The organism is Ruegeria sp. YKSF131, from assembly GCF_059612645.1.
Genome location: NZ_JBXWQZ010000040.1, coordinates 1 through 43,197, shown reverse-complemented (window position 1 = coordinate 43,197; position 43,197 = coordinate 1). Strand labels below are relative to the sequence as shown.

At 56.1% G+C, this 43,197-nt stretch carries 37 protein-coding genes; 17 read left to right on the top strand and 20 right to left on the bottom strand.

Going from position 1 to position 43,197, the window contains the following annotated elements; translation table 11 throughout:
• The 4 genes from AC2FLZ_RS14400 to AC2FLZ_RS14385 all read right to left on the bottom strand — a co-directional run.
• Positions 1-162 (bottom strand): FAD-dependent oxidoreductase (locus AC2FLZ_RS14400; protein WP_496882323.1); only part of this gene is annotated, 162 nt, incomplete at its 3' end.
• A gap of 151 nt (positions 163-313) precedes the next feature.
• Positions 314-553: a hypothetical protein gene (locus AC2FLZ_RS14395; protein WP_496882322.1), complete on the bottom strand. Its 240-nt coding sequence runs from the start codon at positions 551-553 to the stop codon at positions 314-316.
• Between the two features lie 134 nt (positions 554-687).
• Positions 688-1,845 carry an aromatic ring-hydroxylating oxygenase subunit alpha gene (locus AC2FLZ_RS14390; RefSeq protein WP_480477339.1) on the bottom strand — a complete coding sequence of 386 codons (1,158 nt, stop codon included), beginning with the start codon at positions 1,843-1,845 and terminating at the stop codon, positions 688-690.
• 103 nt (positions 1,846-1,948) lie between these two features.
• The gene (locus AC2FLZ_RS14385; RefSeq protein ID WP_496715853.1) at positions 1,949-2,854 is read right to left on the bottom strand and encodes a LysR substrate-binding domain-containing protein; all 906 of its coding nucleotides are present in this window, start codon (positions 2,852-2,854) and stop codon (positions 1,949-1,951) included.
• 140 nt (positions 2,855-2,994) lie between these two features.
• On the opposite strand from AC2FLZ_RS14385, the gene AC2FLZ_RS14380 reads away from it, so the two are divergent.
• Positions 2,995-3,939: a PDR/VanB family oxidoreductase gene (locus AC2FLZ_RS14380; RefSeq protein ID WP_496822209.1), complete on the top strand. Its 945-nt coding sequence runs from the start codon at positions 2,995-2,997 to the stop codon at positions 3,937-3,939.
• Between the two features lie 416 nt (positions 3,940-4,355).
• Entirely contained in the window at positions 4,356-6,182 is a 1,827-nt protein-coding gene (locus AC2FLZ_RS14375) for a BCCT family transporter (RefSeq protein ID WP_480477333.1), read from the top strand.
• Positions 6,183-6,379: 197 nt separating this feature from the next.
• Here AC2FLZ_RS14375 and AC2FLZ_RS14370 read toward each other — a convergent pair whose 3' ends face one another.
• The 4 genes from AC2FLZ_RS14370 to AC2FLZ_RS14355 form a co-directional block, all read right to left on the bottom strand.
• On the bottom strand, positions 6,380-7,171 hold the full coding sequence (locus AC2FLZ_RS14370; RefSeq protein ID WP_496882321.1) for an FAD binding domain-containing protein: 792 nt from the start codon (positions 7,169-7,171) through the stop codon (positions 6,380-6,382).
• A 95-nt stretch (positions 7,172-7,266) separates the two neighbouring features.
• On the bottom strand, positions 7,267-9,627 hold the full coding sequence (locus AC2FLZ_RS14365; RefSeq protein WP_496882320.1) for a xanthine dehydrogenase family protein molybdopterin-binding subunit: 2,361 nt from the start codon (positions 9,625-9,627) through the stop codon (positions 7,267-7,269).
• Between the two features lie 80 nt (positions 9,628-9,707).
• Complete coding sequence (locus tag AC2FLZ_RS14360; protein WP_209507073.1) at positions 9,708-10,190, bottom strand: (2Fe-2S)-binding protein; 483 nt, start codon at positions 10,188-10,190, stop codon at positions 9,708-9,710.
• 28 nt (positions 10,191-10,218) lie between these two features.
• Positions 10,219-10,767, bottom strand: coding sequence for an SRPBCC family protein (locus AC2FLZ_RS14355; RefSeq protein ID WP_480520524.1), 549 nt, complete (start codon positions 10,765-10,767; stop codon positions 10,219-10,221).
• 181 nt (positions 10,768-10,948) lie between these two features.
• Here AC2FLZ_RS14355 and AC2FLZ_RS14350 point away from each other — a divergent pair, with 181 nt between their 5' ends.
• From AC2FLZ_RS14350 to AC2FLZ_RS14330, 5 genes are all read left to right on the top strand, one after another.
• Positions 10,949-11,629, top strand: coding sequence for a response regulator (locus AC2FLZ_RS14350; RefSeq protein WP_480484332.1), 681 nt, complete (start codon positions 10,949-10,951; stop codon positions 11,627-11,629).
• Between the two features lie 45 nt (positions 11,630-11,674).
• Positions 11,675-12,844, top strand: a complete 1,170-nt coding sequence (locus AC2FLZ_RS14345) for an FIST N-terminal domain-containing protein (protein ID WP_480477321.1) — start codon at positions 11,675-11,677, stop codon at positions 12,842-12,844.
• A gap of 3 nt (positions 12,845-12,847) precedes the next feature.
• Positions 12,848-15,061, top strand: coding sequence for a hybrid sensor histidine kinase/response regulator (locus AC2FLZ_RS14340; RefSeq protein WP_496882319.1), 2,214 nt, complete (start codon positions 12,848-12,850; stop codon positions 15,059-15,061).
• A gap of 100 nt (positions 15,062-15,161) precedes the next feature.
• On the top strand, positions 15,162-17,339 hold the full coding sequence (locus AC2FLZ_RS14335; protein ID WP_496882318.1) for a Tex family protein: 2,178 nt from the start codon (positions 15,162-15,164) through the stop codon (positions 17,337-17,339).
• 304 nt (positions 17,340-17,643) lie between these two features.
• A complete protein-coding gene (locus AC2FLZ_RS14330) occupies positions 17,644-18,840 on the top strand; it encodes an acetate/propionate family kinase (protein ID WP_480520532.1) in 1,197 nt (398 codons plus the stop codon).
• Here the strand turns inward: AC2FLZ_RS14330 and AC2FLZ_RS14325 are convergent.
• The 5 genes from AC2FLZ_RS14325 to AC2FLZ_RS14305 form a co-directional block, all read right to left on the bottom strand.
• Positions 18,837-19,604: a citryl-CoA lyase gene (locus AC2FLZ_RS14325; RefSeq protein ID WP_480555355.1), complete on the bottom strand. Its 768-nt coding sequence runs from the start codon at positions 19,602-19,604 to the stop codon at positions 18,837-18,839. The genes AC2FLZ_RS14330 and AC2FLZ_RS14325 overlap by 4 nt on opposite strands.
• Complete coding sequence (locus AC2FLZ_RS14320) at positions 19,601-20,785, bottom strand: CaiB/BaiF CoA transferase family protein (protein ID WP_496882317.1); 1,185 nt, start codon at positions 20,783-20,785, stop codon at positions 19,601-19,603. Before AC2FLZ_RS14320 ends, AC2FLZ_RS14325 begins: the two co-directional genes overlap by 4 nt.
• On the bottom strand, positions 20,778-22,289 hold the full coding sequence (locus AC2FLZ_RS14315; protein WP_480477308.1) for a tripartite tricarboxylate transporter permease: 1,512 nt from the start codon (positions 22,287-22,289) through the stop codon (positions 20,778-20,780). The genes AC2FLZ_RS14320 and AC2FLZ_RS14315 overlap by 8 nt, the downstream gene beginning before the upstream one ends.
• A 1-nt stretch (position 22,290) precedes the next feature.
• Positions 22,291-22,773, bottom strand: a complete 483-nt coding sequence (locus AC2FLZ_RS14310) for a tripartite tricarboxylate transporter TctB family protein (protein ID WP_480520538.1) — start codon at positions 22,771-22,773, stop codon at positions 22,291-22,293.
• A 65-nt stretch (positions 22,774-22,838) separates the two neighbouring features.
• The gene (locus AC2FLZ_RS14305) at positions 22,839-23,819 is read right to left on the bottom strand and encodes a tripartite tricarboxylate transporter substrate binding protein (protein ID WP_480625505.1); all 981 of its coding nucleotides are present in this window, start codon (positions 23,817-23,819) and stop codon (positions 22,839-22,841) included.
• Between the two features lie 108 nt (positions 23,820-23,927).
• On the opposite strand from AC2FLZ_RS14305, the gene AC2FLZ_RS14300 reads away from it, so the two are divergent.
• The 3 genes from AC2FLZ_RS14300 to AC2FLZ_RS14290 are packed head-to-tail and all read left to right on the top strand — an operon-like array spanning position 23,928 to position 26,939.
• On the top strand, positions 23,928-24,596 hold the full coding sequence (locus AC2FLZ_RS14300; RefSeq protein WP_496882316.1) for a response regulator transcription factor: 669 nt from the start codon (positions 23,928-23,930) through the stop codon (positions 24,594-24,596).
• Positions 24,586-25,953 (top strand): sensor histidine kinase, encoded by a 1,368-nt coding sequence (locus AC2FLZ_RS14295; protein ID WP_496882315.1) that lies wholly within the window; start codon positions 24,586-24,588, stop codon positions 25,951-25,953. The genes AC2FLZ_RS14300 and AC2FLZ_RS14295 overlap by 11 nt, the downstream gene beginning before the upstream one ends.
• On the top strand, positions 25,932-26,939 hold the full coding sequence (locus AC2FLZ_RS14290) for an ABC transporter substrate-binding protein (RefSeq protein ID WP_480606797.1): 1,008 nt from the start codon (positions 25,932-25,934) through the stop codon (positions 26,937-26,939). Before AC2FLZ_RS14295 ends, AC2FLZ_RS14290 begins: the two co-directional genes overlap by 22 nt.
• An 8-nt stretch (positions 26,940-26,947) precedes the next feature.
• On the opposite strand, the gene AC2FLZ_RS14285 is transcribed toward AC2FLZ_RS14290, so the two are convergent.
• Positions 26,948-28,264 (bottom strand): HlyD family type I secretion periplasmic adaptor subunit, encoded by a 1,317-nt coding sequence (locus tag AC2FLZ_RS14285; RefSeq protein WP_480555352.1) that lies wholly within the window; start codon positions 28,262-28,264, stop codon positions 26,948-26,950.
• Positions 28,264-30,003, bottom strand: a complete 1,740-nt coding sequence (locus tag AC2FLZ_RS14280; RefSeq protein ID WP_496882314.1) for a type I secretion system permease/ATPase — start codon at positions 30,001-30,003, stop codon at positions 28,264-28,266. Before AC2FLZ_RS14280 ends, AC2FLZ_RS14285 begins: the two co-directional genes overlap by 1 nt.
• A gap of 394 nt (positions 30,004-30,397) precedes the next feature.
• On the opposite strand from AC2FLZ_RS14280, the gene AC2FLZ_RS14275 reads away from it, so the two are divergent.
• The 7 genes from AC2FLZ_RS14275 to AC2FLZ_RS14245 all read left to right on the top strand — a co-directional run bounded on the left by AC2FLZ_RS14275 (position 30,398) and on the right by AC2FLZ_RS14245 (position 37,774).
• Positions 30,398-31,174, top strand: coding sequence for a FadR/GntR family transcriptional regulator (locus AC2FLZ_RS14275; protein ID WP_480477294.1), 777 nt, complete (start codon positions 30,398-30,400; stop codon positions 31,172-31,174).
• Positions 31,167-32,318, top strand: a complete 1,152-nt coding sequence (locus AC2FLZ_RS14270; protein ID WP_496716011.1) for an aminotransferase class I/II-fold pyridoxal phosphate-dependent enzyme — start codon at positions 31,167-31,169, stop codon at positions 32,316-32,318. Before AC2FLZ_RS14275 ends, AC2FLZ_RS14270 begins: the two co-directional genes overlap by 8 nt.
• Positions 32,319-32,353: 35 nt before the next feature.
• Complete coding sequence (locus tag AC2FLZ_RS14265; protein ID WP_496882313.1) at positions 32,354-33,613, top strand: ABC transporter substrate-binding protein; 1,260 nt, start codon at positions 32,354-32,356, stop codon at positions 33,611-33,613.
• Positions 33,595-34,545, top strand: a complete 951-nt coding sequence (locus tag AC2FLZ_RS14260; RefSeq protein ID WP_480520556.1) for a carbohydrate ABC transporter permease — start codon at positions 33,595-33,597, stop codon at positions 34,543-34,545. Before AC2FLZ_RS14265 ends, AC2FLZ_RS14260 begins: the two co-directional genes overlap by 19 nt.
• 10 nt (positions 34,546-34,555) lie before the next feature.
• Positions 34,556-35,398: a carbohydrate ABC transporter permease gene (locus AC2FLZ_RS14255; protein ID WP_480477286.1), complete on the top strand. Its 843-nt coding sequence runs from the start codon at positions 34,556-34,558 to the stop codon at positions 35,396-35,398.
• An 11-nt stretch (positions 35,399-35,409) separates the two neighbouring features.
• Complete coding sequence (locus AC2FLZ_RS14250) at positions 35,410-36,477, top strand: ABC transporter ATP-binding protein (RefSeq protein ID WP_480625500.1); 1,068 nt, start codon at positions 35,410-35,412, stop codon at positions 36,475-36,477.
• A 67-nt stretch (positions 36,478-36,544) separates the two neighbouring features.
• Positions 36,545-37,774, top strand: coding sequence for an AGE family epimerase/isomerase (locus AC2FLZ_RS14245; RefSeq protein ID WP_480477282.1), 1,230 nt, complete (start codon positions 36,545-36,547; stop codon positions 37,772-37,774).
• A 144-nt stretch (positions 37,775-37,918) separates the two neighbouring features.
• Here the strand turns inward: AC2FLZ_RS14245 and AC2FLZ_RS14240 are convergent, their stop codons facing one another.
• From AC2FLZ_RS14240 to hpaD, 5 genes are all read right to left on the bottom strand, one after another.
• A complete protein-coding gene (locus AC2FLZ_RS14240; RefSeq protein WP_480520562.1) occupies positions 37,919-38,974 on the bottom strand; it encodes an aldolase/citrate lyase family protein in 1,056 nt (351 codons plus the stop codon).
• A 12-nt stretch (positions 38,975-38,986) separates the two neighbouring features.
• The gene (gene hpaH / locus AC2FLZ_RS14235; protein ID WP_480555342.1) at positions 38,987-39,787 is read right to left on the bottom strand and encodes a 2-oxo-hept-4-ene-1,7-dioate hydratase; all 801 of its coding nucleotides are present in this window, start codon (positions 39,785-39,787) and stop codon (positions 38,987-38,989) included.
• Positions 39,784-40,638 carry a fumarylacetoacetate hydrolase family protein gene (locus tag AC2FLZ_RS14230; protein ID WP_496882312.1) on the bottom strand — a complete coding sequence of 285 codons (855 nt, stop codon included), beginning with the start codon at positions 40,636-40,638 and terminating at the stop codon, positions 39,784-39,786. The genes hpaH and AC2FLZ_RS14230 overlap by 4 nt, the downstream gene beginning before the upstream one ends.
• Entirely contained in the window at positions 40,638-42,083 is a 1,446-nt protein-coding gene (locus AC2FLZ_RS14225; protein ID WP_496882311.1) for an NAD-dependent succinate-semialdehyde dehydrogenase, read from the bottom strand. Before AC2FLZ_RS14225 ends, AC2FLZ_RS14230 begins: the two co-directional genes overlap by 1 nt.
• A 93-nt stretch (positions 42,084-42,176) precedes the next feature.
• Positions 42,177-43,028, bottom strand: coding sequence for a 3,4-dihydroxyphenylacetate 2,3-dioxygenase (hpaD, locus tag AC2FLZ_RS14220; RefSeq protein ID WP_480488665.1), 852 nt, complete (start codon positions 43,026-43,028; stop codon positions 42,177-42,179).
• Positions 43,029-43,197 lie beyond the last annotated feature (169 nt).

The window sequence follows — 43,197 nt, the reverse complement described above, 5'->3', positions numbered from 1 at the left end:
CAATCCATGAATGTTGGCGGCTGCGTGCCAGGTTGACCCCGAGGTCAGCTCGTCCCGCTCCAACAGAACTACATCGGACCATCCCAGTTTGGTCAAATGATACAGGATCGAGCACCCGATCACTCCTCCGCCGATGACCACGGCCTGAGCTTCGTTTCGCATTTTGGCTATCTCGCGCGTTTTCGTTCGCGCTTGTTCTTTCATGAAGACTGACCCATCGACAATGTCGACAAAATTCGAGATCGAATGAAGTCAGCTAAACTCAAATTTGGAGAATGCCTGACGGCGCAATACGCTTAAGCAAACGAATTCGTCAGAACGTCAATCGGTGTGCGCGGCCACGTTCAAACAGCTTTAGGTTCAACTCATCTGCTTCCGGCGCGCCATATTCCAACGCAAACACAAATGCGTGGGTCAGGTAGAAACACGAGGCTTCATGATCCTGACGTTGTTCGGCCAGAATCGCTGCTTCGTGATACAGCCGGATCAATGCGGGTACATCTTTTTCCTCATGGGCTCGCAAGAGTTGTTTATCGAGTTTGTTCAGATCCACTGTGATCCTTTCAGCGAATTCACACCAGCTGTCCTCTAGGAGACAAAAGACGCAACGCGGTCCCGTCTGCTGTTGTTACAACCGATCCGCAATCTGGTCAGTCAGGCCTAACCAGATCGACTTTTCAGGATTGCTTACGCTTCAGCGCGGGCTTTTTCGATCTGCGTGGCCACCCAATGGTGAAAACAATGGGTCGGGCCGTCCATCGCGGGCGAGAAACGACCGCCATCGAATTTCACGCCGTGACGGCCTTTCTGCATGCCTTCAACCACAAAGACGTCTTCCTCGAACACCGTCTTCCACAGTTGCGCGTTCTTGGCACGCAGTGCTTCGTGTTCGGGCGCGTCTTCGGGTTTTTTGGCGTAGTAGAGCTCAATCCGTTCGTTCGAACGCTCATGCGTGATCGGATCGATGAGGAAAGCAAAGCCGTGGTCACGCTGAACACCCAGCAGGGTATTCGGGTAAACGACGATATATTCCGCGCCGTCAGTCCACTGCTCACTCAGGTTCTCGAAATCATCCAGCTTTTCGCCATCGTGACCCTCGAACTGGCGGTAGACATAGGTGCCCTGACCCGAATACTTGCCCAGTTCGTTGATGTTGTAGTGATCTTCCAGACGCGAATAGCTGTTCAGGCCGGGGTGAACCCAAGGCAGGTGATAGCTTTCGCAGTAGTTCTCAACAGCCAGTTTCCAGTTCGAGTTCAACTCAAGATAAACCGATGCGCCAGCGCCACCGTGATACATTGGTTGATCGAATTCTTTCCAGCGTTCCATCAACTCGCCATGGACATTTTCGAATTCCGGAGCATCGCCGCTGACATTGACAAAGACAACATCCCGCCAGACATACGAGCGGATGCGGATAAGGCCCAACTCGGCGAAATCTAGATCCTCATGGGTGTTCTGCCCGGGGCCACCGACATGAGGGGCAGTCCGCAGTTCACCATTCAAGCCATAGCACCAGCTGTGATAGGGGCAGCGGATCGCGCCGCGGATTTTTTGCGGCTTGTCGACCAAAATCATGCCGCGATGGCGACAGGTGTTCTGGAACACGCCGATCTGACCGTCGCGATCGCGTACCATCAACAGCGGCACACCCAGGAAATCGATCGGATACGCATCTCCCGCCTCTGGAATGTCTTTGCCAAAGCCGATGCCGGACCAGTTCGCAAACAAGACCGCATCCCGTTCTTCGGCAAAAACTGCGGGATCAATATAATGCTCGTTCGGCAGACCCTTTGCGGTGTTTACCGGTGTCAGAACAGACGAAAGCGGTGCGTGCTTGTTCATCGGCCACTCCTGAGTGATTTTGAATGAGTTTATCGCTGCATCCATTGGCGGCCGAGGCCGCCCACGTTCAATACTAAAAAACCTAATGGCAAATTGAGGCAGGCTAAACCGAACCTTCAGACAGTTCGTTAAGCAACCAATTCTTGAGAGCCAGCGCCCCTTCCGAAAGCTGATCGTCCGGACGACCGACAAGATAGAAATTATCCGGGGCGGGCAGGCTGAATTCCTCTAATGCGACGAGTTTCCCTGATGCGAGCATGGGCTGGACCAGACGTTTCCACCCCAGCGCAAGACCCGCCCCTTTACGCGCCACCTGAAGGGCAAGCGCATAGCTGTTCACCCGCGATTCCACGGGAACAACCCCAGAAAACCCGAGGTCGTGGAACCAGGATGACCAGGTCGTCCAGGTACTGTCCTGCGTTTCAAGATGGATCAGCCGCCGCTGCACGAGGTCTTCAAGGCTGGCCCCTTTAAGGTCCGCGGCCATCTGGGGGCTGCAAACGGGTGTCAGGATATCGCGATACAGTTTCGTGTGCGTGAGTTGCGCGTTCGCGTCCCGGCCATAGCGGATGAACAAGTCGATATCCGGCCGGTCCGTGAACGCCTTGTCCTGCGCCATCTGGTTCACTTTCACGTGCGGATAATCTTGCCAGAACCGGATGACAGACGGCGACAGCCAAAGTGCGGCGACGGCAGTGGTTGACCCAACGGTTACGTGGTTCTCGACATCGTTGCTGCGAATCTTTTCAAGTACCTTTGAAATCTGCCTGAACGAAGCGCCGAGTGCCTCAAACAGGTCTTGCCCATCCTCGGTCAGTTCCACACCGCGGTGCTTTCGGACAAAAAGTGCCGCGCCCAGCTCACCTTCCAGCGCCTTAATCTGATGACTGACGGCACCCGGCGTCACGGAAAGCTCACTCGCGGCTTCCTTGAAGCTGAGATGCCGAGCGGCGGCTTCAAAGGCCGATAAAGTCGTAAGAGGGGGAAGGTTGTAGTGGCGTCGAGACATGGAGGTTTGTCGGCTTTTGAACTCTGGGTGAGCTCAATTCACCCGAATGTTAGAAATTTTGCAATTGAAATCTATCTTTTTTCCTGTTGTTTGCTGAACGACGCAGAATGTACGCCACGTGAGACCGAACAGGACAAGTGATGGATACTCAAGTCGCCCGCCTTGTGCGAAAAACGCCGCTCAGCCCCGACACCTCTGACTTCTGTTTCGAGATCGAAAGCGGGCGCTTCACCAGCCTCGAGCCCGGAGCGCATGTGGACATCCATCTTGAAGACGGTCTGATACGGCAATACTCGCTGTGGAGCTGGAGCCAGGATGGACGCCTGATCAACGTGGCCGTCAAACGCGAAGACAAGGGGCGAGGCGGGTCACTGGCGATGCATGACCTGCAAGAGGGCGCGACCGTGGAAATCGGCGGCCCCCGCAACCACTTCAAACTTGAAAGCCATGATCGGCACGTCACTTTGATCGCTGGCGGCATCGGGGCCACTCCACTGGTTGCAATGGCACGTGAGCTGCTGAACCGAGGGCAGGATTTTCGTGTCTATTATCTTGTTCGATCAAAAGAATACGCGGCGATGGATGCACAATTCCGGGCGCTTGGACTTGATGAATGGTATCATTTGCATTGTGATAACACAGACGGGGTGTTCGATCTGAGATCTGTCATGCAATCGATGCCGATGGGCGCAGACGTATATACCTGCGGCCCTGAACCGATGCTGAATGCGGTACTGGAGGCTGGTGCCTTGCTGCGCGGCGGCGCGATACACTTTGAACGGTTCGCCGCCGCGTCGGACATTGAACATGCCCCGAACGCCGATTTCCAGATCGAGATCCAGTCGACTGGTGCGATCTATCCCGTTGGCAAGGACCAATCCATTCTGGAGGTTTTGCAGGCCAATGGTGTGCAGGTTGATTTCGGCTGCTCCGAAGGGCTTTGCGGAACCTGTATCATTGATGTCGTTTCCGGCGAAGTCGATCATCGCGACGGTATACTTACCCCGCAAGAGCAGGAAACGCATGAGTTCCTGTGCACATGCGTTTCGCGGGCCAAGTCGGGTAAACTGGTATTGAAACTGTAGAAGGAGCCACATTCATGCCCTTTACTTGTTCTCGCTAACACCTGTTTCGAGTACCTGTGAGCGTCGTTTCAAGTTGCATATGTGTCGGAATCTTGGGTGAGCTGCCCTAACCTCTGTCATAGGTTTCCCCGAATTGAAGGGCGCAACCACTTCTTGCGAAGCTGCAACCAGGTTCAACGGCAGACAGACTTGCCACTTCGAGCCAACAGCTTTTGCAAGCGAGAACAATCCGGGAGGAAAAGAGCGGTGGGCGATCCCACATGGTGTGTGGTCTTCCCCGTAAGTCTCAGCTGAGTTGCAGTCAACTCGCTGATCGTTTGGTGCATTGGGCATGTTATTTTCGCCGTCCCGCGCGGTGCACCCCAAGCCAAAATCAGAAGAACAAGAAATGGCGAACACACGGAGGAAAACGCAATATGTCGATACCCGATCCATTCACGGACGTTGAGATAAAGACGGCGGATGCCGGTTTTTACGAAAACTACAGCGTCCCAATTGCCCTGATCAGCAAGGCCATCATGGTCGCGCTGGTTTTGTGGGCACTGGTATTTCCTGCAAATGCAAACGGCACGCTTGGCAGCCTGAACGGGCGGCTGCTTGAGCTTTTCAACAGCTTCTACATTGTCATTGTCGGGTTGTTCCTCGTTTTTCTGGCCGTTGTCGCCGCTATTCCGTCCACGGGTCGCCGTGTGATGGGAACACCCGGTGAAAAGCCCGAGTTTTCGAACTTCTCATGGTTCTCCATGATGTTCGGCGCCGGCCTGGGTGTTGGTCTGATGGTTTTTGCAACCGCAGAACCGTTGGGGCTGTGGGGTTCGAACCCCGAAGTCGTATCCGAGGCGGTCGTTGGAAATACACCCGAAGCACTGCAGTCGGCTTACCGCTATACCTTCTTGCACTACGGGTTTCACGCTTGGGCCATCTATGTGGTGACCGGTTTGTCGCTGGCATATTACGCTTATACCCGCGACATGCCTCTCACCATCCGCTCGGCACTGACGCCCCTGTTCGGCCGCTTCGTCAATGGTTTCTTCGGCCATGTGGTTGACGTTCTGGGTGTTGTTGCAACGATCCTCGGTGTTTCCGTCACCATCGGCTATGGTGTCAGCCAGTTCATCGACGGGCTTTATGCCATCACCGGTATGGAGTGGGTCATGGATCTGGGTGGCGAAGTTCCAACCCCAAGCAAAGTAGGTTTGATCGCCGGCCTGGTCATCATCATGAGTCTGTCGATTATTTCGGCCGTATCAGGCGTTGGTCGTGGTGTTAAATACCTGTCGAACCTGAACCTCGTATTGTCGATCATCCTGTTGGGCACATTTATCGTCTTCGGCTCGTTCGTCTTTGCCATGACCACTTATGGAACGGCAATGGTCGACTATATCCTGCATATCCTGTCGCTCAGCTTTAACGCCTATGGCCCGCTGTCAGTTGAAGCCTTCGCTGCGGCTTTGCCTGCCGAAGCACAAGCCCATGCCAATGATCTGATGGGCGGAGCTACCAATGCGTGGGGCAGCTTTGACGGTTTCAAGAGTGGCCTGGAAGGGGCAGCAGCAGAGTTGGATGAAGCAACCCTGGCAGCCGTTTATGCGGCGGGTGAGCAGGGGCGTCAGTTCGGCTGGCAATCGGGTTGGACCACGTTCTACTGGGCTTGGTGGATTGCGTTCTCGCCCTTCGTGGGCCTGTTCCTCGCGCGCATTTCGAAAGGACGCTCTGTCCGCGAGTTCATCGTAGGCTGTGTGTTCGCCCCGGCTTTGGTGTGCTTTGCATGGATGACTGTTCTGGGAGGAACTGCGATTGATCTGGAACTGGCAGGCGCTGCAGAAGGTGCAATCATCGGCGCATCGAACACCAACAAGCTGTTCGTGACACTATCTTACATGATTGACGGTGGTCTGCTGTCAATGCTGAACGTGATGTGCGTGATCCTGATCATGACATTCCTCGTCACGTCGGCAGACTCGGGCATTCTCGTGATGAACACCATCATGTCGGGTGGCAGCCAGGAGACGGGCATCAAGCACCGCATCATCTGGGGTGTCATCCTGACGGCTGTGATCGGCGCGCTGATCCTCGCAGCCGGTGAAAACAACCCGATGGATGCGCTGCGAAACGCAATGATCATCGGAGCATTGCCCTTTACTGCTGTGATGGGTCTGATGTGTATTGCTCTGGCCAAAGCTTTGTTCCGCGACAGCCAGCGTGACAAACACGCCGCTACAGGTGCACAAGCCGCCGAATAAAGCGAAAGCTTAGTTTATGACTTGATCAGGCCGCCCGGAAATGGGCGGCCTGATTTCATTTTGCGCAGACACTGGCCACGACCCTCAAACAACGGAAAAGTGCTGGCCAGCCCGACCTTGGTGAGACACCAAAACCATATCTCAACGAAAAAGCCCCGGTAAAAACCGGGACTTTTGAGCATCTTGTCGTGAAATGCCTACATGCAGGCTTCAACGGCGCGTTTGGTCATGATCGACACAAGATGCGCCCGGTATTCCTTGCTGCCATGTAAATCAGCGATCATGTTGGCGGGGTTAATCCGAAGGTCCATCAAAGCGTCCGGGCGAAACTCCTTGTTCAGCGCCTGCTCGGCTTCGCTCCAACGGAAGACGCCATCCTCACTTGCCCCGGTCACCGCCACGCGCACGCCGTCCGTGAAACGGGCCAAATATACCCCAACAAGTGCAAACCGCGATGCTGGTTGCAGGAATTTTTGATAGCTTGCCGCCTGCGGAACCGGAAAGCGGATCGAGGTGATGATCTCTCCTTCATCCAGGGCTGTGGTGAACATGCCCTGAAAAAAGTCATCTGCCGCAATTTGACGCGCGTTGGTCACCACGGTTGCGCCCGATCCCAGCACACCCGCCGGATAACAGGCAGCCGGGTCATTGTTCGCAACCGAACCACCGATGGTTCCACGATTGCGCACTGCCGGGTCGCCAATTTGTCCAGCCAATGCCGCCAGCGCGGGATAAGACCCCGCAACGTCGCGAGCAACGACAGCGTGGGGTGTTGCACCCCCAACTGAGACCGAGCCGTCATCATCAACGCAGACGCCTTGCATCTCTGCTATGCCGCCCATCGACACCAGTTTGGACGGTGCCGCCAATCGCTGTTTCAATGTCGGGATCAGGGTTTGCCCACCTCCCAACGCTTGCGCATCCTCTGCTGCCAATGCTGCAACCGCGTCAGCAATGGTCGAGGGCTTCTCAAACTCGAAATTGTACATTTCGTTCTTCCTTTCCGAAAGGCGCTGATCCGCCCTTCATCTGGCTATAAATATCCCGGGGAGCGCGAGGGGCTGGCCCCTCGCTCCCCAACCTCTCAACCATGCATCGCCGTCCAAACGCGTGACGGGCTCATCGGCATGTCGATATGATCAACAGCCTTTCCGCCCGAGTTCAGTGCGTCCAGAACCGCGTTGACCACCGCCGGCGGCGAACCGATCGCTCCGGCCTCGCCGCAACCCTTCACACCAAGCGGATTGTGTGTACAGGGCGTCTGGCTTGAATGATCGACGCTGTAGAACGGGACGTCATCAGCGCGTGGCATCGCGTAGTCCATGAAGGACGCGCTCAGCAGTTGGCCATTCTCGTCATAGGCACAGTTTTCAAGCAAGGCCTGACCGATGCCCTGACCAATACCGCCATGCACTTGTCCATCAACGATCATCGGATTGACGATATTGCCGAAGTCATCCGCAGCCGTGAACTTCTCAATCGTGACCTGACCTGTGTCCGGATCAACCTCGGCCTCACATGCATAAGCCCCTGCCGGGAAAGTAAAGTTGGCCGGGTCATAAAACGCGGTTTCTTCCAGTCCCGGTTCAACTTCCAGCGGATAGTTGTGCGGGACATAAGCCGTGAGGGTCACATCCCCCCATGCCACCGACTTGTCGGTCCCCGCAACACTGAACTGACCGTCCTTCAGCTCGATATCCGCCTCGGACGCTTCCAACAGGTGGGCGGCGATCTTCTTGGCCTTGTCGATCACTTTTTCGGTCGCCTTGACCATCGCCGATCCACAAACCGCCAGCGAGCGTGAGCCATAGGTGCCCATGCCAAACGGGATCTTCGAGGTGTCACCATGCACGATCTCGACCATCGACTCGTCGATGCCGATCATGTCGGCCACAACCTGCGGGAAGGCCGTCTCATGCCCCTGACCATGGCTGTGCGCGCCGACCATGACGCTGATCGAACCGGTGGCATTAACCCGAACGGTCGCGGCATCATAAAGACCCGCCCGGGCCCCCAGCATGCCAACGATGTTCGACGGCGCGATACCGCAGGCCTCGATATAGCAGTTGACACCCAGGCCCCGCAGCTTGCCGTTGGCCTCGCTTTTTGCACGGCGGGCGGCAAAGCCTGCCAGATCGGCAGCAGCCTCAAGCTTGTCCATTGTCCCGTTGTAGTCCCCGGTGTCGTAAGTCAGCGCCACTGGCGTGTCATAGGGGAACTGCGTGACAAAGTTCTGGCGACGCAGGGCGATCGGATCCACACCCAACTCGCGGGCGGCCTTGTCGATGACACGCTCCAGCTGGAAGGTTGCTTCGGGGCGGCCAGCGCCGCGATAGGCGTCCACCGGCACCGTGTTTGTAAACATCGCCTTCACATTTACCTGAATGACCGGGGTCTTATAGTTGCCTGCCATCAGCGTCCCGTGCAGCCATGTCGGCACCGAGCTGGAGAAGGTCGAAAGATAAGCGCCCAGATTGGCATAGGTGTTGGTCCGCAGCCCGATAAAGTTGTTATCCGCATCCAGAGCCAGTTCAATCGTGCTGACATGGTCACGACCCTGCGCATCCGACATGAACGCCTCGGACCGGCTGGCGGTCCACTTGACTGGGCGGTTGCAGGCTTTGGCGGCAAAGGTGCAGAACGCTTCTTCCGCATAGTGGAATATCTTGGTGCCAAATCCACCACCCACATCCGGGGCCACGACGCGGACTTTATGTTCCGGCAAACCCAGAACGAAGGCGCACATCAACAAGCGGATGACATGCGGGTTCTGCGAAGTGGTATAGAGCGTATATTCATCCGTGCCCCGGCTGTATTCCGCCACGGCCACGCGCGGTTCCATCGGGTTGGCGACCAGCCGGTTGTTCACCAGATCCAGCTTGGTAACGTGCGCCGCGTTGGTAAAGACGTCGTTCACCTTTGCGTCGTCGGCCTCACCCAGCTGCCAGTCGTAGCAGATGTTGTTTTTCAGATCGTCATGAACCAGCGTCGCGCCTTCCTGCGCGGCGGATTTCATGTCGATCACGGCGGGCAGTTCCTCGATATCCAGATCAATAGCCTCAACCGCGTCACGGGCCTGTTCCAGACTGTCAGCCACCACGGCGGCAATGGGATCGCCCACGTGGCGCACCTTGCCCTGTGCTAGAATGGGATGTGGCGGTTCCTGCATCGGTGCGCCGTGCTTGTCGGTCACTTCCCAGCCACAGGGCATTCCGCCCACGCCTTCAAAGTCTTTGCCGGTGAATATCCTGACCACGCCGGGCATACCCTCGGCCGTTGATGTATCCACAGAATTGATCCGCCCATGCGCGATGTCGGACCGCAGGAAATATACGTAAGCCTGGCCACGTACATTGATGTCGTCGGTGTAGTTGCCTGCTCCGGTCAGAAAGCGGACGTCCTCGCGCCGCTTGGAGCTGGCTCCGATGCCACTGTCTTTGGGCATTGCTTGTTCTCCTCCCATAAACGGATGCTGTTGCACCCTTCACTTGTCCCACGGGCGCAACATTTACGCCCGCAGCGGCATCATTCCGCGGCGATACTGCCGACGTCCTGGCCAGAGGCGGCCATGATCGCCTTGACGATATTGTGGTACCCTGTGCAGCGGCACAGGTTGCCTTCCAGGTATTTCCGGATTTCGGCCTCAGATGGGCGCGGGTTGTCTTTCAGCAGCGCTGCGGCGCTCATCACCATACCCGGAGTACAGAACCCGCATTGAAGGCCGTGATGATCCTGAAAGGCTTGCTGGATCACGTTCAGCGAACCGTCCGCATTTGCCTGACCTTCGATGGTGCCAACATCAGCGCCGTCGGCTTCGACCGCCAGCATATTGCACGACTTCACGGCCTGACCATTCACATGTACAACGCAAGCGCCGCACTGGGCCGTATCACAGCCGACATGCGTGCCCGTCAATGACAGTTGCTCGCGCAGAAAGCCGGACAGTAATGTCCGGCCCTCGACCTCGCCGCTTACGGCCTTGCCGTTCACGGTCATGGAAATTTTCATGACTTTCTCCTCCCTGAATTCCAACGGTTCAACCGCCCAATACGCGCTTGAACCAACCTTTTTTTGCTTCGCCTTCTTCATCTTCGGCCGAAGGTTCGGCTTGAACCTGATCCGAGGTTTCCGGATCGGGCGTTTTTTCCGGTTCGACCGCGTTCTGAAAGTTTTCAAAGAACCGGTCGGCCATTTTTCTGGCGACTCCATCAATGACCCGGCTGCCAAGCTGGGCCAGCTTGCCACCGACACGTGCGTCGACGGTATAGGTCAGCAGAGTACCTTCGGGCACATCAGACAAACTGACATCGGCCGCACCCTTGGCAAAACCCGCAGCCCCACCCTTACCTTCACCCGAGAGCTTCACGCTTTCAAGCGTTACGATATCAGAAAGGGTAACGGCCCCTTTGAAGGTCGCTTTGACGGGGCCAACTTTCTGCACCACCGTCGCTTCGAACCCGTCATCGACCGAGCCCGTCATTTCCTGACATCCCGGAACGCATTCTTTCAGAACCTCAACCGACAAAAGCGCATCCCAGACCTTGGATCGCGGCGCGGCGATGACGCGGCTGTCGCTAAGCTCCATTTCTCTTCTCCAGGTGTTTTTTCTTACGCTACGTGGTGTTTTTCGCCCTGCCTATTAGACCTTGGGTGTAGGTGACGCCGAGCCGGTCTTATGTACGACTTTGGGCCAGTAGGCGCAGATTACTTTCGTTGTTAGGATTGGGTAAGCTGGGGACAATCTGATTGAAAAAAGGCAATACCAAATGCTTGCTGACTCCGTTGTAAGGTCTGGCTTCGAGAAAGTGCTGATCGTCGATGACCACCCCCTGTTTTGCGACGCGCTGTCGATGACCTTGCAAAGCGTGGCGCAGATCGGCGAAATCCATACCGCAGACCGACTGGAAGGCGCGATGGAACTTCTATCAGGGGGGCTGAAACCGGACGCGGTCATGCTGGACCTCAACCTGCCGGATGTGGAAGGGCTGGACGGCCTTGTCCGTCTGAAGGCTGCTGCGAATGCCCCGGTTATTGTGGTGTCCTCGATGACGGATAATCGCGTTGTCAGTCAGGTGATTCAGGCGGGTGCATCGGGTTATGTACCCAAGCATAGCCAACGCGATGTGTTTCGCCTGGCATTCGAGACAGTGCATTCCGGCAAAGTTTTTGTGCCCGAAGGATGCGTTCTGATCAATGTTGAAGAGGATGAACACGCCGACGCGGTCAATCGGCTTGCGACACTGACAAATCAGCAAGCCCGCATCCTGCAACTGATCTGCGAAGGTAAACTGAACAAGCAGATTGCCTATGACCTGTCCATTGCGGAACCCACGGTCAAAGCGCATGTCACGGCAATCATGCGGAAACTGGGTGTGCAAAGCCGGACGCAAGCCGTTCTGATTGCAAAGAAAGCTTCGTTTGCCAGCGTCTTGCAAGACCAAGGCTAAGCGTCATACTCTCACCACATCGTCGCGCTTTAGGGAGGAGGCTCGATGGACCAAGCAGTCGGGTGGGCGACAGCCCGGACCGGTGCAACAGGCATCGTCAAAACGGCTTTCGTGCGTTACGACACCGGGCAGGCGCTTGGGGTGCTCGAACGTCAAATCGGGGCTGAGCCACTTGCACTGGTGATATTGTTCGTCAGTCCGAACGCGGACGCCGCTGCGGTCATTGCCAAAGCCGAGCAGGTGTTTGCGCCTACGCCGGTGGTTGGCTGCACCACCGCCGGAGAACTTGCGGATAGCGGTTATTGCGAAGACCAGATCGTCGCAATCGGCCTCCCGCAATCCCATTTCGACACGCGTACGGTCCTAGTTTCCGATCTGAACGATTTTGAGGCGGAAAGCATCATCAACGAGATGATCCACAACCGAAATGCCATGATGGTCACGGCGCCCGACTGGAGCCATGAGTTTACGTTCCTGATGATCGACGGATTGTCGACCAAAGAGGATGCGTTGACCTCCGAGTTGGCCGTCGGCTTGGGGCCGGTGCCATTGTTTGGCGGATCGGCCGGTGATGGAACCCGGTTCGGGCGTACCTATGTGCTGCATCAGGGCAAAGCACTGAGCAATGCTGCCATACTGACTCAGGTTCGTACGCGGTGCCCGATCAAGGTGTTCAAAACTGATCATCTGGTTCCAACGACCCGGCGTATGGTCGTAACCAAGGCGGATCCGGCAAAACGCATCGTTGAGGAGATCAATGCCGAGCCCGCCGCCCGCGAGTACGCCCGTATCCTTGGCAAGGATCCGGAACAACTGACGACATTCACCTTTGCGGCGCACCCCGTTGTTGTGCAGATTGGTGGGCAGCATCACGTCCGCGCCATTCAGCAGGTGGCGGGCAACGGGGACCTTGTCTTTTTCTCGGCCATTGATGAAGGGCTTGTGCTGACGCTGGCCGAACCAAGGGACATGGTCGAGCACCTTGAGGAAGAAATCGGCCTTCTGACCGAGAAACGGCAACCCGACACAATTCTGGGTTGCGACTGCATTCTCCGCCGACTGGAAGCGCAGGAAAAGCAAAAGACTCGCGAAATCTCGGACATTCTGGCCCGCAACCACGTTGTCGGATTTTCAACCTACGGAGAGCAGTACAACTCAATCCATGTGAACCAAACTCTGACGGGTGTTGCGATTTATCCACCGGAGAAAGAGTAACGTATGATCGAGCATCTTACAGATCCCACGGACTCGGTTGACCGCCAGAACGAAAAACTTCGCAAGATCGCCGAAGCGTTGATGCGCCGGGTTGAAGAATCCACCGATGCGTCAGGTGCAGCTTATGCGCAGTTTCAGCGCGCGGCCGTGCTTGAACAAGAGGTCCGCGCCCGGACGAATGATCTGGAGCGTGCCCTTGAATTGCTGAACGATTCCAATGCCAGGCTGGCACAGGCGAACAAGGACACAGAAGCCGCACGCGCTGACCTGGCCAATGCAATCGAAACGGTGCAAGAGGGGTTCGCCCTTTTCAATCGCGACGAAAAACTGGTGCTGTGCAACAGCCGCTTTGGTCTGCATATGCCTGACATTCAGGAGCGGCTGAGCCCGGGGCTGAGCTTTGCCGAATATGTCGAACTGGTCAGCCGATCCGGGTTTCTATCCCTGCCTGAAACGATGACGCCGACAGACTGGGCCAAAAGCCGTCTGGATCGGCACACAGACGATCATGTGGTGTTCAATGTCCGGCTTGTTGGCAATCGATGGTCGCAAGTGTCTGAGCACCGCACGCCGGATGGCGGCACCGTTATCCTGCAAACCGATGTGACCGATATCATGCGGATCGAACGGCAGGAGCGTGACCGGATACTGGATGACAAGGCCAGGCTGATCCGCGCGACGCTGGAACATATTGAACAGGGCGTTTGTATTTTTGACAACAAACACCGTCTGATCGGTTGGAACAACCGCGCCAGTGAGTTGCTGGCCATTCCGATCGCACAGTTTCAGATGGGGACCCGGTTTGAATCGCTGTCCAATCGCCTTGGCACGAACATCAAGTTCCAGAAGGGGGTAACGGAAGCCGATCTTCTGAACTGGGTGACGCGGCAAACCTATCGCCGTCCTCTGCAATTTCAGATGCACCGTGGAAGGTCGAAGATACTTTCTGTTTTTGCGCAGGAAATGCCCGACCGCGGTTTTGTGATATCCTTCACCGATGTAACCGCAGAACGAAAATCCGCCCAGGCCTTATATGAGGCCAAAGAATTGCTGGAACAGCGCGTAACATCGCGCACGATGGAACTGGCTGACGCTTTGAACGAGGCCGAGCGTGCAAACGCATCCAAGTCGCGATTTGTGGCAGCGGCCAGTCACGACCTGTTGCAACCTCTGTCAGCGGCAAAGCTTTATGTTGCATCGCTGGGCAGCGGTCTGGACAAAGACGACGCAAGAACCGTTGCAGGAAAGGCTGAAAGTGCGCTGAACAGTGTTGAACACATTCTGGAAGCGCTGCTGGATATCTCGAAACTTGATTCAGGGCGGGCCACCGCGCATTTGTCGACCATAACAGTGAGTACGCTGTTTTCGCAGATGGAAGATGCGTTTCGCCCGGTGGCGCAGGCAAAAGGGCTTGAGCTGTCTTTTGTTGACACGAACGCGCGCGTGACCAGCGACGCCAGCTATTTGCGTCGGATTTTGCAGAACCTGCTTTCGAACGCGATCAGGTATACCGAGGTCGGAAAGGTTCTGGTCGGTGTGCGGCGTCGCAAAGGCGCAATTGCCTTGCAGGTCTGGGATACAGGTATCGGTATCGCGTCAGACCAAAGAGACCTCGTCTTTCAGGAATTTCAGCGCCTGCATTCTGATGCCAGCGCCGCAGAGGGTATGGGATTGGGCCTTGCAATCGTGGAGCGCGCCTGTGGGCTGTTGCAACATCCAATCCAGCTGTATTCCGAAGTAGGCAAAGGAACTGGATTCTCGGTCGAAGTGCCGTTGGCGCAGGAAGAGCAGACCATTTGCAGCAGCGCCCCTGCGGCCCGCGATCCGGGCTCCAAGGTCCTTGGTAACACGGTCGTATTGTTGATTGAGAATGATGAAAACCTCCGTAGTGCACTGACCATGACCATCGAATCCTGGGGGGTTGAGGTTCTGGAGAGCGAAAGCGAAGACGAAGCAATCAATCTACTTCGTGAAATTGACATTCTGCCTGACGCAATAGTTGCCGATTTTCAGTTAAATCACGATAGAACCGGTGTTGACGCGATACATGCCCTGACGCACGAGTTTGGCCCTCTGCCCGGCTGCATTATCTCGGCCAACCGATCACCTGAACTGGCCGAGCGTTGCAAGCGCGCCAATCTGCCTTTGCTCTACAAACCGCTAGATGCGCAACTACTGCGCTCAACGCTGGAATCGTCGATTGCACGCCGCAACTGAGCGGCGTCAATCTGTGACCGGTTCAGATTGAACCAAGGGTCTTCCCCTTGCCGAAACAGCTGGTTAAGAAGTTCTTCCAGCGTCGTTTCAGGAGGCCCCATTGGACCGTATCGCCCGCACCATCGCCACCGAGATTAATGCACGATCCGAGCAGGTCGGTGCCGCGATCAAGCTACTGGACGACGGAGCAACCGTGCCTTTTGTCGCCCGGTATCGAAAAGAAGCAACCGGAGGATTGGACGACACCCAGTTGCGTCTGCTGTCCGAGCGGCTGACCTATCTGCGCGAGCTTGAAGCGCGGCGTGAGACCGTCCTGAACTCGATCAAGGATCAGGGCAAACTGACAGAAGATCTGAGCCAATCCATAGCACGTGCCGAAACCAAAGCGCAGTTGGAAGACATTTATCTGCCATACAAGCCAAAACGGCGCACCAAGGCGATGATTGCGCGCGAAAATGGGCTTGAACCTTTGGTTGACGCTATTCTGGCGGACCGCAACTGCGACCCTGAAACATTGGCCGCGGCGTACCTCACCGAGGCGGTAACGACGACCCGGGATGCATTGAACGGCGCGCGGGACATTTTGACCGAGCGGCTGACGGAAAACGCCGCACTGCTGGGCGAATTGCGCAGCTTCATGCAGCGCGAGGCTCTGCTCAGCGCAAAGGTCATCGAAGGCAAGGAAAAGGACGGCGCAAAGTTCAGCGACTACTTTGACCATGCCGAATTGTGGGCAGACGTGCCGTCGCATCGGGCATTGGCGATGCTGCGGGCATCCAAAGAGGGCATCGTCACGCTGGATATCGCGCCTGAACCGGAATTTGGTGCCGCGCGGGCCGAGGCGATTGTTGCCGCTCATCTACAGACACGTGGCACGGGGCCGGCAGACGCATGGTTGCGCAAAGTCGCGGGCTGGACATGGCGGGTAAAGCTTTCGCTGTCCATGATGGTCGAACTGATGGCTGATCTGCGCAGCCGGGCGCAGGACGAAGCCATTCAGGTCTTCTCGCGAAACCTCAAAGACCTGCTGTTTGCCGCGCCGGCAGGTGCCAAGGCGACATTGGGTCTGGATCCGGGCATTCGTACGGGCGTAAAGGCTGCTGTCGTTGATGCGACCGGCAAGGTCGTTGCCACTGACACCTTGTACCCATTTCAGCCGAAAAATGATTTGCGTGGCGCACAGGCCAGTATCCTCAATCTGATATCTGCTCATCAGATCGAACTGATCGCAATCGGGAACGGGACTGCCAGCCGTGAAACCGAAAAATTGGTTGCAGACACTCTTGCGCTACTACCCAAGAAGGTGAAAGCACCAACAAAAGTGGTGGTGTCAGAAGCTGGGGCTTCGGTCTATTCCGCCTCTGAACTGGCTGCGCGCGAGTTTCCGGATCTGGATGTCTCGCTACGTGGTGCGGTCTCGATTGCGCGCCGATTGCAGGACCCTTTGGCCGAGCTTGTAAAAATCGAACCGAAATCCATTGGTGTCGGCCAGTATCAGCATGATGTGGATCAGCATCGCCTGTCACAGTCGCTGGATTCCGCGATCGAGGATGTGGTGAATGCTGTCGGGGTCGATCTGAACACAGCGTCCGCCCCTTTGCTGTCACGCGTATCAGGTCTGGGGCCAGCGCAAGCCGAAGCGATTGTCACCCACCGCGATCTGAATGGGCCCTTCCTATCGCGGAAGGATTTGCTGTCCGTCGCCCGCCTTGGACCGCGCGCGTTCGAACAATGCGCCGGCTTCCTGCGCATCAGGGACGGTTCCGAGCCGCTGGATGCGTCTTCGGTACACCCCGAAGCCTATGACGTTGCGCGCCGGGTTGTTGCCGCCTGCGGCCGTGATATCCGAAACATCATGGGCCATAATGGCGCTTTAAAGGGGTTGCGGGCGGAACAATTTGTAACTCAGGATTTCGGCCTGCCGACGGTTCGGGACATCTTTGCCGAACTTGAAAAGCCCGGACGCGACCCCAGACCCAGTTTCGTCACCGCATCATTCACCGATGGTATCGAAGAAATCACCGATCTGAAACCCGGAATGGTTTTGGAAGGCACAGTCACCAACGTCGCGGCTTTTGGCGCTTTTGTGGATATCGGTGTGCATCAGGATGGGCTTGTTCATGTCAGCCAGCTGGCGGACCGGTTTGTCAAAGATCCGCATGACGTGGTTAAGACCGGGCAGGTGGTTAAAGTACGTGTTGTCGATGTTGATGTCCCGAGAAAGCGCATTGGGTTGACCATGCGAAAACAAAGTGGCGGCGGACATCGTCGCGCGTGATCGCAAAACGACGCGTGATGAAGTGCGCTGCCTTCTTGAAACCGCGTTTTGAGGGGCGTCAGCTTAGTATCTTGCACGTGGTTCAATCCATGATTACGACTGGGACGACCGGAATGAAGGTGATGTTGGCGCTACAGAAACGGCTGTGCTAATTGATCTTTTCTTTCTTGAAAGTTCGAAAAGACCGGGGTTGTCGCGGTGGGCTGGTTCGTAGTCTCTTGTATAACGTCTGAAGCACAACCTTGGCCCAATGCGGATCTGTAAACTTCCTGAGCTTCACCTTTTCGTAAACCAGAGGGTATGCATGACACATGTCGTGACACTGAATGCCGGATCGTCTTCGATGAAGTTCGGCCTGTTCGAACTGACAGAAGACGATCCAATCATGGTGTGCACCGGTGTGGTCGAACGGATCGGCGAGCCTGAGCCAACCGTCAAGGCGCGGTCATCTGGCGGCGGAGTTCTGGCGAATGGCACGGCAGGAGATATTCACGATCATGCCGCCGCCCTGGACTGGGTACTGAACCTGTTGTCACGTGCCTTCCCCAGTTGCGAGGTCACCGCGGTTGGGCATCGTATTGTTCACGGCGGACCTGAGATCGATACGCCATTGCCGTTGACCGCCGCTGCTTTGGAGGAGTTGGACAAGCTCTCTCCGTATGCACCTCTGCACCAGCCGCACAACCTGGCTGGCGTCAAGGCAGCTATGGAACGCTTTCCAAATGCCGCCCAGATTGCCTGTTTTGACACGGCCTTTCATCGCAATCACCCCTGGGAGAACGACGTATTCGCCCTGCCGCGCGAGTATTACGACAAAGGCGTCCGCCGCTATGGTTTTCACGGGCTTAGTTATGAGTACATCTCGGACCATTTGGCCAAAACCGCGCCACTTTTGCACGCGGGGCGGGTTGTGGTCGCGCATTTGGGTAACGGTGCGTCGATGTGTGCCATGATCGGGGGGCGATCCGTCGGTTCGACCATGGGGTTTTCGTCGTTGGACGGGCTGCCGATGGGATCACGTTGCGGTCAGCTCGATCCAGGTGTTTTGTTGTATCTGATGGATCAGGAAGGGTTGAGCGCCTCAGAGATTTCCGACCTTCTGTTTCGCAAATCAGGTTTGCTGGGTCTGTCCGGACTTTCAAGCGACATGCGCACTCTTGAAAAAGCAGATACCCGTGAAAGCCGACAGGCCATCAGCTATTTCACTTTCCGCATCCGCCGCGAACTTGGGGCAATGGCCGCAATATTGGGCGGTATTGATGCCCTGATCTTCACTGGTGGTATCGGAGAAAACTCGCGTCTTGTACGCGACAGGGTATGTTCCGGAATGGGGTGGCTGGGGATTGAACTGGATCCCGATGCCAACGCGGACAATGATCGGATAATCTCGACAAATCTGTCCCGTGTGGTGGCCATGGTTATTCCGACAAACGAAGAGCTGGTTATTGCCCGTGCTGCCGCAGATCTGTTGACAAATCGATCCCATCGGAAAAGTGCTTAGCCCGGCTGGTACGTCCAGCGATACGAGGGTGGGGTCGGCCCTTTGTTGCGACCACCTTGCTGCATCTGCTCCCAGGCATGTGCCAGAATACCCACTGATCGGGACAGGCAGAAAAGGCCGCGCGCCAATGGTGGCGCAAACCCAAGCTCGGCATAAATAACTGCGGTTGCGCCATCGATGTTCATCGGGACGGGTTTACCCTTACGCCGCGCAAGCTCTGCCTCGATCTGCTGCGCAATGCGCATGACCTGCCCATCGCAAGCACCGGTTTTCACCGCTTCGGCGACCAGTTCCATCAGGCGCGGCGCACGAGGGTCTGTGGGTGTGTGAAACCTGTGACCAAAACCCGGAAGTATCTTTCCGTGGCTTTCGATCCTCGCATTGATTGCCTGCTCCAAAGTGCCAGGGTAAAGGCCCACAAAGTGGTAGAGTTCCACGGTTTGCTCGCCAGCCCCTCCATGAATGTCGCCCAACATGTTCACGGCGCTCGCCATCGCGTTGTTGAGAGGCAGGCCACAGGTCACCGCCATGCGCGCGGTCGCAATCGATGGGGCCTGCGGACCGTGGTCGACTGCCGCGACCAGCGCGGCTTCGAACAATTGGGCCTGCGCTTTTGATGGGTGGTCGCCGCGTACCATGAACCAGATCATCTCCGCGAAACCCAGGCGTCCGATCAGGTTTTGAATCGGCTCTCCGCGCAGGTCGATCCGGCCAGGTTCCATATCGATGATGGATGTTGCCCACCAATCTGACACATCGTTCATATGATCCCCTCTCTGCGCAGCGCGTCGATTTCCGCGTCGGTCAATCCGTTTTCAGACCACACTGCCTTGTTGTCGGCCCCAAGTTTTGGTGGCGCGATTTGCGGCATTCGCCGGGTGCCATCCATTACGACGGGACTACCTGCAAGCTGCATCTGTTCGCCGTGAACCTGTAAAGAGCCAATCAGACCGCGATCGTAAAGTTGCGGGTCTGCAAGGGCCTCTGGTACGGTCAGAACTTGCCCAGCTGGAACACCCAAAGCGTTTAATTCACTCACCCATTCGGCCGCAGCCTTCGTTTTCAGGGTTCGTTCCAGTTTTGTACGTAAGGCGTGGCGGTTTCTTTTGCGGTCTTCGCGCGTTGCGTAATCAGCGTTGTCCAGAAGATCATCCCGCCCCAGACAGCGGGCAAGTGCCTGCCATTGCTCGTCCCGATTGGCCGCGATGTTGATCGGGCTGTCCAGCGTGGCAAATGTCCCTGAGGGGGCCGAGGTTGTGTTCTCATTCCCGTGTGCTCCGGGTGTTACGCCGCCCACCAGATAATTTGAAACAACCCAGCCCATCGTCGAAATTACGGCTTCGGACATCGCAACATCCAGATACGCGCCGCGCGGGTTGGCGTTCAATGCCGCCGCGACTGCAAAGGCAGCCGTCATCCCCCCGACCGTGTCTGCCAACGGATAGCCGACGCGATAAGGTGCCGTGTCGGGGGCGCCGGTGATTGACATCACGCCGCTGATACCCTGCACAATCTGGTCATAAGCCGGATCGCCGCGCCGGGGGCCATCCTGCCCGAACCCGCTGATGGCGCAATAGATCAGGTTGGAATTGACGTTGCGCAGAACTTCGTAACCAAGACCAAGACGATCCATTACTCCGGGCCGGAAGTTTTCCACCAGAACATCGGCTGACTGGACAAGGCGTTTCAGCAGCGCCTTGCCCTTTTCCGATTTCATGTCCAGCGTGACAGATTTTTTCCCGGCATTCTGCGCCAGAAAACTGATCCCCATCCCCGCCTTGTTTCTGGCAGGATCGGCTCCCAGAACGCGAGCAAGGTCGCCACCATCGGGGCGTTCGACCTTGATCACGTCGGCACCCATCAATGCCAGTTGGTAGCAGCAATACGGACCCGCGAGGACATTGGTCAGATCGAGAACCCGTATTCCCGCCAGCGGGTCAGTCACCTTCGGCAACCCCTTCCGCCCGGGCCTGTGCACGGCGCGCGCGGTAGCTGGGCAGGAGCACCAGAAGCGCCGCGATAACCAGCAGACCCAGCGTCATCGGGCGTTCCCAGATAAAGGCGATGCCATCGTACAACTGCATGGACCGTGAGAAGTTGTCTTCCATCATGCCGCCGAGGATGAAACCAATCAGCAGTGGTGCCAATGGGTAATCAGCGAATTTCAACGCCGTTGCGCATACCCCAAAACCTACCAGTATCAGCAGTTCGGTTGCATTGTTCTGCCCGATATAGGCCCCCATCAGAGTAAAGAACAAAATAAAGGGGATCAGATAGTTGCGCGGCACCGAGAGAACTTTGGCAATGTAGGGGATCAGCGGCAGATTCAGGATCAGAAGCACCAGATTGCCAATGAACATGGACATGATGACCGCCCAAAAGATCTGCGGCTCGTCCAGCATAAGGCGTGGGCCCGGCGTCACGTTCAGCGCAATCAATGCGCCAAGCAGGATCGCCGTCGTACCCGATCCGGGAATGCCCAGGGTCAGCAGCGGTACGAACGAGCCGGTACAGGCGGCGTTGTTTGCTGTTTCAGGCGCGGCCAGCCCTTTGATTGACCCTTTGCCGAATTCGTCCTGCTCGGCTTTTGGGGCGATGTTACGCTCGACCGCATAGCCCAGAAAACTGGCAATCGTTGCACCGGCACCCGGCAGAACGCCGATGAAAAACCCTTGGATAGACTGGCGGCCAATCACCGGAGCAATGGCTTTGGCTTCCTCCCTGCTTATGCGCAGGTCCTTGATTTCGCCTTCTTCGCCCTTAAGGTCCTTGGGTTTGAGAACAAGAAACAGAGCTTCGGGTAAGGCGAACATGGCCATTGCAAGTGTGATAAAGCCAAAACCCGACTGCAAATCCATGATGCCCATTGTGAAGCGGGGCATGTTGAACAGCGCGCCTTCGCCGACGGTTGCCATAATCAATCCAAGGATTGTCATTATGATAGCCTTGGCAACCTGACCTGTTCCCGCGAAAGCGGCAATGGCGGACAAGCCGACAACCATCAGCGCGAAATACTCGGCCGAGTGGAAAAGCAACGCAACAGAGGACAGGGCAGGAGCGAAGACCATCAACAGCAACGCACCGAACGTGCCACCTGCAAAGCTCGCAATTGCGGCAATGGTCAAGGCTTTGCCCGCTTTGCCCTGACGGGCCATCGGGTAGCCGTCAAAGCTGGACGCGACGGTACCCGCGACCCCCGGGGCATTCAGCAGAATAGAAGAGGTCGAGCCACCAAAAATGGCGCCATAATACACGCCGGCCAGCAGGATCAGCGCGGCCGACGGGTCACCCATGGAAATTGCCACCGGGATCATGATGGCGATGATCGACATCGGGCCCAGACCCGGAAGCATTCCGATGAATGTGCCGATCAGACAGCCTGCGACGACCATCAGCAGGTTTTGCAGTGAGAATGCCGTTTGCAGGCCAATCAGAAGTCCTTCAAGCATGTCAGCCTCCGAAAATGCCGGGCAAGGGGCGCATGTAAATGCCAAGGACTTCCTGAACCAGATACCAGACTGTACCGGTGGCAATCAGGGCGACGAGAAACATGAGATGCCATTTGCGTTCGCCCAATATAAATGATCCTAAGATTAGGAAGGCCGAGGTTGAGATCAGAAACCCAACAGGGCGCAGGCACAATGCGTAGACGACCATCAGAACCAGCAGCATGATCGCCTGACCAAGATGGTAATCGCCCAACCGCCGATAATCGATTTCAGGTTCGCTGGGTTCAGCCTTTTCAAAGCCCAGCAGAATGATCGTGGCCGTGATGATGCCCAAAATCGACAGCACTTTGGGAAAAGTGCTTGGCCAGATGGGATTTCTTTGCATGAAAGGAGGCAGACTACTGTCCATCGTGAACCAAGCGGCGTAGCCATATGTTAAACAAACACCCAGAAGAATGAGCGCGATCCAGCGATCCAGCGCCATGGGACCCCCTCCTTTTTTCGTCGTCAGGGATGGCAGAGCGGGTTACCGCTCTGCCCAAGTTGGATTCAGAGGAAGCCCAGCTTCTTCATCAGATCACCAATCTGTTGTTCTTGCTGCTCAAGAAATGACCGGAAATCATCGCCCGAGTTGTGGATGTTCACCCAACCGTTGCGTGCACGAACCTCTTCCCATTCCGGGGTGTCGTACATCTTTGCAATCGCGGCCTGATAGGCTGCAAGCTTGTCCTCGGGCAGGCCCGGGGCCGCGAAGAAGCCACGCCAGTTCACAAAGGTGGTGTCGATGCCCTGTTCTTTCATGGTCATCGCGTCTGGGGCGGCGTCAACACGATCTGCCGATGTAACGCCAATGATCTTGACTTCACCTGCGTTGGCCAAATCGACGGCCTCCGAAAAACCCGTAGACAGGGCTGCGATCTCACCGGACAGAAGGGCAGCCATGGCTTTGCCACCTGCATCATATGGGATGTATTTCACGCCAAGAGCATCCTTCCCAGCGGCTTCCATCACCATTGCTGCGACCAGGTGGTCCATGCCACCAGGAACTGAGCCACCGCCAATGGCCGTGTTGCCCGGGTCGGCGTCGAATGCAGCAAGTAGATCACTCATAGAGTTGATAGGGCTGTCTTTGCCGACAACAATTGCTGCGTAATCTCCAATCGTGCCCGACACCAACGTCAGGTCGCGGAAGTTGTGAGGGAACACGCCAGTCAACGAACGGATCACGATTGGCGTGGAGTTTACCATCAACGTCCCGTGGTTGCTGTCGGCGTTTTCAATCAGATAGCCGATGGCTTTGCCGCCACCACCGCCTGACATGTTTTCATAAGACGCGGTGCCCACAAGACCGGCGTTGGTAAGCGCTTCGCCGGTGCCGCGAGCGGTACCGTCCCAACCACCACCGGCGCCGCCGGGGATCAGAAAGTGGATGCTGTCCACCAGCTGGTCTTCAGCCAGAACGGGTCCTGCAAGACCTACAGCAGCAACAGCTGCGATCAGGGCGCGACGGCCCAGTTCGAAAGTTGTCATGATGTCCTCCCATTTGACAACGGGCCGCATGGCGGCTCAGATTGGGAAGAACAAAAACACACCAACCTGACATCAACCTGTCACGCGCGAGAATAGTATTAAAGCCCGATGAAATTTCTGCTTGTCGAAGACAATCTAGACCTCGCAAACGCGATCAGTTCCCGCATGAGGTTGGACGGGCATGTGGTTGATAACGCGTCCACATTAGGCGATGCAACTGCCTTTGTTGAAACTCAGGAATACGATCTGATCCTGCTGGATATCATGCTGCCGGATGGGGACGGTCGCGATTTCCTCAAGCGGCATCGCGCGAGCCATTTGGACACGCCAGTAATCGTTTTGACGGCCCGCAGTCAGGTTTCTGATCGAATCGGCTCGCTTGATCTGGGCGCTGACGACTATGTCACCAAACCGTTTGATCATGCCGAACTTGAAGCGCGCTGCCGCGCTGTTTTGCGCCGCAAGTCTGGGAATACGAAGACAACGATAGAAGTCGGCGGCATCGTATTCGACCCTCTTGCAGGCCATCTGACGGTGGGTGACGAGACCGTGTCGCTGCGTAACCGTGAACTGCGCCTGCTGGAATTGTTCATTAGCGCACCTGGTCAGGTTTTTTCGAAACAAAAACTAACCGACCGGCTGTTTTCTTATGAAGATGATGTCTCTGATAACGCGATCGAAGTTTATGTGGGCCGCTTGCGCAAGCATCTGGAACCCTCGGACCTGAAGATCACTACGTTGCGTGGGCTGGGATACAGGTTGGATCATGCCTCCTGATCCCAATGTGTCAGGATCACTGCGGAACAGGCTGGTTCTGACACTGATCGGTGGCGCGGCCATACTTGCGTTCCTGCTGTTTGTCGCAGTACGAAACTATGCTGCGCAGGTCGCGCTACAGGGGCAAGACAACATACTTGGCGCATCAGTGGCCTCTATCCTCGATGCGGCCGCTTTGCGGGAAGGCGTGTTGGAGGTCGATATCCCGTATGCGGCCTTCGCGATGCTAAGCACCCCTGCGGACGACAGAATCTTCTATTCTATCTTTCAGGACGGGTCGTTTCTGTCCGGATACGAGGATTTTCCACCGACCATAGGACCGCATGACGGCAAGTCGATTTTCAGGTTCAGCCAGATTCGCGGTGAAACCATTCGTCAGGTCAGCGCCAGCCGGACTTTGGTGGGATTGGATAAGCAAACCGAGCTCGTGGTCGCGCTGGGGCAAACGCAAGATGCGTTGGCGGAGACTCTGGACCAGATTTCGCGCAATGCGGCGATTCTGGGCGTAGGGTTCTTTGCCCTTGCCGCCGCTCTTTCCTTTTGGGCGACGTCCTCGACCATCGGGCAGTTGAACAGGTTGACAACCTCTGTCACCCGCCGTGGCCCACAGGACTTGAGCCCGTTCAAAAAGCCGGTACCCCGCGAAATGGCCCCATTGGTTGCTTCACTGAACTCATTGATGGGTCGGCTTGATCAGTCACTGAGCCAGTCAGAAGATTTTATCGCCGAAGCGGCTCACCGCGTTCGCACCCCGCTTGCCACTGTCAGGTCATATGCTGATGCCACTTTGCAAAGGGTTGAAAAAGAAGAAAACCGCGAGGCGCTGCGTTCGATGGTGCGCGCCATTGACGAAAGCTCACGTGCAGCTGGTCAGCTGTTGGATCACGCAATGATCACGTTCCGGGCTGATCATCTTGAGCGGGAAGACATAGACCTGAACGCCTTGGTCCGTGACCTTGTGCAGCGCCTAACACCAATTGCCGAGATGAAGGACCTGTCACTGTCGCTTTGTGGCGACCCACAGGTCATGTATTCAGGTGACCCCATCCTCATTCAAAACGCCGTACGCAACATGATTGACAATGCACTGAAATATGCTCCGGCCGACAGTTCTGTTCGCATCGAAGTCACTTCGGAACCACGGGTTCAAATCCGGGTAAAAGATCGTGGCACGGGGTTCCCCATAAACGAAATTGACACTCTCACGCGCCGTTTCGAACGGGGTAAGAACGCAAGTGGCACCATCGGGTCCGGTCTGGGCCTGACCATCGCGCGGGACGTTGCAACAGCGCATGGTGGAACGCTTGACTTGTCCAACAGGCAGGGAGGCGGCGCTTGCGTTACATTATCGCTTTAGTCTTCCTTTGGTTTCCTGCTGTCACACTGGCGCAAATCTGGGAGGATAGGCAAGTATTCAACGCCGAAGCAGACGAGGCGCATATTCGGGTCATCTCGAGCACGGATACGTTTTTGTTTGAGCCTATGATTTCCGGTTTTATCAAGGAGAACCCTGACATTTCTGTCGAGTATATGGTGACGGGTACTGCCGACATCGATCGAATCGTGCGTGCCGCACCGGAAGATTTCGATATTGTCATTTCCAGCGCTATGGACCTGCAACTGAAACTGGCCAATGACGGATATGGACGCGTGATCGATGACATATCTCTGCCGTCCTGGGCGCAGTGGCATCGCAGTCTTTTCGCCTTCACGTTTGAGCCCGCGACCATCGTGATCAACCGTGCCGCCTTTTCCGGCACGCCTATCCCGGAGACCCGACAGCAACTGATCGAAGCACTTCGAATGCGACCGGACAGTTTTCGGGGCCGGGTGGGAACTTATGACATCCGCCAGTCCGGTCTAGGGTATCTGTTTGCGACGCAGGATGCCCGTGCGTCAGAAACGTTCTGGCGTCTGATGGAAGTCATGGGCGGTTTGGATGTGCGTCTGTACTGCTGTTCGGGTGACATGATTGACGACCTTGTTAAAGGCGAGATCGCCGTCGCCTACAATGTACTTGGCAGCTACGCGGATGCGCGCGCCGGGCACAAGGATACGCTTGAGGTTATTCTGCCGTCGGATTTTCAGACGACCATGATGCGCACGGCAATGGTGCTTGAAGGTACACCCGTACCTGAATTTGCCGCGTCTTTTGTCCGTCACCTTGTATCCAGTCAATCCAGCCGGGCAGGTGGCAGCCATACCCTCCCGCCTTTGGCGCCTTATGACACGGACGAAGAACGTGAAACGATCGGGCTGGATCCAGCGTTGATGACGTTTTTGGACAGATTAAAACGCCGCCGGTTTCTGGCCGAATGGGAAAGCGCGGTAATCCAAAGATAGCCCTGCCGTTATTCCCTAAATGCACGATTGAAGTAATCGGCCATCGGCTTGACAAGATAGGACAACGGAGTGCGCTCATCGGTTTTGATCAGTGTCTCAACAGGCATACCCGGCAAAAGTTCCTGACCGTTGAGACGGTCCATTTCACCATCATTCATAATCACCTCGGCGCGGTAGAAAGTGAAGCCGGACTGTTCATCCGTGAAAGTGTCGGCAGACACGTTTTTGACCTGCCCGTCCAATTCAGGTGTTTCGCGCTGATTGAAGGCCGGAAATCGCAGGGCGACAGGTTGACCCACGTGCAGCTGATCCACATGGATTGCGTCCACACGCGCGGCGACCAGCAATGGCGTATCCTGTGGGACCACATACATCATGGGTTCGCCCGGCTGAATCACCGACTGCAGGGCAAAGACCTGACTGCCGTAAACGGTTCCGTTGACAGGTGCGCGGATGTCCAAACGTGCCATCCGCTCGGACAGGGATAGTCGGCGTTCCGATAGTTCAGCAATTTGGGCCTGTACGTCTCGCAAAGTGGTAATCGCCTCCTCCCGGCGGGTTGCAGTCAGTTCAACGATCTGGATCTCGGTTGATGCGATCTGCCCTTTGAGGCGGGCGACAGCGGCTTCCAGTCGACCTATTTCACCTGTCAGGCTGGCTTCTTCCCGTTGCAGGGCCAGCACGCGACTGGTTTGGGTCAATCCACGTTTCAACAGGCTTTGCTGGTCTTCCAGCTCATCCTCGATCAACTCAACCTGACGGCGCAGGGAAACGAGTTGGGCTTGTGTGCCTTCGATCTCACTTTCGATCTGAACCAACTGCTTTTTCAGTTGTTCGTGCTGCTTGGACATTGTTTCCACCCGCGCGTCGAACAAGTTTTGTTGCCCTACAATCAGGTCGGGATCAATGCTGTATTCCTCCTGTACCTCGTGCAACTGCGCCGACAGCTCTTGCGACGAAAGCCCGTCGCGTTCGGCCTGAAGCCGGGCACGCCGGACCAGAAGTTCGAAAAGCTGCGCTTCCACAATCGTCTGTTCGGACAATAGGAAAGTATCATCCAGTCTCAGCAACATCTCGCCCGAGGCGACCACATCACCATCGCGTACAAAGATTTCGCCAACAACGCCGCCATCAGGGTGTTCGACCACCTGACGGTTGCTTTGTACCTCGATCACGCCTGAGGATACGATCGCACCAGCTAGGCGTGTCTTCACTGCCCAAAGGCCCAGTCCGCCGACCAAAATGGCAAGCGCGGCGAATCCTACCAGGGCGGGGATTCTCATACTCCAGGCCTGCGCCTGCTTCTTGGTCGTGTTTTTTGCCATTATTCACCTACGGGGCTAAGCTTGCGCTTAATCGCGCCCGCATTCTGCACCATTGCGCTGAGAACCTCGTCACGACTACCGAACTTGACCACTTGTCCTTTTTCGACAACGGCCAGATCGTCACATTCCGAAATGGCCTGCGGGCGGTGTGTCATGATGATCGCGGCTTTGCCGGCCGCCTTGAGCCCCCTCACGGCCGCGTTCAAGGCTTCGGTGCCATCCGCGTCCAGTGCCGAGTTTGGTTCGTCCAGAATAAGCAGAACAGGGTCGCCATAGAGGGCGCGGGCCAGAGCGATGCGCTGTTTCTGTCCACCTGACAACTGACTGTCATTGCCTTCAAGGAAGGTGCCATAACCTTTCTCCAAAGACAGGATCAGGTCGTGTGCATTGGCTTTTTTGGCCGCGGCCACCACCGCTTCGGAATCCGGGTTCTCCGACATCCGGGCGATGTTCTCGGCCACCGTTCCGTTAAATAGGGTAACCTGCTGCGGCAAATATCCGATATGGCTGCCCAAATCGTTGGAGTCATATTGATCCAGAGTGGCACCACCCAGCCGAATTTCCCCGGCTGCCGGATTCCAAAGCCCCAGCAACGCCTTGGCCAGTGTCGTCTTTCCCGACCCGCTTTTGCCGATGACACCCAGCGCCTTGCCCGGTTGCAGTTTCAGATTGACGTTCCGCAACGTTGGCGTTGTTGCCCCAGGGGGAATGACAGTCAGCGATTTTGCTTCCAGCTGCGCCTTCGGGATGGGCAAGCGGATCCGCTGCTCTTCGGGTGGGGTCTGATCCAAAAACCGGCTGAGGGAAGTCCAGGCTGTTCGCGCACGTTCGATCATGCCCCATTGGCCAACCGCTTGTTCGACCGGGGCGAGGGCCCGACCCAAAAGGATTGAGCCCGCAATCATCGCGCCCGGTGTCATTTCATTTTGCAGAACCAGCCACGCGCCCAAGGCAAGCATTGCAGATTGAAGAAACAGTCGTAGCGACTTGGTCAGAGATATAAAACTGCCTGTCCAATCGCTGGCAGAAATGGTTTGGCGTAAGGCATTCGAACGCTGGTCCAACCACCGCTTTGTCACGTCCGCCTGCATACCTTGAGAGCGCACAACCTCTGCCGCTTGTCTCGCATGTTCCGCAAAGGCGTTTGCCCGCGCCGCTGCAGATTGTGCCTCGGCGACTTTCCTGCTGGTCAGCGCCTGATTGAGCAGTGCAATCACGACAAGTAGAACACCGCTTGTCACGGCCAGCCAACCCAGCAGGGGATGAAACAGGAAAATCGCGCCCAGAAAAACAGGCGTCCATGGTATATCCATCACCGCCAGCAGAACGGGGGACGAACACAGGTTTCGAATGGATTCCAGATCACGCAAGGCCGTCGCCGGGGCAGATCGTATTTGCGGCATAAGTGAACGCCGCAGCGTTGCTTCGAAGACGCGCTCATCCAACTGTGACTGGAACCGTGCGCCGAACCGGGCAACGATGCGTCCGCGGGCAAAATCCAGCATCGCCATCAGCGCATAAAGCAACGCCACCAACAAAAACAACGCTGTCAGTGTTTCCACCGCACGCGAGCCCAATACCCGGTCATACACCTGCAACATAAACAATGGGCCTGTCAGCATAAGCAGGTTCACAAAAATGCTGAACAAGAACGCCAAAGCAAGGAACGCGATCCCCTGATTGCGCACATTGCGCAGTTCATGTCGGGGGGCCGCGGATACGCGGTGTTCAGGTTTCAATGTTTTAAATCCATATTATTCGGAGATGCGACCCCGCACTTAAAAAGTTAGATCAGCCTTGCCAAGTTTGCACATCTTTTTTTGGGCAAGAAACCGCGGGTCCTTGGCGTAAAGAAGCACTATTCAGCCGTAGCTGACAAAAAAACCTAACGGCGATTATGGGCACCGTTAGGCGGGCGCTTCAGGATAACGGCAATTCGGGCGGAATACAGCAAGAAAGACGGTCACGCAAAGACCACAACCCGCCAACAAGCCGCAGGCGAGGAAGGCTGTATCGATCCGGCCGCGAAATGACCGAGACCAAATTTTTTCGACTTTATCTGTAGGGATGGCAAGTGTTGTTATATTGTCGGACATTATTGTTTATTTTGTCCTACATTAAATGTAGAAGTGAATGAAACACGAATCGGAGAAGTCGCACGTGGTCAAAAGAACGCCCCTAAAGGAAAAAGCTGAGAGTGTCGGCAACACCTTGAAGGTGCTACCGGCTGGCAGCAGTGGCCGGGACGTTCTGGAAGCTCTCTCTGGAATGATCGAAGCGGAAGGTTTGAAAGTAGGCGATCGCCTGCCGCCAGAGATCGAAATTGCAAATCAGCTTGGAATCGGACGGGCGAAGGTTCGCGAGGCCCTGACAAGTTGGCAGAACATGGGCATCGTTGTGCGGAACAAGAAAGCAGGGACGCGTTTGGCAGCCGAGGTATCTGCCAACACGATCCATCTCCCACTCACGCTGAAGCTCGAAGCCGAAAGCCTTTTGCGGACACACGCCGTGCGCCGGCCACTGGAAATCGAGGCTGCAAGGTTGGCTGCATTGAATTGCTCAGACGCGCAGCGGCTTTTGATTTCGGCCCGCGTTGCCGAGCTCATAGCTGTTCATTCTGCGGGTGAGGATTGGCGACCGGCCGACTACCGGTTTCACGCGGCACTGCATGAAGCGTGCGGAAACCCACTTTTCGGGCAGTTGATACGGCAAATTCAGAAAGCATTTCACGAAGTATATGACACCCCATTCGGCCAACCACACTTGGGTCAAGCCTCAATTCCAATACATGCGCAGCTGGCTGAAGCAGTTGTCGCAGGCCGTGCAGATGAAGCCGCGCGTATTATCGGCGAGATCATGGACATGGTCGAAGCAGAAGTCCTAGAAATCATGGAAAGTCAGAATGTCTGATTACAGAGACCTTGCAACGCGTCTTGCAACTATCTTCCCGGAAGAGGCAGGTTCGGTCACGCCTCCTATTGTTCAAACCTCACTATTCACCTTTGACAATTATCAGAGTTTTGAAGACCGGATGGCCGGAAGATCAGAAACAGCCATCTACACGCGCGTGGAAAACCCGACCGTCGCCGCGTTTGAAACGCTCATGGCTGAAGCCGAACAAGGTCAGGCTGCCGTTGCATTTGCTTCCGGGATGGCGGCCATTTCCTCAACGCTGCTGGCATTTGTCAAACCCGGTGACCGGATTGCCTGCGTCGAACACGTCTATCCGGATTCATTCCGGTTTATGGAGCGCATCCTGCGCCCGTTCGGGGTGCATATCGACTACCATGCGCCGGAGCGTTTCGAGAACGACCCCGATCTGCTTGCCGATGTAACGGTGGCCTATCTGGAGAGCCCCGGATCGATTGTTTTTGAGGCGATGGATCTACGTCGTGTCGCAGAGCATGCCAGACGCCACAATGTGTTGACGATAATCGATAATTCATGGGCAAGCCCGGTGTTCCAACGCCCCCTCGCACTGGGCATCGACATCGTCATCCACTCGGCCTCGAAGTACATTTCGGGGCACTCGGACACGGTTGCGGGCGTGGTGGTTGCCTCCCGGGACCATATCGCCCGCATCCGTGATCTGACACTTCCTTTGCTTGGGGCCAAACTGGCACCTTTTGAGGCCTTCCTGCTGACGCGCGGCCTGCGCACGCTGAACGCACGCATGATGCAGCATCAAGCGACGGCCAACATGTTTGTTGATCGCCTGGCCACTGTTCCGCAGGTCAGGCGGGTCAACTCACCAGGCGCCAACGACGTGCCCGGGCTGACGGGGCGGTCCGGACTTATGTCGGTTGAGTTTGATGACAGTGTCGACATCGCCAAACTTTCTGATGCCTTGAACCTTTTCCGCCTCGGTGTGAGCTGGGGTGGCTTCGAAAGTCTGATCCTGCCTGCGCGCGTCGGACTTGCTCAGGCTGGTGAACAAAACTCAATGCAGAAATTTGGGGTCTCACCCAATCTGGTGCGCCTGAGTTTGGGGCTCGAGTCGGCAGAAGATCTATGGGCCGATTTTTCTTCGGCGCTCGCCGAAAGCACGGCTTAGAACCGTTCGCTCAATAAAATCAACAGGAGGAAAACATGAAGAAACTACTAACTGGAATGACGGCTGCGGCCGTGCTCATGGGTTCGGCATCTTACGCCGAGACCACATTGAAACTGGTCGAGGTTATTACAAGCCCCGAGCGTACAGAGGTGCTTCAGGGACTGGTTGATGAGTTTGAAGCCAATAATCCCGACGTCACTGTCGAGATTGTATCGCTACCTTGGGGTAACGCGTTCGAAAAGCTGGCAACAATGGTGGCAGGTGGCGACATCCCTGATGTGGTTGAAATGCCCGATACCTGGCAGGCTCTTTATGCTGGGTCCGATCAGCTGGTCAGTCTCAAGGATCATGTCGCCGGATGGGAACACGGGGCTTCGCTGACTGACAAGACAGTCGCTATGGGCAGCCAGGCGGGTGATCTCTATATGATCCCGTACGGATTCTATCTGCGGGCGATGTTCTACAACAAGAAACTGCTGGCCGAAGCGGGTATCGACACTCCCCCGACAACGATGGAGGAGTTCAAGGCAGCCTCGGCCGCAGTGTCCGAGCTTGAGGGCAAGTATGGGTACTGTTTGCGCGGTGGTCCCGGTGGAACAAATGGCTGGATCATGTTCGCCGCAGCCATGAACGGCACCAACGAGTTCTTCACAGAAGACGGTGTCAGCCGCATCAACGAGCCCGGCTCGGTCGAAGGTATCCAGTTCATGATCGACATGTATCAGAACGGATATGCGCCCAAGGACGCCGTCAGTTGGGGCTTTAACGAGATCGTGGCCGGTTTCTATTCCGGTACATGTGCATTCCTCGATCAGGACCCGGACGCACTGATCGCTATTGCCGAGCGGATGCCTGCCGAAGATTTTGCGGTCATTCCGATGCCTGTCGGACCTTCGGGCAAAGCTTTCCCAACAATTGGGTTCGCAGGCTGGTCGATCTTCAATGCGACTGAACATGAAGACGAAGCCTTTGATCTGGTTGCGGCCTTGTCGACGCCCGAAGCCAACGCCACGTGGGCAAAACGCGTTGGCGTCATTCCGATCCACAAAGGCGCCGATCAGGATCCTCATTTCCAGACCGAGCAATTCAAAGGCTGGTTTGAGGAACTGAACGGCGAGCAATATGTGCCGACAACAATGCCAACCAACCTGGAACAGTGGGGCTATTTTGGCAGCACGCTTCTGCTGGAAACCAGTCAGGAAGCCCTGTTGGGGCAGCGCAGCGCGCAGGACGTCGCGGATGAGTGGGCTGATTTCCTCACTGACGAACACGCCAAGTGGAAGGCAAGACAGTGATTTCGCGCACTCAGAAAACTGTCAGGCCCGGGGAAACCCGGGCACGACGCTCGCTCTACCTACAATACATGGTCGAGCCGTTTTTCTATTTGTCACCCGCTATTCTTCTGATCGGTGCGGTGATCATGGTTCCGCTAATCATCGGAATCTCATATTCGTTCCAATCCATTGAGCTGTTGAAGCCTTTTGCTTCTGGCTGGATCGGGTTTGAAAACTACGTTGATCTGTGGGGAGACCGCAAGTTCTGGATCGCGATGGAGAACACGCTGTTTTGGACCTTTTGGTCGATAACATTCCAGTTTCTGCTTGGCCTTGGTCTTGCCATGCTTTTGAATACGCAGTTCTATGGAAAGAAACTTTTTCAGGCGCTTGTTTTCCTACCCTGGGCTGTCCCGACCTTCCTTTCTGCGCTGACATGGGCGTGGCTTTTTAACCCTGTCATCGGCCCGCTACCGCATTGGCTGGCCGCCCTTGGCATTCTGTCAGAGCCCTACAATATCCTTGGCGATCCCGAGCTTGCCATATGGGGCCCGATCACTGCAAATATCTGGTTCGGCGTTCCTTTCTTTGCGATCACGCTGTTGGCGGCTTTGCAATCGATACCCGGTGAGCTTTATGAGGCTGCAGAAGTCGATGGCGCGACCCCATGGCAGACCTTCACCAAGATCACCTTGCCGTTCCTTGCTCCGATGATCGCGATCACCGTGATGCTGCGGACGATCTGGATCGCCAATTTCGCCGACCTGATTTACGTGATGACCGGCGGCGGGCCTGCCAATTCGACCCAAATCCTGTCGACTTACATCTTCACCACAGCTTTTCGAAAATTGGACTTCGGCTACGCGTCAACCATTGCTGTGGCGCTGCTGGTGATCCTTCTGATTTACGCCGTTATCCTGCTCTGGCTTCGCAAGAAGCTGGTCAAGATTTGAGGAGTAGGCCATGTCAGCTGTCAGGAAACCCAACCCCCTGCTGGTTGTGGGCAAATACGCGGCACTTGCGTTCTATCTGATCTTTGCGTTGTTCCCGCTTTACTGGTTGCTCAAGATCGGGTTGACCCCGGACGCACTGATCTTTTCAGAGGGCACCCGGCTGTTTCCAAGCGAAGTGACCTTTTCAAACTTCAAAACAGTCATTTTTCAGACCGATTTTGTGGCCTATTTCCGGAACTCTCTTGTGGTGTCGCTGGGGGCGGCGTTCTTTACGACATTGTTCGCGGCTGGGGCGGGTTATGCCTTTTCCCGCTTTGTTTTCGCGGGCAAACGGATCATCATTGCCTTGATGCTGGTCACCCAGATGTTCCCGCTGCTGATGATCATCGCACCCATCTACAAGATCATCGCGGACCTGGGGCTGCTGAATTCGCTGACAAGCCTGATCGTTGTCTACACCGCGTTCAACATCCCCTTTGCAACATTCCTGATGCAGTCATTTTTTGATGGCATACCCAAAGATCTGGAAGATGCGGCGATGATGGATGGCTGTACACGATTTCAGGCGCTGCGCAAAGTGGTGTTCCCGCTGACATTGCCCGGGTTAGGGGCGACGCTTGGGTTTGTCTTTACTGCCGCGTGGTCCGAGCTGTTGTTTGCGTTGATGCTGATCTCGAAGAACGACGCGATGACATTCCCGGTTGGTTTGTTGACATTTGTTTCCAAATTCTCGGTCGATTGGGGGCAAATGATGGCGGCCGGCGTGCTGGCACTGATCCCAAGTTGCCTCTTCTTCATCTTCATTCAACGCTATCTCGTGCAGGGCCTCACGTCCGGCGCGGTCAAAGGATAGGAGGCCAGATCATGGCACGTATCGAACTTCGTGACGTTGCAAAACGCTATGGATCCGTCGAGGTTCTGCGCAACATCAACCTTGAGATTCAGGATGGTGAGTTCATCGTTCTGGTCGGCCCGTCAGGCTGCGGCAAGTCCACTTTGCTGCGCATGGTTGCTGGTCTTGAACCGATATCAAGCGGCGACTTTCTGATCGATGGCGAGCGCATGAATGATGAGAGGCCAAGGGATCGGGACATCGCGATGGTGTTCCAGTCCTACGCTCTCTATCCGCATATGGATGTCGCTCGGAACATGGGATTCTCAATGGAAATCCGCAAAGCTCCGGCTGCTGAACGCATATCAAAGGTCGCCCAGGCGGCAGAGACGCTGGGGTTGACCAAATTGACGGATCGCTTGCCCAAGGCCCTTTCAGGAGGTCAACGTCAGCGGGTTGCCATGGGGCGGGCCATCATCCGAGACCCACGCGCATTTCTGTTTGACGAGCCATTGTCAAACCTTGATGCGGCTCTGCGTGTCGAGATGCGGCTGGAGATCGCGCGGCTTCATCAAAAACTAGGTGCGACCATGATCTATGTGACCCATGATCAGGTCGAAGCGTTGACGCTGGCAGACCGGATCGTTGTTCTCAACGCAGGGGATATCCAGCAAGTCGGCAGTCCGCTCGAGCTTTATGAAAGGCCGGCCAACAAATTTGTTGCCCAGTTTATCGGCTCACCCACCATGAATGTTGTGCCTGTATTGGGAACCAAAACAGGTGTGAATGTCGGGAATGGGGTTGAAATCAGGATACTCGATCAACCCCTTACCGCTCAGGCGAAAGAACTGGGTGTAAGGCCGGAACATATCGATGTTGTGGACAACGGCACCGGTGACCTGTCGGCCGTGGCGGATGTTGTGGAACATCTGGGGTCGGACACGAACATCTACGTCAATGCCGAGGGGATCGGCCCCATGATGGTGCGCAAGCATGGCAATATCCCGGTGAAATCCGGGGATCGCCTTGGTTTGCGCATTCAAGCGCAGAATGCACATCTGTTTGCTTCGGATGGTACAGCGTTGAGACGGGCTTGCTGAGATGGTGGATAATTTGGAAGATCGGGCTTCGCCGCATGCGATAAAACTCCATCCGCGGGATCTTTAGATGAACGATAACCAGTTATTGCTGCCGGGGTCGCAGTCCGAAGCCGGGTTTTGGGTTGAAACGTCAAGACATCGCGATTGGTTGATGAATCAGGCCATGCGGCAACTTACGTTCTTCAGCGCGAGCTGCCGGGATGAGCCCGGGTTCTATACACTTGGTCACGATGGCCGCCCGTTGCCCGGCAAGCCGCAGGAGCTGCACACGACGACCCGGTTGGTTCATTCTTATGCATTAGGACTTCTGTCCGGTTTCCAAGGTGCTGAACGGATCATTGATCACGGCATGACATATCTCGATAGCCATCACCGAGATCGCGACCACGGCGGATATCTCTGGGCGTTGGATGGGGATCAGATCAAGGATGACCGCAAGCTTGCCTATGGGCACGTCTTTGTCCTTCTTGCCTCGGCAAGTGCGAAACTGGCGGGTCACCCGGATGCAGACAAGCTAATGACAGATGTCCAAAGTGTTCTGGAAAAACACTTCTGGGACGAAGAAGCAGGCCTGTTTCGCGATGAATGGAACAGGGATTGGACGCCGTTTTCCACATATCGCGGAATGAATGCGAATATGCACGGCGTTGAGGCAATGCTGGCCGCCTTTGAAGCCACAGGAGACGAAATCTTCCTGTCCCGCGCCGGTCGCATTCTGGACTTCTTCATTGGCAAAATTGCACCCGGTGAAAACTGGCGGCTTCCCGAACACTATTCGTCTGATTGGCAGATCAACCGGGATTATGCGGGTGACCCGATGTTCAGACCTTACGGAACAACGCCGGGGCATTCGTTCGAATTGGGTCGGCTTCAGCTTCAGCATTGGGATTTGTCAGGCCGAACGAACCCCAATGCTCCGTACAGGGCGCGCCGCTTGATTGCGCAGGCTTTGAATGATGCGTGGCTGCCTGGCGGCGGGTTGGCCTATACTCTTGATTTTGATGGTCGCGTTGCCAATGCTTCGCGGTTCTGGTGGCCCATCACCGAAGCCATAGGGGCGGTTGCCGCTCTGATCGCGCTAGACAGAAGGCCAGAAGACGAGGAGTGGTACAGAAAGCTCTGGACCTATGCGAGTGAAACACTTGTGGATCATCGACATGGCGGCTGGTTTCCAGCAGTGGATGGGGCAGGGGCTGTAGTGACATCTATTTTTGACGGCAAGCCGGACATCTACCACTCGTTGCAAGCCTGTCTGTTTCCGCTGTCAGGACGTTTGTCGAGGATGATGCCGCTTTAGGTTTGGAAAATCCTCAGTTGCGGCTTGTCTTACCCGAGTAAGAATCCGGTGCAGGGTCTTGTCGAATACCCGCAGACTACAAATCGTAGCCTGCGGCGGTGTCCGAATGTCAGGAGGTCGCTCGGTTGCCCCTGCATTCCAGTGTTATGCACTCCAATCAACCTTGAACTCTTCGCGAAATGCAAAGCGTTTCAAGTGGTCTTCTATGACTACTTTCCAGGAGTTCAAATCGCCACGTGGGCCGACTGAAGCAACTATGTCCAGCCCCTCGTCCGTCGCTTTCATCGCGACCGCACACCCGTTTTCAAATGAAACTTTCCCTTCAGTTACATCAAATTCTACTTGCCCCTTGTAGGACCAGTGCTTGCATAACTGCTGAAGATACTTGCTGGCCACATCTGTTGGCGCATTTCCTGACGCGCTCTGGTCCGGCAACATTTCCAACGCAGTTTCAGCCGCCCCGCGCATAGCCTTCGCAAAAAGTGTTACGTCGATATTCGTGGCCAGGAACGTAACCCCAAGATCCACGCACTTGCGCTGCATCACAGGGTCCAACGTCAGGATGCCCGCTGCCTTGCCCGCGGCCACGATCCGTTTCAACGCGTCCAAAACCGCTTCGACCACGTCGGTGTGGCCAGCATTGCCGATGTGGCCCATATCCGCGGCCAAATCTGACGGACCGATAAATACGCCGTCGACATCTGTGGTCAGAATGTCATCCAGTGCATCCAGGCCAAGGCGGTTTTCCACCTGAACCAACAGGCAAATCTGGTCACCTGCCGTTGTGAGGTAATCCGGAATCGCCGCAAAACGCGAAGCTCGCGCCAGAGCAGACCCAACGCCTCGAACTCCATGTGGGGGATATTGCACCGCGCGCACCAACTCCCGCGCTTGATCGCCGCTTTCAACCATTGGCACCAATATGCTTTGGATGCCAGCATCGAGATATTGCTTGATCATCCAGGTCTCGCCAATTGGCAGGCGCGCTACTGGCTGGCTACCTGTTCCTTCAATGACCCTCGCTTGCTCCAGAATGGACAGTAGATCGTTTGGGGCGTGTTCCCCATCCACAAGAAGCCAGTCAAATCTGGATGTGGCGGCGATTTCGGCGGCATATGCGTTGGCCATCCCAATCCAGCATCCGATCTGGGGTTTTCCGGCTTTCAGTGCGGCCTTGAAGGGGTTTGTTGGCGCGGGCAATGAAGTTCTCCTTCAGTCGAATTTGATATTGACCGAACCGAAGGGTCCGAACTCGGCGTTGATTTCTGATCCTGGCGGGCATTCGACAGGGCGGATGAAGCTGCCTGACAGGATCACTTGTCCGGGTTCAATACTTTGACCGTATTGCGCCATGCGCCGGGCCAGCCAGACAACACTTTCGACTGGATCATTCAATACGCCGGCACCAAGGCCGGTTTCCTCAATCTCACCGTTGCGGAAGGTCAAGGCACCAACCCAGCGCAGGTCGAAGTCGTCTATCGCGTGACGTTCCGAGCCCAGCACAATGCCCGCATTGGCGGCATTGTCGCTGATCGTGTCAAAGACGGTTCGGATCTTGCCGGTCTCGGGGTCCTGACGCTGAATACGTGTGTCCAGAATTTCAATCACCGGCGCGACGTAATCGGTGGCGGATATGATATCGTCGCGGCTCACATTCTCGCCGCCGACGGCGGATTTCATGACAAAGGCGATTTCAGTCTCGATCCGGGGCTGGATGAAACGGCCTGCAGGGACCGTACCACCGTGTTCAAACGCCATGTCATCAAACAGGATGCCGCTGTCGGGAATATCGATGTTTAGCGCATATTGCATCGCTTTCGACGTCAGACCGATCTTCCACCCGATGACCCTGCGCCCCTCGGCCAGTTTCTGGCGATAGATGGCATTCTGCACCTCGTAGGCGTCGCCCATATTCATTTCGGGGTGACGCAGGCTCAGCAGACCGATCTGGTCGCCGGTGCGTTCGGCCTGAAGCAGGTCGGCTGCCGCGCGGGCGTGCTCTTCGGGTGTCATACCTTCTCATCCTCGACCGTGTTGCGCAGGGTGCCGATACCTTCGACGAAGACCTCGACCACGTCACCCGGTACAAGATACTTTGGCGGGTCAAAGCGCGCGCCCGCTCCGGTGGGGGTACCTGTTACGATAATGTCACCCGGTTTCAGGGTCATGAAGGTCGAGATATACTCGATTTCGCGCCGGATCGGGAACATCATGCGGTCGAGGGTATCGTCCTGACGCAACTCACCATTGACGCGGGTCTGAATGCGGGCGTCATCCAATTGCGCCGGGTCGGTGAAAGGCACCAGCCATGGGCCGATCGACCCTGAATTGTCCCAGTTCTTGCCCTGAGTTACGTTGAACTTGGCATGGCGCACCCAATCGCGGATCGTGCCTTCGTTGCACAGCGTCAACGCGGCGATGTGATCATAGGCTTCGTCCTGCGAAATCCGACGGCCCGCCTTGCCGATCACAATGGCCACTTCGCCCTCGTAATCCAGCGTGCGGTTTTCAGGCGGGCGGATCAGCGGGCGGTTGTGGCCGGTAAAGCCGCTGGCAAAGCGCGGGAACAGCGACATGTATTCCGGCTGCGCGCTGCCATCCTTGTATTCCGCATTCCTGTCCGGGAAGTTCACGCCGACGCACAGAATGCGAAGGGCATCCGGCATCACCATTTCATAGGTGAAATCGGAATGGGTCACCGGCTTGCCCTCGGCCGCCGCAGCCAACCGGCTAAACTCACCCGTAGCGATGACCTCATACAGGCTGGAAAACTCAGGAAAATCACCGTTCAGGGTGATCGCACCATCATCGGTAATCGCGCCAAAGAAGGTATCCCCTTCGGCGGTAAAAGTAGCAAAGCGCATTAAGCCTCCTCGGCGGTGTCGATGCCGCCCATGCACAGGTATTTGAGTTCCATGAAGTCATTCAGCCCATGGCGCGAGCCTTCACGGCCCAGACCAGACATCTTAACCCCGCCAAAGGGAGCTTCCGCGGTCGAGATCAGGCCGGTGTTGATACCGACCATGCCATATTCCAGCTTCTCGGAAACTCGCCAAACGCGAGCCAGGTCGCGGGAATAGAAATATGAGGCAAGGCCGAACTCGGTGTTATTTGCCGCAGCGACGACTTCGCTTTCGGTGTTGAACCTAAAAAGGGGCGCGACCGGGCCAAACGTCTCTTCGGTCGCGACCGCCATCTCCGAAGTGACTCCGGTCAAAATGGTTGGCTCAAAGAATGTGCCGCCCATGTCGTGTGACTTGCCACCCAGAATGACATCGGCTCCTTTCGAGGTCGCATCAGCGATGTGTTCAGCAACCTTGTCGACTGCCGCCTGATCGATCAGCGGGCCGAATATGATACCTTCGTCAAAGCCATTACCAATGGGCAGAGTAGCTACTTTGTCGCGCAGCTTGGCGGCAAAGGAATCGTAGACACCGGCCTGCACGTAAATGCGGTTGGCACAAACACAGGTCTGACCATTATTTCGAAACTTGGCGATCACCGCCCCTTCAACAGCGGCGTCCAGATCAGTATCATCGAAAACAATGAAGGGCGCATTGCCACCCAGCTCCAACCCCAGTTTTTTGATCGTTGGCGCACATTGCACATATAGAAGCGTGCCGAACTCGGTCGAACCGGTAAAGGTCAGCTTCTGCACTGTCGGGTTCCCGGTCATCTCGCCGCCAATGCCACGGGCTGAGCCGGTGACGACCGAGAACAGTCCCGCAGGCAGGCCCGCTCTCTCGGCCAGAACTGCCAACGCGATAGCTGAGAACGGAGTCTGGCCGGCCGGTTTCAGAACCATAGAGCAGCCCGCCGCCAGTGCAGGGCCAGCCTTGCGCGTGATCATTGCGTTTGGGAAATTCCACGGCGTGATCGCGGCGACAACCCCAATGGGTTGTTTGATCGTCAGGATGCGTTTGTCTGGAGCGTGGCCAGGTGTGACATCACCATAGGCGCGGCGGGCCTCTTCTGCGAACCACTCTATGAAGCTGGCACCATAGGCGATCTCACCTTTGGCTTCGGCCAGTGGCTTGCCCTGCTCGGCTGTCAGGATGGCACCCAGATCGTCCTGGTTCTCCATCATCAGTTCGTACCAGCGGCGCAGAATTTGACTGCGCGTCTTGGCGGTGCGTTTAGCCCACCCGTGGCGCGCGGTCTCGGCGGCACCCAGATTGGGAACATGACCAATAACTTCGCCGGTGGCGGGGTTGGTGACGGCCAGGCCGGTGGCCGGGTCAGCTTCAATCCAGCGTGTACCTATAAGGGCAGCCTCACGCAGCAAACCGGGGTCATTCAAAGGAAACATATCGGGACCTGCATCAGTTCGAATTGGATAGATCAACGGCTTGCCCGGCCAAAAGGCATCATGAGCAAGCAATCGGAGTGGACATCGCGATCCTTAAACCGGGAATATGACGTTAGTCTGACCGGTGCCCGAGGACGGGAAATACTCGGTCACAACCTCGCATTTTTTGTCGTAAGCGTCCCAGCCGAGTGCGCCATACAGCATCGCGGTATCATGCATCGAGCCTTCACCGCAGCAGAAGTTGGCATAGTCCCCCAGCATCTTGAGGAACGTAGCGTGATCGCCGTTTTTCCACATTTCCAGCACGTGCAGATCCATCTGGCGGTTGAATTCTGAGCTGATTGTGAAAGTGCCGTTATTGGCGGCATAATCCTTGTTGGCCCAGATCTTGTGCGACAGCGAACCCGACGCCACCAGCAGCACCTTTTCGTCGCTGGCCTCGACTGCTTCACGGATTGCCTCGCCGACGATACGGCTCTCGTCATGGGCGTGCACGGTGCACCACGCACCGATCGACACCACTTTCATTTCGTGTTCACGGCTCATAAACCGCATCGGAACCAGCGTGCCGTATTCCACCTCAAGGCTGTCCAGGTGATGTGCCAGCGTATAGGCACCCTTTTCGGTCGCAATCCGCGCAATCGCATCACCCAATTCGGGGTTGCCCTCGTATTTATAGGGCAAGTCCTGAATGAACTGCGGGAATTCATTCGACGTGAATAGACCCTCAAAATGGTCGTTGGCGTTTATGTGAAAGCCCGCGTTCAACACCCAGTGCGTATCACAGATGACAACCGTTGTTGCGCCCAGCTCCTTGGCGCGACGAGCAATCTCTCGGTGGCCATCAATAGCCGGCTGACGCTTGCCTTTGATCGGTCCTTCCTGCTCGGACATGAGCAGGGTAGGCACGTGGGTCATTTTGGCGGCAAGTACAATTTCTCCCATGGTCTCCTCCTGGAGTAAGAGTTTCTTCGCGCGTATTTCGAGTGCAGTCGGTTACAGTTTCCCCAGCTTCATGATATTGTGTTTTCCTGTTGCGAAGCCGACGTGTTTTTGTTCCATGTAGAACTCGAAACTCCAGTCGCCGCCGTCGCGGCCGATACCGGATGCCTTG

Excerpts from the sequence above, each read along its gene's own strand:
- AC2FLZ_RS14285 (WP_480555352.1), bottom strand. The coding sequence starts at position 28,264 with ATGGCAAAAAACACGACCAAGAAGCAGGCGCAGGCCTGGAGTATGAGA.
- AC2FLZ_RS14375 (WP_480477333.1), top strand. The coding sequence starts at position 4,356 with ATGTCGATACCCGATCCATTCACGGACGTTGAGATAAAGACGGCGGAT.
- AC2FLZ_RS14255 (WP_480477286.1), top strand. The coding sequence starts at position 34,556 with ATGTCAGCTGTCAGGAAACCCAACCCCCTGCTGGTTGTGGGCAAATAC.
- AC2FLZ_RS14350 (WP_480484332.1), top strand. The coding sequence starts at position 10,949 with ATGCTTGCTGACTCCGTTGTAAGGTCTGGCTTCGAGAAAGTGCTGATC.
- AC2FLZ_RS14265 (WP_496882313.1), top strand. The coding sequence starts at position 32,354 with ATGAAGAAACTACTAACTGGAATGACGGCTGCGGCCGTGCTCATGGGT.
- AC2FLZ_RS14390 (WP_480477339.1), bottom strand. The coding sequence starts at position 1,845 with ATGAACAAGCACGCACCGCTTTCGTCTGTTCTGACACCGGTAAACACC.
- AC2FLZ_RS14230 (WP_496882312.1), bottom strand. The coding sequence starts at position 40,638 with ATGCGCTTTGCTACTTTTACCGCCGAAGGGGATACCTTCTTTGGCGCG.
- AC2FLZ_RS14360 (WP_209507073.1), bottom strand. The coding sequence starts at position 10,190 with ATGAAAATTTCCATGACCGTGAACGGCAAGGCCGTAAGCGGCGAGGTC.
- AC2FLZ_RS14245 (WP_480477282.1), top strand. The coding sequence starts at position 36,545 with ATGAACGATAACCAGTTATTGCTGCCGGGGTCGCAGTCCGAAGCCGGG.
- AC2FLZ_RS14330 (WP_480520532.1), top strand. The coding sequence starts at position 17,644 with ATGACACATGTCGTGACACTGAATGCCGGATCGTCTTCGATGAAGTTC.
- AC2FLZ_RS14370 (WP_496882321.1), bottom strand. The coding sequence starts at position 7,171 with ATGTACAATTTCGAGTTTGAGAAGCCCTCGACCATTGCTGACGCGGTT.
- AC2FLZ_RS14275 (WP_480477294.1), top strand. The coding sequence starts at position 30,398 with ATGAAACACGAATCGGAGAAGTCGCACGTGGTCAAAAGAACGCCCCTA.
- AC2FLZ_RS14225 (WP_496882311.1), bottom strand. The coding sequence starts at position 42,083 with ATGTTTCCTTTGAATGACCCCGGTTTGCTGCGTGAGGCTGCCCTTATA.
- AC2FLZ_RS14250 (WP_480625500.1), top strand. The coding sequence starts at position 35,410 with ATGGCACGTATCGAACTTCGTGACGTTGCAAAACGCTATGGATCCGTC.
- AC2FLZ_RS14385 (WP_496715853.1), bottom strand. The coding sequence starts at position 2,854 with ATGTCTCGACGCCACTACAACCTTCCCCCTCTTACGACTTTATCGGCC.
- AC2FLZ_RS14340 (WP_496882319.1), top strand. The coding sequence starts at position 12,848 with ATGATCGAGCATCTTACAGATCCCACGGACTCGGTTGACCGCCAGAAC.
- hpaH (WP_480555342.1), bottom strand. The coding sequence starts at position 39,787 with ATGACACCCGAAGAGCACGCCCGCGCGGCAGCCGACCTGCTTCAGGCC.
- AC2FLZ_RS14380 (WP_496822209.1), top strand. The coding sequence starts at position 2,995 with ATGGATACTCAAGTCGCCCGCCTTGTGCGAAAAACGCCGCTCAGCCCC.
- AC2FLZ_RS14325 (WP_480555355.1), bottom strand. The coding sequence starts at position 19,604 with ATGAACGATGTGTCAGATTGGTGGGCAACATCCATCATCGATATGGAA.
- AC2FLZ_RS14300 (WP_496882316.1), top strand. The coding sequence starts at position 23,928 with ATGAAATTTCTGCTTGTCGAAGACAATCTAGACCTCGCAAACGCGATC.
- AC2FLZ_RS14355 (WP_480520524.1), bottom strand. The coding sequence starts at position 10,767 with ATGGAGCTTAGCGACAGCCGCGTCATCGCCGCGCCGCGATCCAAGGTC.
- AC2FLZ_RS14365 (WP_496882320.1), bottom strand. The coding sequence starts at position 9,627 with ATGCCCAAAGACAGTGGCATCGGAGCCAGCTCCAAGCGGCGCGAGGAC.
- AC2FLZ_RS14310 (WP_480520538.1), bottom strand. The coding sequence starts at position 22,773 with ATGGCGCTGGATCGCTGGATCGCGCTCATTCTTCTGGGTGTTTGTTTA.
- AC2FLZ_RS14295 (WP_496882315.1), top strand. The coding sequence starts at position 24,586 with ATGCCTCCTGATCCCAATGTGTCAGGATCACTGCGGAACAGGCTGGTT.
- AC2FLZ_RS14270 (WP_496716011.1), top strand. The coding sequence starts at position 31,167 with ATGTCTGATTACAGAGACCTTGCAACGCGTCTTGCAACTATCTTCCCG.
- AC2FLZ_RS14305 (WP_480625505.1), bottom strand. The coding sequence starts at position 23,819 with ATGACAACTTTCGAACTGGGCCGTCGCGCCCTGATCGCAGCTGTTGCT.
- AC2FLZ_RS14345 (WP_480477321.1), top strand. The coding sequence starts at position 11,675 with ATGGACCAAGCAGTCGGGTGGGCGACAGCCCGGACCGGTGCAACAGGC.
- hpaD (WP_480488665.1), bottom strand. The coding sequence starts at position 43,028 with ATGGGAGAAATTGTACTTGCCGCCAAAATGACCCACGTGCCTACCCTG.
- AC2FLZ_RS14315 (WP_480477308.1), bottom strand. The coding sequence starts at position 22,289 with ATGCTTGAAGGACTTCTGATTGGCCTGCAAACGGCATTCTCACTGCAA.